Annotated in this window: 45 protein-coding genes, 1 other RNA gene and 1 pseudogene; 24 read left to right on the forward strand and 23 right to left on the reverse strand. The window is 64.4% G+C overall.

Annotated features, from left to right (window positions below):
- The first annotated feature begins 56 nt into the window (after nucleotides 1-56).
- Nucleotides 57-845 carry a rhomboid family intramembrane serine protease gene (locus LN450_RS20625; protein WP_011349211.1) on the forward strand — a complete coding sequence of 263 codons (789 nt, stop codon included), beginning with the start codon at nucleotides 57-59 and terminating at the stop codon, nucleotides 843-845.
- Nucleotides 846-957: 112 nt separating this feature from the next.
- On the opposite strand, the gene LN450_RS20630 is transcribed toward LN450_RS20625, so the two are convergent.
- A complete protein-coding gene (locus tag LN450_RS20630; RefSeq protein ID WP_039418977.1) occupies nucleotides 958-2,055 on the reverse strand; it encodes a glycerophosphodiester phosphodiesterase in 1,098 nt (365 codons plus the stop codon).
- A 75-nt stretch (nucleotides 2,056-2,130) separates the two neighbouring features.
- Here LN450_RS20630 and LN450_RS20635 point away from each other — a divergent pair.
- A non-coding RNA gene (locus tag LN450_RS20635) (sX9 sRNA) lies at nucleotides 2,131-2,205 on the forward strand.
- 90 nt (nucleotides 2,206-2,295) lie between these two features.
- Here LN450_RS20635 and LN450_RS20640 read toward each other — a convergent pair.
- Complete coding sequence (locus LN450_RS20640) at nucleotides 2,296-4,596, reverse strand: TonB-dependent receptor (RefSeq protein ID WP_031425274.1); 2,301 nt, start codon at nucleotides 4,594-4,596, stop codon at nucleotides 2,296-2,298.
- 192 nt (nucleotides 4,597-4,788) lie between these two features.
- On the opposite strand from LN450_RS20640, the gene LN450_RS20645 reads away from it, so the two are divergent.
- Nucleotides 4,789-5,646, forward strand: coding sequence for an acid phosphatase (locus tag LN450_RS20645; RefSeq protein WP_011349215.1), 858 nt, complete (start codon nucleotides 4,789-4,791; stop codon nucleotides 5,644-5,646).
- A gap of 163 nt (nucleotides 5,647-5,809) precedes the next feature.
- Here LN450_RS20645 and mnmE read toward each other — a convergent pair whose 3' ends face one another.
- The 5 genes from mnmE to rpmH form a co-directional block, all read right to left on the reverse strand.
- The gene (mnmE, locus tag LN450_RS20650; RefSeq protein WP_011349216.1) at nucleotides 5,810-7,150 is read right to left on the reverse strand and encodes a tRNA uridine-5-carboxymethylaminomethyl(34) synthesis GTPase MnmE; all 1,341 of its coding nucleotides are present in this window, start codon (nucleotides 7,148-7,150) and stop codon (nucleotides 5,810-5,812) included.
- Nucleotides 7,151-7,306: 156 nt separating this feature from the next.
- The gene (locus LN450_RS20655; RefSeq protein WP_011349217.1) at nucleotides 7,307-10,009 is read right to left on the reverse strand and encodes a polysaccharide deacetylase family protein; all 2,703 of its coding nucleotides are present in this window, start codon (nucleotides 10,007-10,009) and stop codon (nucleotides 7,307-7,309) included.
- A gap of 85 nt (nucleotides 10,010-10,094) precedes the next feature.
- Nucleotides 10,095-11,819, reverse strand: a complete 1,725-nt coding sequence (yidC, locus tag LN450_RS20665) for a membrane protein insertase YidC (protein ID WP_011349218.1) — start codon at nucleotides 11,817-11,819, stop codon at nucleotides 10,095-10,097.
- Between the two features lie 25 nt (nucleotides 11,820-11,844).
- Complete coding sequence (gene rnpA / locus LN450_RS20670; RefSeq protein ID WP_007968218.1) at nucleotides 11,845-12,282, reverse strand: ribonuclease P protein component; 438 nt, start codon at nucleotides 12,280-12,282, stop codon at nucleotides 11,845-11,847.
- Nucleotides 12,283-12,320: 38 nt separating this feature from the next.
- Nucleotides 12,321-12,461, reverse strand: coding sequence for a 50S ribosomal protein L34 (gene rpmH / locus LN450_RS20675; protein WP_002805908.1), 141 nt, complete (start codon nucleotides 12,459-12,461; stop codon nucleotides 12,321-12,323).
- 242 nt (nucleotides 12,462-12,703) lie between these two features.
- Here rpmH and dnaA point away from each other — a divergent pair, with 242 nt between their 5' ends.
- From dnaA to LN450_RS20740, 13 genes are all read left to right on the forward strand, one after another.
- Entirely contained in the window at nucleotides 12,704-14,032 is a 1,329-nt protein-coding gene (gene dnaA / locus LN450_RS20680; protein ID WP_011345769.1) for a chromosomal replication initiator protein DnaA, read from the forward strand.
- A 276-nt stretch (nucleotides 14,033-14,308) separates the two neighbouring features.
- Complete coding sequence (dnaN, locus tag LN450_RS20685; RefSeq protein WP_005912436.1) at nucleotides 14,309-15,409, forward strand: DNA polymerase III subunit beta; 1,101 nt, start codon at nucleotides 14,309-14,311, stop codon at nucleotides 15,407-15,409.
- Nucleotides 15,410-16,452: 1,043 nt separating this feature from the next.
- Complete coding sequence (gene recF / locus LN450_RS20690; RefSeq protein WP_011345770.1) at nucleotides 16,453-17,559, forward strand: DNA replication/repair protein RecF; 1,107 nt, start codon at nucleotides 16,453-16,455, stop codon at nucleotides 17,557-17,559.
- A gap of 114 nt (nucleotides 17,560-17,673) precedes the next feature.
- Nucleotides 17,674-20,118 carry a DNA topoisomerase (ATP-hydrolyzing) subunit B gene (gyrB, locus tag LN450_RS20695; RefSeq protein ID WP_008572975.1) on the forward strand — a complete coding sequence of 815 codons (2,445 nt, stop codon included), beginning with the start codon at nucleotides 17,674-17,676 and terminating at the stop codon, nucleotides 20,116-20,118.
- Between the two features lie 68 nt (nucleotides 20,119-20,186).
- Nucleotides 20,187-21,023 carry a CPBP family intramembrane glutamic endopeptidase gene (locus LN450_RS20700; RefSeq protein WP_011345772.1) on the forward strand — a complete coding sequence of 279 codons (837 nt, stop codon included), beginning with the start codon at nucleotides 20,187-20,189 and terminating at the stop codon, nucleotides 21,021-21,023.
- 183 nt (nucleotides 21,024-21,206) lie between these two features.
- Nucleotides 21,207-21,974 carry a M48 family metallopeptidase gene (locus LN450_RS20705; RefSeq protein ID WP_011345773.1) on the forward strand — a complete coding sequence of 256 codons (768 nt, stop codon included), beginning with the start codon at nucleotides 21,207-21,209 and terminating at the stop codon, nucleotides 21,972-21,974.
- A gap of 316 nt (nucleotides 21,975-22,290) precedes the next feature.
- Nucleotides 22,291-23,484, forward strand: a complete 1,194-nt coding sequence (locus LN450_RS20710) for a tetratricopeptide repeat protein (protein WP_011345774.1) — start codon at nucleotides 22,291-22,293, stop codon at nucleotides 23,482-23,484.
- Nucleotides 23,485-23,637: 153 nt separating this feature from the next.
- A complete protein-coding gene (locus tag LN450_RS20715; RefSeq protein ID WP_005912443.1) occupies nucleotides 23,638-24,309 on the forward strand; it encodes an energy transducer TonB in 672 nt (223 codons plus the stop codon).
- Nucleotides 24,310-24,394: 85 nt separating this feature from the next.
- Nucleotides 24,395-25,156, forward strand: coding sequence for a TonB-system energizer ExbB (exbB, locus tag LN450_RS20720; RefSeq protein WP_005912445.1), 762 nt, complete (start codon nucleotides 24,395-24,397; stop codon nucleotides 25,154-25,156).
- Nucleotides 25,157-25,202: 46 nt separating this feature from the next.
- On the forward strand, nucleotides 25,203-25,625 hold the full coding sequence (locus LN450_RS20725) for an ExbD/TolR family protein (RefSeq protein WP_005912447.1): 423 nt from the start codon (nucleotides 25,203-25,205) through the stop codon (nucleotides 25,623-25,625).
- Nucleotides 25,626-25,628: 3 nt separating this feature from the next.
- Nucleotides 25,629-26,042, forward strand: a complete 414-nt coding sequence (locus LN450_RS20730) for an ExbD/TolR family protein (RefSeq protein WP_005912449.1) — start codon at nucleotides 25,629-25,631, stop codon at nucleotides 26,040-26,042.
- A 246-nt stretch (nucleotides 26,043-26,288) separates the two neighbouring features.
- Complete coding sequence (locus LN450_RS20735) at nucleotides 26,289-26,696, forward strand: ExbD/TolR family protein (RefSeq protein WP_011345775.1); 408 nt, start codon at nucleotides 26,289-26,291, stop codon at nucleotides 26,694-26,696.
- Nucleotides 26,697-26,737: 41 nt separating this feature from the next.
- Nucleotides 26,738-26,941 (forward strand): hypothetical protein, encoded by a 204-nt coding sequence (locus tag LN450_RS20740; protein WP_126955141.1) that lies wholly within the window; start codon nucleotides 26,738-26,740, stop codon nucleotides 26,939-26,941.
- Nucleotides 26,942-26,950: 9 nt separating this feature from the next.
- Here LN450_RS20740 and LN450_RS20745 read toward each other — a convergent pair whose 3' ends face one another.
- From LN450_RS20745 to cls, 3 genes are all read right to left on the reverse strand, one after another.
- Nucleotides 26,951-27,718, reverse strand: a complete 768-nt coding sequence (locus LN450_RS20745) for a pyridoxine 5'-phosphate synthase (RefSeq protein ID WP_011345776.1) — start codon at nucleotides 27,716-27,718, stop codon at nucleotides 26,951-26,953.
- A 7-nt stretch (nucleotides 27,719-27,725) separates the two neighbouring features.
- On the reverse strand, nucleotides 27,726-27,995 hold the full coding sequence (locus LN450_RS20750) for a hypothetical protein (protein WP_008572960.1): 270 nt from the start codon (nucleotides 27,993-27,995) through the stop codon (nucleotides 27,726-27,728).
- A 75-nt stretch (nucleotides 27,996-28,070) separates the two neighbouring features.
- Nucleotides 28,071-29,531 carry a cardiolipin synthase gene (gene cls, locus LN450_RS20755; protein ID WP_011345777.1) on the reverse strand — a complete coding sequence of 487 codons (1,461 nt, stop codon included), beginning with the start codon at nucleotides 29,529-29,531 and terminating at the stop codon, nucleotides 28,071-28,073.
- A gap of 472 nt (nucleotides 29,532-30,003) precedes the next feature.
- Between cls and LN450_RS20760 the strand changes: the two genes are divergently transcribed.
- Together LN450_RS20760 and LN450_RS20765 are read left to right on the forward strand one after the other, a co-directional pair.
- On the forward strand, nucleotides 30,004-30,633 hold the full coding sequence (locus LN450_RS20760) for a hypothetical protein (protein WP_005927202.1): 630 nt from the start codon (nucleotides 30,004-30,006) through the stop codon (nucleotides 30,631-30,633).
- Nucleotides 30,633-31,223 (forward strand): hypothetical protein, encoded by a 591-nt coding sequence (locus LN450_RS20765; RefSeq protein WP_011345779.1) that lies wholly within the window; start codon nucleotides 30,633-30,635, stop codon nucleotides 31,221-31,223. Before LN450_RS20760 ends, LN450_RS20765 begins: the two co-directional genes overlap by 1 nt.
- A gap of 208 nt (nucleotides 31,224-31,431) precedes the next feature.
- Here LN450_RS20765 and LN450_RS20770 read toward each other — a convergent pair whose 3' ends face one another.
- From LN450_RS20770 to LN450_RS20780, 3 genes are all read right to left on the reverse strand, one after another.
- A complete protein-coding gene (locus LN450_RS20770; protein WP_011345780.1) occupies nucleotides 31,432-32,559 on the reverse strand; it encodes a PA0069 family radical SAM protein in 1,128 nt (375 codons plus the stop codon).
- 207 nt (nucleotides 32,560-32,766) lie between these two features.
- Nucleotides 32,767-33,468 (reverse strand): 2OG-Fe(II) oxygenase, encoded by a 702-nt coding sequence (locus LN450_RS20775; protein WP_039418701.1) that lies wholly within the window; start codon nucleotides 33,466-33,468, stop codon nucleotides 32,767-32,769.
- Nucleotides 33,469-33,741: 273 nt separating this feature from the next.
- A complete protein-coding gene (locus tag LN450_RS20780; protein ID WP_011345782.1) occupies nucleotides 33,742-35,082 on the reverse strand; it encodes an outer membrane protein transport protein in 1,341 nt (446 codons plus the stop codon).
- Nucleotides 35,083-35,300: 218 nt separating this feature from the next.
- Between LN450_RS20780 and LN450_RS20785 the strand changes: the two genes are divergently transcribed.
- The 3 genes from LN450_RS20785 (at nucleotide 35,301) to LN450_RS20795 (ending at nucleotide 37,414) form a co-directional block, all read left to right on the forward strand.
- Nucleotides 35,301-35,993 (forward strand): rhomboid family intramembrane serine protease, encoded by a 693-nt coding sequence (locus tag LN450_RS20785; RefSeq protein ID WP_003482177.1) that lies wholly within the window; start codon nucleotides 35,301-35,303, stop codon nucleotides 35,991-35,993.
- Between the two features lie 108 nt (nucleotides 35,994-36,101).
- Nucleotides 36,102-36,422, forward strand: a complete 321-nt coding sequence (locus LN450_RS20790; RefSeq protein ID WP_008572943.1) for a DUF1820 family protein — start codon at nucleotides 36,102-36,104, stop codon at nucleotides 36,420-36,422.
- Nucleotides 36,422-37,414 (forward strand): D-2-hydroxyacid dehydrogenase family protein, encoded by a 993-nt coding sequence (locus tag LN450_RS20795; RefSeq protein ID WP_011345784.1) that lies wholly within the window; start codon nucleotides 36,422-36,424, stop codon nucleotides 37,412-37,414. Before LN450_RS20790 ends, LN450_RS20795 begins: the two co-directional genes overlap by 1 nt.
- 166 nt (nucleotides 37,415-37,580) lie before the next feature.
- Here LN450_RS20795 and LN450_RS20800 read toward each other — a convergent pair whose 3' ends face one another.
- Together LN450_RS20800 and LN450_RS20805 are read right to left on the reverse strand one after the other, a co-directional pair.
- Nucleotides 37,581-39,110, reverse strand: coding sequence for a S41 family peptidase (locus tag LN450_RS20800; protein ID WP_011345785.1), 1,530 nt, complete (start codon nucleotides 39,108-39,110; stop codon nucleotides 37,581-37,583).
- A 104-nt stretch (nucleotides 39,111-39,214) separates the two neighbouring features.
- Nucleotides 39,215-40,513, reverse strand: a complete 1,299-nt coding sequence (locus LN450_RS20805) for a murein hydrolase activator EnvC family protein (RefSeq protein WP_170808603.1) — start codon at nucleotides 40,511-40,513, stop codon at nucleotides 39,215-39,217.
- A gap of 97 nt (nucleotides 40,514-40,610) precedes the next feature.
- Between LN450_RS20805 and LN450_RS20810 the strand changes: the two genes are divergently transcribed.
- Entirely contained in the window at nucleotides 40,611-41,267 is a 657-nt protein-coding gene (locus tag LN450_RS20810; protein ID WP_003482163.1) for a DUF4097 family beta strand repeat-containing protein, read from the forward strand.
- Between the two features lie 161 nt (nucleotides 41,268-41,428).
- A complete protein-coding gene (locus LN450_RS20815; RefSeq protein ID WP_011345786.1) occupies nucleotides 41,429-43,225 on the forward strand; it encodes a M28 family metallopeptidase in 1,797 nt (598 codons plus the stop codon).
- Between the two features lie 324 nt (nucleotides 43,226-43,549).
- On the opposite strand, the gene LN450_RS20820 is transcribed toward LN450_RS20815, so the two are convergent.
- The 5 genes and pseudogenes from LN450_RS20820 to LN450_RS20840 form a co-directional block, all read right to left on the reverse strand.
- Nucleotides 43,550-43,993 (reverse strand): PepSY domain-containing protein, encoded by a 444-nt coding sequence (locus LN450_RS20820; RefSeq protein WP_011345787.1) that lies wholly within the window; start codon nucleotides 43,991-43,993, stop codon nucleotides 43,550-43,552.
- Between the two features lie 294 nt (nucleotides 43,994-44,287).
- The gene (locus LN450_RS20825; RefSeq protein ID WP_011345788.1) at nucleotides 44,288-45,421 is read right to left on the reverse strand and encodes a glycoside hydrolase family 5 protein; all 1,134 of its coding nucleotides are present in this window, start codon (nucleotides 45,419-45,421) and stop codon (nucleotides 44,288-44,290) included.
- A 629-nt stretch (nucleotides 45,422-46,050) separates the two neighbouring features.
- Nucleotides 46,051-47,103 carry a glycoside hydrolase family 5 protein gene (locus LN450_RS20830; RefSeq protein ID WP_011345790.1) on the reverse strand — a complete coding sequence of 351 codons (1,053 nt, stop codon included), beginning with the start codon at nucleotides 47,101-47,103 and terminating at the stop codon, nucleotides 46,051-46,053.
- Between the two features lie 132 nt (nucleotides 47,104-47,235).
- A pseudogene (locus LN450_RS23375) lies at nucleotides 47,236-47,637 on the reverse strand (hypothetical protein); the annotation flags it as partial.
- Nucleotides 47,638-47,870: 233 nt separating this feature from the next.
- Complete coding sequence (locus LN450_RS20840) at nucleotides 47,871-48,944, reverse strand: glycoside hydrolase family 5 protein (protein WP_011345792.1); 1,074 nt, start codon at nucleotides 48,942-48,944, stop codon at nucleotides 47,871-47,873.
- A 310-nt stretch (nucleotides 48,945-49,254) separates the two neighbouring features.
- Here LN450_RS20840 and LN450_RS20845 point away from each other — a divergent pair, with 310 nt between their 5' ends.
- Nucleotides 49,255-50,313 carry an NAD(P)-dependent alcohol dehydrogenase gene (locus LN450_RS20845; RefSeq protein WP_011345793.1) on the forward strand — a complete coding sequence of 353 codons (1,059 nt, stop codon included), beginning with the start codon at nucleotides 49,255-49,257 and terminating at the stop codon, nucleotides 50,311-50,313.
- A 722-nt stretch (nucleotides 50,314-51,035) separates the two neighbouring features.
- Here LN450_RS20845 and LN450_RS20850 read toward each other — a convergent pair.
- The 3 genes from LN450_RS20850 to gltB form a co-directional block, all read right to left on the reverse strand.
- Nucleotides 51,036-51,464, reverse strand: coding sequence for a hypothetical protein (locus LN450_RS20850; RefSeq protein ID WP_074038674.1), 429 nt, complete (start codon nucleotides 51,462-51,464; stop codon nucleotides 51,036-51,038).
- A gap of 40 nt (nucleotides 51,465-51,504) precedes the next feature.
- Nucleotides 51,505-52,986 (reverse strand): FAD-dependent oxidoreductase, encoded by a 1,482-nt coding sequence (locus LN450_RS20855; protein WP_011345795.1) that lies wholly within the window; start codon nucleotides 52,984-52,986, stop codon nucleotides 51,505-51,507.
- 128 nt (nucleotides 52,987-53,114) lie between these two features.
- Entirely contained in the window at nucleotides 53,115-57,587 is a 4,473-nt protein-coding gene (gltB, locus tag LN450_RS20860; protein WP_011345796.1) for a glutamate synthase large subunit, read from the reverse strand.
- Nucleotides 57,588-57,671: the final 84 nt, after the last annotated feature.

Below are 57,671 nucleotides of genomic sequence, written 5' to 3' on the forward strand. Positions count from 1 at the left end.
TTATCCCGAGTTTGAGAGGCTTGTAAAAAAACCCGCGCGACGCCATCCGTGAAGGTATGACACCGCATCCTGTTGCCGCCGCCGACACCACCGCCCAAGCTCGCCTGGATCGTTCCCGGGTCTTGCGCGCCTTCAATGTGAGCCTTGCCGCCGTGCTGCTGCTGGTGGCGGTGTTCACCGCCCAGGGCATGTTCGACTGGCGCGCCTGGGCGGTGGCACCGCTGCAGGCCGACGGCCTGCGCGGCATCCTCACCGCACCGCTGCTGCATGGTTCGCTGGCCCACCTGGGCGCCAACGCCGCGGCGCTGCTGATCCTGGGCACGCTGGCCGGCAGCGTGTATCCACGTGCCACCGTGATGGCGCTGCCGCTGTTGTGGCTGGGCTCGGGCCTGGGCGCATGGCTGCTGGGCGAACCCGGCAGCCGGCATCTGGGCGCCAGCGGCGTGACCCACGGGCTGATGTTCCTGGTGTTCGTGCTGGGCCTGCTGCGCCGCGACCGCCCCGCGATCGCCACCAGCATGATCGCCTTCCTGTTCTACGGCGGCATGCTGATGACCATCCTGCCGCACGAAGCCGGCGTGTCCTGGCAATCGCATCTGGGCGGTGCGGTGGCCGGCCTGATCGCCGCCCTGCTGCTGCGCCTGCGCGACCCGCAACAGGCCAAGCCGCGCTACAGCTGGGAAGACGAGGACGAAGACGCCGCCTGGGAGGTGAGCAACCCTGAGCACGCGATGCTGGAACCTCCACCGCCGCGTCAGGTGCCGGTGCTGTGGCAGCGCCAGGACGATGGCTCAGACAACGTGGTGCTGCATTTCCCGCCGCGCGAACGGCCACCAGGTGCCTGAGACGGATCAGGCAACCACGAATCGGTCGATCCCCTGCGTAGGCGCGTGCCTGCGCGCGACGGGCTGTACCGCTAGAGCCCGTTGCGCTCTGGCGCGCTCCTACAGATGCTGATTAGCGCGCGGGGCGCCCGCTCAATGCGCGCCGCGCCAGGCCCGGGTCGTCGGCGAAGAACGCATCGATGCCCGCATCCAGATACGCCTGCAACTCGACCAACGCACCGGCGTCGTTGCGCTCGGTCACCGCGCCGCTGCTGCGGTTGTTGGCGGCCAGAAAATAATTTTCTGGACGGAACGTATACGGCTGCACCTGCAACCCGGCCGCATGTGCGTCGTGCACCAGGCTGGTGGGCGCGCCCAAACGTTGCTGCGCATCCAGCGGGATGATGCTGCGGATGTCGGGGCCGATCGCATCGGCATATGTCGCGACCTGCTTCAGGCCGTCCGGCGTGATCATCTGCCCGTAGGTCTTCGGCGCATCGTCCGTGCCGGCGGGCAGCGCCATCTGCGCGCCACCGAGCAACTGCAGCAGGCCGATGTTGCTGGTGCGCCCGATCTTGTCGCGCAGATAGCGCAGATTGCCGGTCTCGAACGACTGGATGATCACCGGCGCAGTCCGGGTATAGGCATGCGCCTGCAAGGTGGCCAGCATCTTGTCTTCCATCGGCAGGCCCAGCGCCTTGAAATAGCTGGGATGCTTGATCTCCGGAATCAGCCCGATCGTGCGGCCGGTCGCGGCAGATTCGGCCGCGACGAAATCGATGATCTCGTCCAAGGTCACGATCTGGAACTGGCCATCCCAGCGCGTGCCACGCAGCTGCGGCAGCCGCTCGCGCGCACGTAGCGTCTTCAACTCGGCCAGGGTGAAATCTTCGGTGAACCAGCCTTCCATCGCCTGACCGTCGATGGTCTTGCGGGTCTTGCGCGCAGCGAATTCCGGGTGGCTGGCCACATCGGTGGTGCCACCGATCTCGTTCTCGTGCCGCGCGATCAGTACGCCATCCTTGGTGGACACCAGATCCGGCTCGACAAAATCGGCGCCATCGACAATGGCTTTGGCATAGGAGGCCAGGGTGTGTTCCGGACGCAGCGCACTGGCGCCGCGGTGCGCAAAGATCTGCACCGTCTTGGCCAGCGGCGCTTCGGCAACTGCCGGGCCGTTCATGCCAACCATCATCGCTCCCACCAACCAGATACGACCGAACTGCATCATGCATCTCTCCAACGAAAAACAGGTACCGAATCGACGCCTGACCGCCGGGCGAGTCTGGTCGATAGGCGGCGCGGGAGGTACGACTGTACATCCCGCTTCCGCTGCATCGTCCGCACCCGCCGGAACATCACTCGCGACGTCTTGTTCGCCAGCCTAAAGCTGTCTGCGTCGATGGAAACCGGAATTCGGTAAGCAACCGCAAGACCGGCTCTTACGATTCCCCAATCCCGATTCCCGTCCTCAGAACTTCGCATCCAGCGTCAAGAACACTTGCCGCGGCGCACTGGCATGGAAGGCCAGCTGGCGGCCGTTGGGATCGCTATTGGCGAAGGCCGTCAGGTTGGAGGCGTAACGCTTGTCGGTGAGGTTGGTGACATTGAGCGAAAGCTTGAGCCCCTGCAGCACGCCAACCTGGCCGAAGTCATAACCACCGCCCGCATCGAAGGCGGTGTAGCCGCCGAAGCCCTGGTCGTTGGTGTAGGTGTAGTAGCGCTGGCCGGTGTATTTGCCGCGCAGGTTGAGATTCCACGGCCCGTAATTGAAGGCCAGTTCGCTGGCGAACATGCGCTTGGGCGTGTCGACGGTGTATTTGCCGGCGGTGGGAATCACCACGCCGTTCTGCACGTAGTTGTCGTCGTAGGTCGAACGGTTGATCGAGGCCGAGTTGTACCACTGCAGGTAGCTGGTTGGCTTCCAGATCACCGTCAGTTCGCCGCCGCGGCTGCTCACCGAGCCCACGTTGAAGAAGCGCGTGGTGCATGCGGGCGTGGTGCCCTGCTGGATGCTGGCGCAGGGGTTGAGCGAAAGCAGGCGGTTATCGAAGGTGACGTCGTAGCCGACCAGCGAGGCTTCGAAGCGGTCGCGCACGAAGCGATAGCCGGCTTCCAGCGTGCGCGATTTCTCCGGCTCCAATGCGCCGACGCTGGCATCGAACGAGGCCTGGGTCACCAACAACGGGCCACCGGCGCCGCCGCCCTGGAACGCGGCGATGTTTTCCGCGTACGAGGCGAACACTTCCTGGCCTTCGGCCAGGCGATAGCCCACGCCGATCTGCGGCAACACCGATTCGCTGGCCTTGAGCGAACCGGTGGCCACCGGCGCTTCCACTGCCACGCCCGGCGTCTCGCGCGCGGTCATTTCGGTGCTCGGGCTCTTGATGCCCAGGTCCAGGCTCAGACGCTCATCCAGGAACTTGAAATTGCCCTGCACGTAGAACTGCCGCGTGGTGATGATGTAGTTCTGCGAGAACAAACGGCGATTGGGATTCTGAAGGAACTTGTCGTCGCTGACCGGACCATCGATCCAGTAGAAATTGCGCTCCACATCGTGGTGATTGCGCTCGTACCACAGGCCCGCTTCCAGATGATGCGGGCCAAGGTCCCAACCGAGCGAAGCGATGCCGCCGGTGCGGTTGATCCAGTAATTGGTGCTGCGGATGGAAATCGGCAATGCCTGCGGCGTACCCGGATTGGACGCCTGGCCCGGCGACCACCAGTGGCCCTGGCCCTTGTTCTCGTGGTGATAGACCTGCGTGTGCAGGCTGATCGCATCGTTGGGCTGGAAATCGCCGGCCACGTAGAACAGGTCGTCGTCGCGCAAGGCGCGGCTCTGGTAGTACGCATCGTCGATGTTGTCGACACCGCCGCTGAAACCGCAACGCGCGGCATTGCGCGTGGCCGGTGCGCAATACGCCGCAGCCAATGCGCGGTTCCAGTCCGGCGCGTACAGATTCCAGTCCCAGCCCAGGCCGCGCGCCATGCCGCTCTTGGACAGGTACGCATAGTCGGCCTGCGAAGTACGCGAGGTATCGGCGAATGCGGTCAGCTTGCCGCCATCGAACTGGTACACGCCCTTGGCATTGAACTGCCGCGTGGTGGTCGGCGATTCCGGGCGCGCCCACATGTCGGCTTCGGCGTTGATGCCGGACACATACGCCGAAAACCCGTTGTAATCGCCGGTATCCACGCGCAGGAAGGTGCGCCGATTGGCATCGGAGCCCACCGTCTGCGACACCTGCCCGCCGAATACGCTGGACGGATCGGCCGAGTAATACTGGATGGTGCCGCCCAGGTTGCTGGTCGACGCCGTGCCCAACGCACCGATGCCCGAGGCCAGCTCCACGCCGCCGAAGTTTTCCGCAATCAATGCGCGGCTGATGTTGAGGCCGTTGTAGTTGCCATAGGCGTTGTCGCCCAACGGCAGGCCGTCGAGCGTATAGCCCAGGCGCGTACCGTTGAAGCCGCGCAGGCTGATCGTCTGCGATTCTTCGTTGGCACCGAACGCATCGTTGGATTGCACGTTCACGCCCGGCATGCGGTTGAGCAGCTTCTGGATGCTGGTGCCCGGTGGCAACACCGCAATGTCCTGCGGGGTGATGCGCTGCACCTGGCGGGTTTCGCCCTGGCCGATCACCGACACCGCATCGAGTTGCTGCACGGTCGCACCGGTATCGGCAGACACCTCAGGGTCGGCGGCGTAAGCGGCAGGCGCGAGCACGAGCGCGGCGAGAACGGCGGCACTTAACTGATGGGTCTTGGGCATGAGCGGCGTTGGGGACGAGTCAAAAGATGGCGGCAAGCGTGCGACAGTTGTCTTGCGTCGATGCGACCGAAACATGACAGTGCAACGACAACCGTTTCGCATCCCTGGCCGTTGCTGCGTCGCGTTGGCATGCAGCTGTCATCGAGCCGTCGTAATCTGCGGGCTCTTCCATTTGTGTTGTCTGAGGTTGCCATGTCGCAGCGCATTGCTTGCCACTCTCACCGGACGCTGGTCAGCGTTGCCATCGCCGCATTGTTGATCGGCAGCGGCATCGCAAGTGCACGGGACAAGGCAGCCGCGAAAGATTCGGTGCTAGCCACCGACGCGCATGGGTACCTGGAGAAACAACAACTGCCCGACAGCGTGCAGCTGGTGCCACCGCCACCGCAGGAGGGCAGCGCTGCGCTCGCCAACGACGAGGCAGTCGCCAAGGCCATGCTCGCCCTGCGCGGGACACCGCGCTGGGAGCTGGCCGCGGAGGACGCGGTGCTGAGCTTTCCGGCTGCGGCCACGCACTTCAGCTGCGCGCTGGGCATACAGATCGACCAGGCCAGCACCCCGCATCTGATCCGTCTGCTCGAACGCAGCATGCGCGATGCCAGCACCGCGACCAGCGCCGCCAAGGCACGCTATCAACGCCCGCGTCCTTTCATGCGCAACGCGCAACCGATGTGCACCCCGGCCGATGACGCGGCCCTGCGCAAGAACGGTTCCTACCCCTCCGGCCACACCGCCATCGGCTGGACCTGGGGCCTGATCCTGTCCGAAATCGCCCCCGCCCACCGCGACGCCCTGCTCGCGCGCGGCCGCGCCTTCGGCGACAGCCGCCTGGTCTGCAACGTGCACTGGCAGAGCGATGTCACCCAGGGCCGCGTGGTAGGCGCTGCCACGGTCGCCGCATTGCACGCCAATCCTGCGTTCGAAAAAGACCTGGCCGCCGCACGCCGCGAGATCGAACAGGCGCAGGCCAAGCAGCCGGCTGCGTCCTCGGTGGCTGCGTGCAACGCGGAAAACCAAGCGCTAGGGACCGCATTGCCTGGGGTGCTGTAGTCCACCGCAAGCGCATGGCCGATGCGCCTGCGGTGCTCGGACGATGTGCGAGAGGTTGCGCCCGCATCGCCGTCCACGCAGATGATGTGCGGCGGCAGCTGCGTCTGGGTGCGGCCCGGTTCCGACGGTTCCCGCGCGCCTCATCGCGCTGGGCATCGCCGCATCACTTGCCGATGCAAAAACTCGAGAAGATCTTGCCGAGCAGGTCATCGGCACTGAGCTTTCCGGTGATCTCGCCGAGTGCTTCATGCGCCAGGCGCAGTTCTTCGGCAGCCAGTTCCAGCTGCTCGAAACCCAGTTCCAGATCGGCAGCGTCCACGTGTTGTTCGGCGCGACGCAGCGCCTGAACATGCCGTGTGCGGGCAGAGAATTCGCCCTCGACGCTGTCCACGCCATCGCCGAGCGCAAGCGCGCGCAGGCGGATGTGCAATTGCTCCAGTCCCTGTCCGGTCACGGCAGAGACAGCGATCGCATTGGCATCGAGCGATACGGCATTGCCGAGCAGATCGCATTTGTTGTGGATCCACAGCTGACGCGGCACGGCATCGATGGCATCGCCAATGGCATCGCGGGCGGCCTGCGGGTCGCGTGCATCCAGCACCACCAGTGCCAGGTCCGCGCGCTCCAGCTCGGCGCGTGCACGGCGCATGCCTTCGCGTTCGATCGCATCGCCGCCATCGCGCAGGCCGGCGGTATCGACCAGGGTCAACTCGAAGCCGTCGAGCTGGATGGCTTCGTGCAAGGTGTCGCGGGTGGTGCCGGCGACATCGGTGACGATCGCCCGATCGCTACCGGCCAGCGCATTGAGCAAGGAACTCTTGCCGGCGTTGGGCGGACCGATCAACACCGCATGCAGGCCGTCGCGCAACTTGCGTCCGCGTTCGGCATCGCGCAGCAGCTGGGCGAGCACGTTGCGCGCCTGACCCAGACCATCGCGTAGTTGGTTGCCGCCCAAGGTGTCGAGCGGCTCGTCGGCAAAGTCGATGGCCGCTTCCACGTGGATACGCAGGCGGGTCAGTGTGTCCGCCACCGCATCGACCCGTCGCGAAAACACCCCGTCCAGTGCGCGCCGCGCGGCGCGTGCCGCCCGCAGGTCGCCGGCTGCGATCAAGTCGGCAATCGCCTCGGCCTGTGCAAGATCGAGCTTGCCGTTGAGAAATGCACGCTCACTGAATTCACCGGCGCGTGCCTGGCGGGCGCCCAGTTCGATGCAGCGGGCAACCAGTTGCCGCAACAGCACCGGGCTGCCATGGCCTTGCAGCTCGACGACGTCTTCGCCGGTAAAGCTGTGCGGCGCGTTGAACCACAGCGCAATGCCATCGTCGATGACGGCGCCCTGCCCGTCGCGAAAACGCGCGTAGTGCGCATGCCGCGGCTGCATCCGCGCAATTCCCAGTTGCGCTGCAATCTGCACCGACTGCGCCCCGGACAGGCGCACGATGCCCACGCCGCCGATTCCGGCAGCACTGGCGATGGCAACGATGGTCGAAGCGGAAGACGACATGGGCACTGCTCTACGTGGATTGAAAAAGGACACCTGTAGTTTAAACGGCGCAGTCAACAACGCCGACCCACATATTTGCGGGCACTTTTGAATCACCTCCCATGACGACATCCGCGCTGTCTGGCGTCTGCACGCCATGTCGTGTCGCGCGTCCGGTCACAACGATTGCAGCTGTGCGCGCGCCTGCTCGGCACCACTGCCTTGCGGCTGCAATTCCAGGTAGGTGGCATAGGCCTTGCGCGCCTTGTCGCGATCGCCTGCCTTGGCATATGCATCGCCGAGATTGAGATAGGCCACCGCGCGCGAGGGATCGATCTTCAAGGTATTTTCCAGCCAGCGCGCCGATTCGGCAAAGCGCCCCTGACGGTAATACACAAAGCCCAGGTTGTTGGCCGCCAGCGCGAAATCCGGACGCAGCTTCAGTGCCTCGGCAAATTGCTCGGCCGCATCGGCATAGCGCTTTTCCTTGTACAACTGCAGGCCGCGTTCGTTGGCCAGTTGTGCACGTTGGCGATCGCTGCTCTTCGCTGCGGTGGGCAACACCAGCGTGGCCTGGCCACCTTGCAGTGTCTTCACCGTCACCGGCACTGCAGCCACTGCCACACCGGCTGCGGCCGGCACAGGGCGCGCTGCGTCCACACGTGAGTTGAGCGCAATCGCATCGGCCGACAGCTGCGCGGTCTGCGCAGTGAGAAATTCTTCGCCGCTGGGAACCTGGAACACGAATTCGCCGCCTTGCGAACCGGGCAGGCTGCCGAATGCCGGCGTCTGCGCCGAGACTGCCGACACCGCGGGCGCCACGTACGCGGCCAGTTCGGTTCCGGTGATCAAGCCATCGCCATTGAGGTCGCCCTTGCCAGCCAATGCCTGCAACAGCACCCAGGTGAACACCGAATGCCCATTGGGCCCGCTATCGGCCACCTGTTGATCGGCGCCGCCGGCGGTGAGCATCTGGCGCGCGATACGCCGCGCGTTCTCGCGCAGATACGCGCTGGACGTCGGCCCGCCGCGCGTCAATCCCAGCCCGCTGTAGCACGCATCCATCACGAACAAGACGTGCTTGGCCTGCAGGCTTTCGGCGATGTTCTGCAAATCGCTCATTGCGATCGCATCGCTGGCCAGATGCTGCGGGTCCGAGTCGACCGGAATGATGTAACCCAGATCGCGACCGGAAGCGAGCCGTCGTGTGGCGCCATGCCCGGCAAAGAACACGAACACGCGGTCGTTGGTTTGTGCACGGCCTTCGCCGAGGCGGTCGTGGAATGCGGCCAGGATATTGTTGCGCGTGGCCTGCCCGTCCTTGAGCACGATCACTTGCGAGGACGGAAACCCCAACGGCCCGGTCAGGGTACTGGCAATCGCCTGCGCATCGTTGGCCGCATAGTCCAGCTTGGGCCAATGCGCGTAGTCGTCGATGCCGATCACGATCGCCCACGATTTCGCATAGCCGGTGGTCACCGTGGCATCGGCCGCCGCGCCGGGTGCGCGCGCGACCGAGAACTCGCGGCCATTCCAGCCGGCGAACTGGTAACCGTCGGCGATGAGACGATCCAGAATCTGCGGCAGCGCCTTCACTGCGCGGTCGTGGATGTCATGAAACAGCACGATGCCGCGCTGGTCCTTGTTCACTTGATCGAGCACGCGTTGCACGATGGATTCCGGCACCGGATCGGCCCAGTCCAGCGAGTCGATGTTCCACATGATCGATTTCAGGCCGGCTTCGCCCAGCAGCTGCAAGCCTTCCGCATTGCGTGCGCCATACGGAAACCGGAACAGCGGCGCGCGCTTGTCGTCCACTGCACGCAGCAAGGTGTCGGTATCCAGAACCTGGCGACGCAGTGCATCGCCGGTGGTCTTGGACAACTGTGCGTGGGTGAGGCTGTGGTTCCCCACCGCATAGCCTTCTTCCATCAGCGAATGACTGATCTTCGACAGCGGCGCAAGTTGCGGTTTGCCGTTGGCATCCAGGCTGCCGAGGTTGCGCCCCACTTCGAAGAACACGCCGGGCACATCGTAGCGCTTGAGAATCGCCACGATCTCTTCGGTGTAGGCCTTGTGCGGGCCATCGTCGAAGGTGAGCACCACTGTCTTGGGCGGCAGGTCGCGGCCGAACACTTCGCTGTCGCTGTCGCGCGCGGCGAACGGGTACGGCTCGACCACGCCATGGTCGCGCAGGATGTTCTCGCGCGTATAGAGCGTGCGCAACTGCGCCACGTAGTCGCCCCATTTCTCGCGCTTGGGCACGATGGCGCGGCTGCGATCGAAACGGCTGAAGATCTGCGTCAACTCCTTGTTGTAGCTGCGCTCGATCTCGTCCAGCGCCTCCAGATCCTCGCCGATGCGCTGATGCAGTTTCACCGCCGGCAATGCAGAGTCGCGGCCGATGCGCGCATGCAGATCGCGCAGCACCTCGGCAAATGCCAGGCGGTCGGCATCGAACAGATCCGACGCAGATTCCACCTCGTCCAGCACTGCGGAAATCGTCGCGAACCGGCGTGCATCCTTGGAAGCCAGAATCGTGTCCAACGATGCGGCAATGCGTTCGCGCTGCTCCAGGTTTTCGTGAAACAACTGCTGGCCCACGCTGCTGGAGGTGGCGCGATCGCGTGGCGTTTGTTTGTCCTCATCGGCCAGCAGCACGATGATGCGGCGGTGCCGGTCCAGCTGTTCGCGCAGTTGAGCGATCAATGCACCGGTGGCGTTCCCGGTCTTGTCCGCCTGCGTGCCAGCGCTCGTTGCAGCCGCGGGCTTCGCAGCGCCGGCAGCATCGCTGGCGTCCTGCGTGCCGCAGCCGGCCAACGCCAGCACTCCCACGCAACTTGCGCACAGCAACAGGCGATGCAACGGCGATGTGGTCACGACGGCGTCCTTGGCGAAAGAGACAACAGGCACTCAATGCGGGCTGACATGCAGAAAGCCCGCCTTGCGGCGGGCCTTCTTGAACTTACTTGGCGTTGGCCTGGATGATCTTGCTCGGCTTCTCGCCGTGCTGGCGGATCATCCACCACTGGATCAACAGGCCCAGCCCGCCGTTGACCACCCAGTACAGCACCAGGCCGGCCGGCATGAAGGCCATCATGACGCCGAACACCAGCGGCATGAACTGCATCATCTTGGCCTGCATCGGGTCCATGCCCGGGGTCGGGGTCAGCTTCTGCGTCGCCCACATGATCGAGATGTTGAGCAGCGGCAGGATGAAGTACGGGTCGCGCGCAGTCAGATCCTGGATCCAGCCCAGCCACGGCGCCTGACGCAGTTCCACCGACTCCACCAGCACCCAGTACAGCGCGAAGAAGATCGGCATCTGGATCAGCAGCGGCAGGCAGCCGCCCATCGGGTTGATCTTTTCCTTCTTGAACAGCTCCATCGTCGCCTGCTGGTACTTGACGCGATCGTCGCCGTAGCGCTCCTTGAGCTGCGCCAGGCGCGGCTGGAAGCGGCGCATCTTGGCACCGGACTTGTACTGGGCAGCCGACAGCGGATACAGCGCCAGGCGCAGCAGGACCACCAGGCCGATGATGGCCCAGCCCCAGTTGTGCAGGAAGCTGTGCAGATGGCTCAGCACCCAGAACAGGCCCTGGCCGATGATGGCCATGATCGAGAAGCGGCTGTAATCGACCACGCGGTCCAGGCCCTTGACGTCTTCCTTGGCGATCAGGTTGACCAGCTTCGGGCCTACCCACAGGCGCGCTTCGGTGCTGGCGGTCTGGCCAGGTGCCACGGTGAAGGCCGGGCCGCGCAGCTCGGCCACGTCGCGCGGGCCGTCCTGGGCCAGCACGTACAGCGAGGCTTGGTCCTTCTGCGGAATCCACGCGGTGAAGAAGTGGTGCTGCAGCAGCGCTACCCAGCCGCCGGTGATCTGGCGATTCAGGCCGCCGTCGTCCATGTAGTCCTTGAACGCGCGGCGCTCGTAGCCTTCCTGCGGGCTGTACCAGGTCGCGCCATTGAAGCTGAAGGAATCCGGATTGGTCATGCCGCGGCTGAGGATGGTCGGCACCCGGCTCAGCTTCCGGAACACGTAGCCGTTCCACGGCGCGCCACTCTTGTTGATCACCTCGTCCTTGATCGAGATGGCATAGCGGCCGCGCTCCAGGGTAAAGGTGCGACGGATCGAGACGCCGTCGGGGCCATTCCAGACGAACGGCACCACCAGCGTGTTCTGGCCCTTGGCCATTTCGAACGTCGTGCCCGGCTGCTCGGCGCGGAAGCCGCCTACACCCGGCACCGGCGAATGCTCGCTGGCCCAGCCGCTGGTGGCGTTATACGGGTGCGCCGGATCTTCGGTCAGCAGGCTGACCGGCTCGGTGCCGTCCTTGGTCTGCGGGAATTGCAGCAGCTCGGCATCGAGCACGCTGCGGCCATCCAGCTTCAGGCGCAGCACATCCGAGGTCAGGGTCACCACCGGCGCAGCGCCGGCAGCGGCCGGTGTTGCCGCAGTGCTGCTGGTCGCCGGCACCGTGCCCGGCGCGCCGGCCTGCGGAATGGGCTGGGCCGAAGGCACATTGGCCGCGCTCGGCGCTGCCGCATCCGGATCGCGCGCCGCCGGCACCGCCTGGGTGGCCGCGGCCACCGGCGCATTGGCAGCCGCCTTGTCCTTGCCCCACTCCATCCACAGCAACGCCGCGACCATCAGCCAGGCAAAAATCAGGAAAACACGGGTCTGGTTCATCGGGCAGCAACTCGCTCAGTCGGAACTACAGTTCCGGCTCTGTCGGGGAAGGGGAGGATGGGCGCACCGTCCTGGCGGGCGGCATTGTGCCGGGCGCAGCAGGCAGGGGCAATGCGCCGGCACGGCGCAGCAGACGCACGAAGGCATCGCGGATCTGTGGATTGGTCGCTTTTGCCGCCGCCGAGCGCGCCACGATGACGTAGTCACCACCGGCCAGCTCGGGCAATAGATGCCGCATGGCATCGCGCAGCACACGTTTGATGCGGTTACGTCCGACCGCGCGCGTATCGACCTTGCGCGACACGGCCATGCCCAGGCGCGGCGGCGTATCGCCGGTGCGCCAGTGCAGGCTCAGGAGTGGGTCCGAGGTGCGACGTGCAGTATCGAAAACGATCGTATATTGCGCACGCGTACGAACCCGCGCAGAGCGAGGAAATCGCCTGCACGGGTTCGATGCGTTCACGGTAGGGACTGCCTCGGCCGCAGGGAGCGGCGCGGCAATCAAGCGCTCAGGCGCTTGCGGCCCTTGGCGCGGCGGCGAGCCAGGATCTTGCGGCCGTCGGCGGTTGCCATACGTGCGCGGAAACCATGGTCGCGTGCTCGCTTGAGATTGCTGGGTTGGAAAGTACGCTTGGTGGCCATGGGGCCCTCTGCATGAATGGAGACGAATAGAACCGGCAATTCTATAGGCCTGCCGCGCCGCAGGTCAACACCCTGCTTGCCTTACCGCGGAAGAGGACGACGGCGGCCTGTGGATGGCCCTGTGAATAACTCTGGGAAAACCCTGCCCTCGGTGCTAGTCTGGTCCATCCTCTTTTCACTACCGGGCTGCGAGCACGGCGCTTTTCTGCGCCCCGCGGCCGGCAACAGATGATCACACGTTGATGGATGCTTGGCCCCGCTGTCTGGAACGTCTCGAAGCCGAATTCCCGCCCGAAGATGTCCACACCTGGTTGAAACCCCTGCAAGCCGAAGATCGCGGCGACAGCATCGTGCTGTACGCCCCGAACGCCTTCATCGTCGACCAGGTTCGCGAACGGTACCTGCCGCGCATCCGCGAATTGCTGGCGTATTTCGCCGGCAACGGCGAAGTCGCGCTGGCGGTCGGTTCGCGTCCACGTGCGCCTGAGCCGGCCCCCGCAGCGGCGGCGGTGCCAAGTGCGCCGCAGGCTGCGCCGATGGTGCCGTTCGCCGGCAACCTGGATTCGCATTACACCTTCGCCAACTTCGTCGAAGGCCGCAGCAACCAGCTGGGTCTGGCCGCCGCGATCCAGGCGGCGCAGAGGCCCGGCGACCGCGCGCACAACCCGTTGCTGCTGTACGGCAGCACCGGCCTGGGCAAGACCCACCTGATGTTCGCGGCCGGCAATGCGCTGCGTCAGGCCAATCCGGCCGCCAAGGTGATGTACCTGCGTTCGGAACAGTTCTTCAGCGCGATGATCCGGGCGCTGCAGGACAAGGCGATGGACCAGTTCAAGCGCCAGTTCCAGCAGATCGATGCGCTGCTGATCGACGACATCCAGTTCTTCGCCGGCAAGGACCGCACCCAGGAAGAGTTCTTCCACACCTTCAACGCGCTGTTCGATGGCCGCCAGCAGATCATCCTGACCTGCGACCGCTACCCGCGCGAAGTGGAGGGCCTGGAGCCGCGCCTGAAGTCGCGCCTGGCCTGGGGCCTGTCGGTGGCGATCGATCCGCCGGACTTCGAAACCCGCGCGGCCATCGTGCTGGCCAAGGCACGCGAGCGCGGCGCCGAAATTCCCGACGACGTGGCATTCCTGATCGCCAAGAAGATGCGCTCCAACGTGCGCGACCTGGAAGGCGCGCTCAACACCCTGGTGGCGCGCGCCAACTTCACCGGCCGCTCGATCACGGTGGAATTTGCCCAGGAGACGCTGCGCGATTTGCTGCGCGCCCAGCAACAGGCGATCGGCATTCCCAATATCCAGAAGACCGTGGCCGATTACTACGGCCTGCAGATGAAGGACCTGCTGTCCAAGCGGCGCACCCGCTCGCTGGCGCGCCCGCGCCAGGTGGCGATGGCGTTGGCCAAGGAGCTCACCGAGCACAGCCTGCCGGAGATCGGCGACGCGTTCGCCGGCCGCGACCACACCACCGTGCTGCATGCCTGCCGGCAGATCCGCACGTTGATGGAGGCCGACGGCAAGCTCCGCGAGGACTGGGAAAAGCTGATTCGCAAGCTCAGCGAGTAGGCCATTGGCTGCCATCGGCGCCAGGCTGGAAAAAAGCGTGGAAACGTTGGGGTCAAATGCGGGAGAATCTGTGGATAACGTTGCACCGCAGTCCGGCTGGAAAACTATCCACAGGTTTTCCGACCAGCTCAGGCGCACTAGTCCAACGCGTTTCAGATGCTGAAATGTCTTTGGAAACAAATAGTTACGGTGGTTATCCGCTGAAAACGGCCCTACCATCACCACCAAGCTTTTGATTTATTCCATATCTTTTAAAGCATAGGGGCACGGAACCACATGCGTTTTACACTGCAGCGCGAAGCCTTCCTCAAACCATTGGCACAAGTGGTCAATGTGGTCGAACGGCGTCAAACCCTGCCCGTCCTGGCTAACCTGCTAGTTCAGGTCAAGGACGGACAGGTCTCGTTGACCGGCACCGACCTGGAAGTGGAAATGATCTCGCGCACGCTGGTGGAGGACGCGCAGGACGGCGAAACCACGATTCCGGCGCGCAAGCTGTTCGACATCCTGCGCGCCCTGCCCGACGGCAGCCGCGTCACCATTTCGCAGACCGGCGACAAGGTCACCGTGCAGGCCGGGCGGAGCCGCTTCACCCTGGCGACGTTGCCGTCCAACGACTTCCCGTCCGTGGACGAGGTCGAGGCGACCGAGCGCGTCGTGGTGCCCGAAGCCGGGCTCAAGGAGCTGATCGAGCGCACCGCGTTCGCCATGGCCCAGCAGGACGTGCGCTACTACCTCAATGGCCTGTTGTTCGACCTGCGCGACGGCTTGCTGCGCTGCGTGGCTACCGACGGTCATCGTCTGGCGCTGTGCGAGATGGAGCTGGAGAAAGCCGGCGGCGCCAAGCGCCAGATCATCGTGCCGCGCAAGGGCGTGACCGAGCTGCAGCGTCTGCTGGAAGGTGCCGATCGCGAGGTCGAGCTGGAAGTGGGACGTAGCCATATCCGCGTCAAGCGCGGCGACGTGACCTTTACGTCGAAGCTGATCGACGGCCGGTTCCCGGACTACGAGGCAGTGATTCCGATTGGTGCCGATCGTGAAGTCAAGGTGGATCGTGAAGCGCTGCGCGCATCGCTACAGCGTGCGGCCATCCTGTCCAACGAGAAGTACCGCGGCGTCCGTGTGGAAGTGTCGCCGGGTCAGCTGAAGATCAGCGCGCATAACCCCGAGCAGGAAGAGGCCCAGGAAGAGATCGAGGCCGATACCAAGGTCGACGACCTGGCTATCGGCTTCAACGTCAACTATTTGCTCGACGCGCTGTCGGCATTGCGCGATGAGCACGTGGTGATCCAGCTGCGTGATGCCAATTCGTCTGCATTGGTGCGTGAGGCCAGCAGCGAGAAGTCGCGCCATGTGGTGATGCCGTTGCGTCTCTAACGCTCCGTTCCACGTGGAACACGCAAAAGCCCGGCATCTGCCGGGCTTTTTGTTTGCGCCATTCGGGGGCTTGTTGTTCTAGCTAAGCATCGTGGCCAAGTCGTCTGTGGCGACCAAATGGGACGTGGGCCGAGCTATGGCGCCTGTGCATGATCTGAAGGGATAAGCCCTGACGTAAGCGTGGGAGCTATGCCTTCGATCCGGTCGATCGACCAAACGCGCTCCACGCGCTTGCAACGGCGTTGCTGTATTGGCTGGACATCGGCGCCAGGGTTGAGACTCGGTACACATCGAGTTTCAAAATCTACATGAGCGGCTGCGGACCCAGCTCCGACTCGGTCAAACGTCAGGACAAGATTCACCGCGGCGCGTAAGTAGGACCTCTACGGACTATTTCCGTCGCCACGCATCTTCGCGTTACGTCTGCAGTGTCCTGAAATTTTGGACGGGCCTGGCACCTGGCGACTCAGCGAGGTTCGAAAGTCTCAACGTGGCCGGAGCCGAGTTCATTCGCCCGGTCTTTGATCGTCGAGCTGGCTTGGTCCGAGACACAGCGAAAGCAGGGAGAGAACAGGACACCTTGTCTCTCATGCGCCATTGGGTTTTGAAGCTCTGCGTGTTTAACCTGAATGAGTTCATTTCAAGGCAATCAATTGATTTGCTATCGCACATGTCGGCGAGATCCGGTGTCCAGCTGTTCAGCTCCCTACTGTTTTTGACTTATGCACATCGCGCTTTGCTTTTAAATCTATAAATAACTTAAGAGCTTTGTGGTGATGGTAGGCGCAGATTTCGCGTAAAAACACCTCAAGTGATTGTTCTTAAAGGGAATTAGGGGGTCGAAACCCTGTGTTTATCGACCTGTTTTCTGGCTTACAAGCTGTGGATAAGAAAAAACACCGCCCTCCGCCCCTTTTTTATCCACATGTTATCCCCTGCCTGTCCCGCCGTTGTTGCCGGCCACAACTGCGCGCGTTTCATGCCGATCCCGTATCCTTCGACCCGACCGGCATGCCGGATTACAGCCCAGAGCACACCGATCGATGCATGTAGTGCGGTTGTCCATTCATCGGCTTCGCCGGTTTCACACCGTCGAGCTTCATCCCTCCAGTACCTTGAATCTGCTGACCGGCGACAACGGTGCGGGGAAGACCAGCGTGCTCGAAGCGCTGCATCTGATGGCCTACGGCCGCAGCTTCCGCGGGCGCGTCCGTGACGGCCTGATCCAACAAGGCGCCAACGACCTTGAAGTTTTCGTGGAATGGAAAGAAGGCAACGGCGCTGCGGGCGAACGGACGCGTCGAGCCGGCCTGCGTCATAGGGGGCAGGAATGGACGGGACGTCTGGATGGTGAAGACGTGGCGCAGCTTGGCGCGCTTTGCGCTGCGCTGGCAGTGGTGACGTTCGAGCCCGGCAGCCACGTGCTGATCAGTGGCGGTGGCGAACCTCGCCGCCGCTTCCTGGATTGGGGCCTGTTCCACGTGGAACCCGATTTCCTCACCATGTGGCGCCGCTACGCCCGGGCGCTCAAGCAACGTAATGCGTTGCTGAAGCAGGGCGCGCAGCCACGCATGTTGGACGCCTGGGACCACGAACTCGCCGAATCCGGCGAGAGCCTGACGTCTCGGCGCACGCGCTACCTGGAACGCCTGCAGGAGCGGCTGGTTCCCGTGGCAGACGCGATCGCGCCCGCGCTGGGACTGTCTGCGCTGACGTTCGCTCCCGGCTGGAAGCGCCACGAGGTCTCGCTGGCAGACGCCCTGCTGCTTGCGCGCGAACGCGATCGCCAGAATGGCTACACCTCGCAAGGCCCGCACCGGGCAGATTGGGTGCCCAGCTTTCAGGCACTCCCTGGACGGGACGCGCTTTCCCGGGGACAGGCCAAGCTCACCGCCCTCGCCTGCCTGCTCGCACAGGCGGAGGACTTCGCCTACGAACGCGGCGAGTGGCCGGTCATCGCCCTGGATGATCTGGGCTCGGAGCTGGACCGGCACCATCAGGGGCGTGTGCTGCAGCGGCTCGCGTCCGCGCCGGCACAGGTGCTCATCACCGCAACCGAAACCCCGCCTGGCCTTGCAGATGCCGGCGCACTATTGCAGCAGTTCCACGTGGAACACGGCCACATTACGCGACAGGCAGCGGCCCACTGAGCCGCGACGGCCGGCTCGTGCCGGCTGGTATAATTTGCTCGCTATCCCCCTTTTCCCACGGTGCGGAGCGGCTATCGCCGACTTCGCCCGTGTTGTGGAGCCAACGGCACGCGCATGACCGACGAACAAAACATCCCGCCAACACCCAACGGCACCTACGACTCCAGCAAGATCACCGTGCTGCGTGGCCTGGAGGCCGTCCGCAAGCGCCCCGGCATGTATATCGGCGACGTCCATGACGGCACCGGCCTGCATCACATGGTGTTCGAGGTGGTCGACAACTCGGTCGACGAAGCCCTGGCCGGGCATGCGGACGACATCGTGGTGAAGATCCTGGCCGATGGCTCGGTGGCGGTCTCCGACAACGGGCGCGGCGTACCGGTCGACATCCACAAGGAAGAAGGCGTCTCGGCGGCCGAGGTGATCCTCACCGTGCTGCACGCCGGCGGCAAGTTCGACGACAACAGCTACAAGGTCTCCGGCGGCCTGCATGGCGTAGGCGTCTCGGTGGTCAACGCATTGTCCGAGCACTTGTGGCTGGATATCTGGCGCGACGGCTTCCACTACCAGCAGGAATACGCGCTGGGCGAACCGCAGTACCCGCTCAAGCAGCTGGAAGCCTCGACCAAGCGCGGCACCACGCTGCGCTTCAAGCCGTCCGTGGCCATCTTCAGCGATGTCGAGTTCCATTACGACATCCTGGCGCGGCGCCTGCGCGAGCTGTCCTTCCTCAATTCCGGCGTCAAGATCACCTTGATCGACGAGCGCGGCGAAGGCCGTCGCGACGATTTCCATTACGAAGGCGGCATCCGCAGCTTCGTGGAGCATCTGGCGCAGTTGAAGTCGCCGCTGCACCCGAATGTGATCTCGGTGACCGGCGAGCACAACGGCATCATGGTGGACGTGGCCCTGCAATGGACCGACGCCTACCAGGAAACCATGTACTGCTTCACCAACAATATTCCGCAGAAGGACGGCGGCACCCACCTGGCCGGTTTCCGTGCGGCGCTGACGCGCGTGCTCAGCACCTACATCGAACAGAACGGCATCGCCAAGCAGGCCAAGGTCGCGCTGACCGGCGATGACATGCGCGAAGGCATGATCGCGGTGCTTTCGGTCAAGGTGCCCGACCCCAGCTTCTCTTCGCAGACCAAGGAAAAGCTGGTCAGCTCGGATGTGCGCCCGGCGGTGGAAAACGCCTTCGGTGCGCGCCTGCAGGAGTTCCTGCAGGAGAACCCGAACGAAGCCAAGGCCATCACCGGCAAGATCGTCGATGCAGCGCGCGCGCGCGAAGCCGCCCGCAAGGCGCGCGACCTGACCCGCCGCAAGGGCGCGTTGGACATCGCCGGCCTGCCCGGCAAGCTCGCCGATTGCCAGGAAAAGGACCCGGCGCTGTCGGAACTGTTCATCGTCGAGGGTGACTCGGCGGGCGGTTCGGCCAAGCAGGGACGCAACCGCAAGAACCAGGCCGTGCTGCCGCTGCGCGGCAAGATCCTCAATGTCGAACGTGCCCGCTTCGACCGCATGCTGGCCTCCGACCAGGTCGGCACGCTGATCACTGCGCTGGGCACCGGCATCGGTCGCGACGAGTACAACCCGGACAAGCTGCGCTACCACCGCATCATCCTGATGACCGACGCCGACGTGGACGGCTCGCACATCCGCACCCTGCTGCTGACCTTCTTCTACCGGCAGATGCCGGAGTTGATCGAGCGCGGCTACATCTACATCGGCCTGCCGCCGCTGTACAAGCTCAAGCAGGGCAAGAGCGAGCTGTATCTGAAGGACGACGCGGCGCTCAACGCCTACCTGGCTAGCAATGCGGTCGAGGGCGCGGCGCTGATTCCGGCCACCGACGAACCGCCGATCACCGGCGAAGCGCTGGAGAAATTGTTGATGCTGTTCACCAGCGCCAACGAAGCGATCGCGCGCAACGCACACCGCTACGACCCGGCCCTGCTCACCGCGCTGATCGACCTGCCGCCACTGGATGTGGAAAAACTGCAGGCCGAAGGCGACCAGCATCCGACCCTGGATGCACTGCAGGCAGTGCTCAACCGCGGCACCCTGGGTACCGCGCGCTACCAGTTGCGCTTCGACCCCGGCAGCGAGAACGCGCCTGCCACCCTGGTGGCCATCCGCCGCCACATGGGCGAAGAGTTCACCCAGGTGCTGCCGATGGGTGCGTTCGAAAGCGGCGAGCTGCGTCCGCTGCGTGAGGTCTCGCTGGCCTTGCACGACCTGGTGCGCGAAGGTGCCCAGATCGTGCGCGGCAACAAGAGCCACCCGATCACCAGCTTCGCGCAGGCCCATGCCTGGTTGCTGGACGAGGCCAAGAAGGGCCGCCAGGTGCAGCGCTTCAAGGGCCTGGGCGAAATGAATGCCGAGCAGCTGTGGGAAACCACGGTCAACCCCGACACGCGTCGCCTGTTGCAGGTGCGCATCGAGGACGCGGTGGCCGCCGACCAGATCTTCAGCACCTTGATGGGCGATGTGGTCGAGCCACGCCGCGACTTCATCGAGGACAACGCGCTGAAGGTGTCCAACCTGGATATCTGAGGCACCCGCATCGGCCGGCACGTCGCAACCGCGGCGTGGTGGCCGGTGCGGTGTTCGCAGGATTGATGATGCGCACCGATCTTCCACCGCCCCCGGCACCACGCACGGTTGCCGGCAAGCCGCCGTTGCTGCCCGTGCTCGTGGGTTTCTGGGTCGACGTGCTCATCGCCGCCGGCCTGCTGTTGACCCTCAGCGTGGCCGGCTTTGCGTTGTGGGGCGCAGTGCGTGGCTTTGGCCACGTACAGGCGGCCAAGGCGCAGGGGCTGACCCCCTCGCCCACCGAGGTCATGGCCGCCATTGGCCAACCCGGCGTGATGGTGCAGCTGCTCACCGCGTTGGTCAGCACGGCCACGCCGGCGCTGCTGTTGTACTACTGGCGCCGCCGCGCCACCGCTGCCGAACAGACCGCCTCGCGGGCTGCCGCGCGTCGCGCCTCCACCTGGGGCTGGACCGCGCTGGTCGCCGCCGCAGTGTTCCTGCTCAGCAACCTGGTCAGCGTGGCGGCTTCGGCGTTGGGCATCAAGCCGGTGCCCACCAACCTGCCGTTGATGGAAGACGCGCTCCAGCAGTGGCCGCTGGCACTGACGCTGTTTGCGGTGGTCATCGCGCCGGCTTACGAAGAACTGCTGTTTCGTCGCGTGCTGTTCGGGCGCCTGCTCGCTGCCGGCCGCCCCTGGCTGGGCATCGTGCTGAGCGGGGCGATTTTCGCGCTGGTGCACGAAGTACCCGGCATCAGCGGCAACGGCCCGGCCGCGATCGCGCAGCTGTGGCTGGTGTACGGCAGCATGGGCGCGGCGTTCGCATGGCTGTACTGGCGCACCGGTACGCTGTGGGCGCCAATTGCCGCGCATGGCATCAACAACGCCACGGCCCTGGCAGCGCTGTACTTTTTCGGGCTTGGCTGAGTCCACAAGCGGTCAGATGCGAGAACCCAGCCGCAGCGGCGTGGCGCCTGGGCACCGGATAAATCCGCACGCTTTGGACAGCCGATCGCCCCGGCCGGGCACGCGTCATCGGCCGCACGGAACCGTTTGACGAAAAGTTAAGACGAGCCTGCCAGAATGCCCCCATGGTTCTAGGGGGATCGAATGAAAGCTAGGCTGTTGATCGTTGTTGCCGTGCTTGCACTGACGGCGTGTGCCACCACAACTTCGCCAACCGGCCGCCGACAGGTGGTGGGCGGGGTATCGCAACAGCAATTGGACCAGTTGGGCGCGCAATCCTTTGCGCAGACCAAGGCCAAGGAAAAAGTCAGCACCGACGGCAAGCAGAACGCCTACGTGCAGTGCGTGGTCAACGCGCTGGTGGCGCAACTGCAGCCGCAATGGCGTGAAACCAAGTGGGAAACCGCGCTGTTCGTGGACAACGAAGCCAATGCCTTCGCCCTGCCTGGTGGCAAGGTCGGTGTCAACACGGGCATTTTTACTGTCGCCAAGACCCAGGATCAGCTCGCCGCCGTGCTCGGGCATGAGATCGGCCATGTCATTTCGCGCCATCACGAAGAGCGCATCACCCGTCAGCTCGGCGCGCAGACGGGCCTGGGCATCATCGGCGCACTCGCCGGCGCTGCCTATGGCGACGGGGCGGCCAGCGCAGTCAATCAGGTCGGCGGTATGACTGCCCAGACAGTGTTCCTGCTGCCCGGCTCGCGTACCCAGGAAAGCGAAGCCGATGTGGTCGGCCAACGTCTGATGGCCCAGGCCGGCTTCGATCCGGCGCAGGCGGTGACGCTGTGGCAGAACATGATGGCCGCCAGCGGCAATCGCCAACCGCAGTGGCTGTCGACCCACCCCGACCCTGCCAACCGCATCCGCGAACTGCAGGCCGACGTTGCCCAGCTCGAACCGGTGTACTAGCAGGCCAGGCGGAGCGGGCGCGTGCCGCGTTGTGGCTAGTGCTGCTAACGACATCCGTGCGGCCGCCGTCAACCTGGACGAACACCGATTCGATGCGACGCTTGCTTGCCTCCCCTGGTGGCGTACGCGCCGCTACACCGGTCAAGGTCTGTTAGCGACGCTAAGACATCGGTTCCCTGCTTCTGATTGCCGCAACACAACATGGAAACCGTTTTCGGGAACTGAGACTTTCTGCTAAGTTTGCCGGCTCAGATTTTTCGTACAGCGCCCATTCCGCTTTTCGTACCGCCCGACGGCGGATCGTCCGAGGTGAAACATGAAACTGCTCAACCGCAAGCAAGCCCTGTTGTCCCTGTTCATCGCCGCGTCGCTGGGTGGGGCTGTCGTCACCGATGCGGTCGCGCAGTCGGACCGTTCCTCCGAACGCGCCAGCCGCAAATCCAAAAGCGGCAAGGCCGAGGAGCTGTACCCGCAGTCGACCCGCCAGGCACCGACGATCAAGCCGTCCTCCAAGTTGAGCAGCAAGCTGCAGAAGCTGATCGAAACCTTCAACAAGGGCGAGGACTACCAAGGCGTGCGCACCCAGGCCGATGAGATCCTGGCCAACAGCGCTGCCAACGACGCCGACAAGGCGCTGGCGGCCCAGCTGGCCGCGCAGGCTGCCTACAACCTGGGCGACACCGCCGCTGCCAAGAAGTACCTGCAGCAGGCCATCGGCCTGAACGCGCTGGACAACAACGGCCAGTTCCAGTCGATGCTGATGCTGGCGCAGTTGCAGATGCAGGACGACCAGCAGGCCGAGGGTCTGGCCACGCTGGACAAATATCTGGAAGAGAGCAAGTCGCAGCGTCCGGAAGACCTGATCCTCAAGGGCCAGGCGCTGTACCAGACCGAGCGCTACAAGGAAGCCATTCCGGTGTTGAAGCAGGCCATCGCTGCCTCGCCCGAGCCCAAGGACAGCTGGAACCAGCTGCTGATGGCGTCCTACGCCGAAGCTGGCCAGACCGGTGAGGCCGTTGCGGCCGCCGAGGCGCTGGCCGCCAAGACGCCCAACGACAAAAAGGCGCAGCTCAACCTGGCCAACATGTACATGCAGGCCGACCAGATGGACAAGGCCGCAGGCGTGATGGACAAGCTGCGTGCCTCCGGCCAGTTGACCGAAGAAAAGGAATACAAGCAGTTGTATTCCATCTACGCCAACACCGAGAACAAAGAAAAGGACGTCATTGCCGTCATCAATGAGGGTATGCAAAAAGGCATCCTCAAGCCTGATTATCAGACATACCTTGCCCTGGCCCAGTCGTATTACTACAGCGACGATGTCCCGAAGGCGATCGAAAACTGGCAGAAGGCCGCACCGCTTTCCAAGGATGGCGAGACCTATTTGAATCTGGCCAAGGTGCTGCATTCGGAAGGTCGCATCCCCGAGGCCAAGCAGGCCGCACAGCAGGCGATCGCCAAGGGTGTTAAAAAACCCGAAGACGCCAAGAAGATCATCAACCTGAAGTAAAAAAAGAAAATAAACCCCCGAAATCCCTGTGTTTTTAGTGGTTACAGGACTCGGGATTGGTATAAGCTTGGGAGTTCCTGCGGTGTCAAAGCCGTCCGAAAACCTGGGGATCATCACAGTGATCCGGGCCCCCACTGAAAGAGCCATTGGCGCATGACGGAACAACTCGTTATCCACAGGCATGACTACGATGCCGGGAACCAGGGTCTGAGCTGGGCCCGCATTATCGGCATTGCTTTTGTAATTGCTTTGCACCTCACTGCACTGATGATGTTGCTGATCCCTGCAGTGGCGCCGAAGGCTCCGGCAGAGAAGGAGCGCACCACCATGGTCACCTTGGTGGATGCACCGCCTCCTCCCCCGCCGCCGCCGCCGCCGCCGCCGCCGGAAGACAAGCCGCCGCCGCCGGTCAAGAATCTGTCGCCGCCGAAGCCGTCACCGGTTCCGCCGCCGCCGGAAGCTCCGGTGGTCGACGTTCCCGAACCGCGTCCGAGCGATATCGTCACGCCGCCGAGCCCGCCGAGCCCTCCGGCTCCGCCGAGCGACATTGGCGCCAGCGTCGATATCTCGTCCAAGAACATGAACCCGCCGAAGTACCCGCCGGCTGCATTCCGTGCCGGTGTCCAAGGTGAGGTCATCCTGATCGTGGATGTGGATGCCAGCGGCAACGTGACCAACGTGTCGGTCGAAAAGTCCAGCCGCAACCGCGACCTTGACCGTGCCGCGATGGACGCAGCACGCAAGTGGAAGTTCAACGCCTCCACCGTCAACGGGCAGAAAGCCGCCGGACGTGTCCGCGTCCCGGTCAACTTTGCTCTGAACTGATCCCACGGGCCGGCCACGGTCGGCCCAGGATCCTGTCTTCCTTTCGCTCCACCCTTCATCACCACACACAACAAAGGTAAGCGTCATGCTGCAGGAATTCTTTATCGCCGCCGCTGCAGGGGGCTCCAATCCGTCGGCCGCTCTGTCGCAGATGGGCTTCGAGCACTTGATCACCGAAATGACCTCCAGCCCCGGCGACTTCGCCGTGTCCTGGGTCGTGTTGATCACCCTGATCGCCATGTCCGCTGCCTCCTGGTACTGGACTGTCATCAACATCTTCCGTGCCACCCGCTTGAAGAGCGCGGCTGACCGCGTCACCACCGCGTTCTGGGATGCCCCGAATGCACAGGACGCCATCCGCGCCATGGAAGAACAGCCGGCTTCCGAGCCGTTCTCGAAGATCGCGCTGGACGCCGCCCAGGCTGCTGCGCACCACCAGCGTGCCGAAGGCAGCACCGGTGGCCTGGGCGAGAGCCTGAGCCGTTCGGAGTTCGTCGACCGCGCCCTGCGTCAGGCCGTGACCCGCGAAAGCACCAAGCTGCAGTCGGGCATGACCCTGCTGGCCACCGTCGGTGCGACCGCACCGTTCGTCGGTCTGCTCGGTACCGTGTGGGGCATCTACGGCGCGCTGATCAAGATCGGTGCAACCGGTTCGGCCTCCATCGACGCCGTTGCCGGTCCGGTGGGTGAAGCGCTGATCATGACCGCGATCGGCCTGTTCGTCGCAATCCCGGCCGTGTTCGCGTTCAACTTCTTCTCCAAGGTCAACAGCTCGGTGATCGCCAAGTTCGACACCTTTGCCCACGACCTGCACGACTTCTTCGCCACCGGTTCGCGCGTTCGCTAATCCGGTCGTCAAGAACGCCTTCGCAACGATTTAGACGGAGCCCGTTATGGCCTTCAGTAGTGGAAACAGCGGTGGCCCGATGGCCGACATCAACGTGACGCCCCTCGTGGACGTCATGCTGGTGCTGCTGATCATCTTCATCATTACGGCACCGCTGATGTCCCATAAGGTCAAGGTGGAGCTGCCAGAGGCCAACTTGATCCAGAAGGAAGATGCGGAGAAACGCGCCGCGCCGATCACTCTGGCCGTCAAGGAAGATGGGTCGCTGTACTGGAACGACGAGCCGATTTCCAAGGAAGCCCTGGAGTCGCGCCTGTCCACCGCCGCACAGCAGACCCCGCAGCCGCCGCTCAACCTGCGTGGCGACCGCACGACCAAGATGCGTACGATCAACGAGATCACCAAGATCGCGCAGGGTCAGGGCATGCTGGACGTCGGTTTCGTTGCAACCAAAGTGAAGGGGCAGTAAGCCATGGCATTTAGTACTGGTGGAAGCCGTGGGCCGATGGCCGACATCAACGTCACGCCCCTCGTGGACGTGATGCTGGTGCTGCTGATCATCTTCATCGTCACCGCGCCGATCATGACCTACCCGATCGCCGTGGATCTGCCGCAGCGGGTGCTCAACCCGCCACCGCAGACGACCGAACCGCCGCCGCCGATCGAGTTGCGTATCGACGCCAGCAACCAGGTGTTCTGGAACAACAGCCCGACTCCGGTCGATGTGTTGCAACAGAAGATGGAAGAAGTGGTGCAGGCCGATCCGACCAATCAGCCGGAACTGCGCATCGATGCAAATCCGGATGCGGAGTACGAGGTGATGGCCAAGGTGCTGGCCGCTGCGAAGAACTCGCAGATGAAGAAAATCGGCTTCATGCAGCAGTAAACGTATCTGCAAGACCGCAACACAACAGTCATGACGCGACTGCAACGCCACCGGAAACGGTGGCGTTTTTTTATGTGTGCTTCGACCCAAGCGCGTTAATGGCAGCGCTTGTAGACCCTTCAGCGCCCAGCACCCCATTGCCGAGCCGATGCCGTGCCGCCAGCGCACCCGCGTCGAGTTGCCGGTGCAGGTCGCAGGTGTGTGCTCGGCCGTGCAGCACCCACGATCACAGCACGGGAGGCAGTCATGGCTTTCAGTACGACAGGGAATCGGGGACCGCTGGCGGAGATCAATGTCACGCCGCTGGTGGATGTCATGTTGGTGTTGTTGATTATCTTCATCGTCACCGCACCGATGGTGACGCGGACAATCGCGGTGGATCTGCCGCAGCACAGTTCGCAAGTGACCACACGGCCGGAGCCGGCTGCACCAATCGCCTTGCGTGTGGATGCCGACGCACAGCTGTTCTGGAACGCCAACCCGGTGACCTTGCAGCAACTCCAGTCCAGGTTGATCGAGCAGATGCAGGCAACTGCAGGACATCAGCCGGAACTGCGCATCGCCGCCAGTGGGGACGCCGAGTATGCCGGGGTGGCCAGCGTGCTGGCGGCAGCGAAGAACGCGCAAGTGCAGCGCATCGCCTTTGTGCAGTAGTGTTTGTGCAAGCGCGTATTGCGCTTGGCCACGTGCAGTGCATGCAACAACGCGCGATGCGCGTCGCCCAGGCGCCGCATCGCGGCTTCGGATACGACAGGCACGGGGAGTTAACAGAGGTTGTTTCTCACCGGCAGCAGCTGGCCGTCGCTAACCAGGCGCTCGTCGTGATGTTCCTGCGTAGCATCCACCACGCGAACGTGGTTGTCGCCAACCCGGGCATCGATCATCGATGCCGACGTTAGCGCATGGACTCAAGCGCTAACGTGGCTGCCACGCAGGATGTCGACGTACGCGCGCACGCTTGCATCCAATCCCTGGTACAAGGCCTCGCTGATCAAGGCGTGGCCGATGGATACTTCCAGCACCCCCGGCACAGCGGCGAGAAAATCGCCCAGGTTGGCTTGCGACAAATCGTGCCCGGCATTGATGCCCAGGCCTGCGGCACTGGCGCGCTGCGCGGCATCGGCGAACAGCGCCAACGTGGCATCGGCCTGGCCGCTGGCGTGCGCGTGGGCATACGGGCCGGTGTACAACTCGATACGGTCCGCACCGAGCGCGGCTGCGCGGGCGATGTCCGGGTTACCCGCATCGACGAACAGGCTGACCCGGCTGCCCAGCTGCTTGAACGCGGTGATCAGCTCGGCGAGCTGCGTGGTGTCCTGCGCAAAATCGAAGCCGTGATCGGAGGTCAGCTGCCCGTCGCCGTCCGGCACCAGGGTGATCTGTTGCGGGCGCGTGGCACGGCACAATTCCAGCAACCCCGGGTAGCCTGCGCGCGGCGGCGCGAAGGGGTTGCCTTCGATATTGAATTCCACCGCCTGCGCGCGCGTGAGTGCACTGAGCGCCAGCACGTCGTCGGCGCGGATATGCCGCTGGTCCGGGCGCGGATGCACGGTGATGCCGTGTGCGCCGGCGGCAATGCAGGCGCGTGCGGCCTGCACCACGTCCGGGTCGGCGCCCCCGCGCGAGTTGCGCAGGACTGCAATCTTGTTGACGTTGACGCTGAGCTGGGTGGTCATGCGGTGATCAGGCCTGCGGCTCGCTGTCGCGTGCGGCGGCCAGGGCGGCCGACTTGCGTGCTTCTGCCAGCTCGCGCAGGCGGCGCAGCTCGGCCGGGTCGATCATGCTGCTGGTATCGCGTTGGGTGTCGCCCATGCGCGAGGCGAACCAACCGCGCGTCCACAACAGCAGCAGCACCAACGCCACCAGCAGCGAGACCACCAGCAACCACACGTGCGGCGTGCTGAAAGCCAGCACCAGCGCACCCAGTGCCATAAGCAGAAACAGCCAGTGCATGACGCGCTCCCCCGTTGAGTGGCGGCAGTGTAGCGCCGCGCCCGGCGCGGTTCCACGTGGGCGCCTCACCGTTGGTCAGAGCAGCGGCGACAACAGCCGGGCGAAGGCCTCCGGCAGGCGCGAGCGCCATAACGGCCGATGCCGCGCGAATTGCACCTCCTGCGCCTGCTGCAGATCGGTGCCGATCAGCCCGGCCATCTCTGCTGCCACGGCCTGGTCGCGGAACAGCATCGACAACTCGAAATTCAGCCGGAAGCTGCGGCTGTCGAAATTGGCACTGCCGACGATGCAGACATCGTCGTCGGCCAGCAGCGCCTTGGTATGCAGCATGCGCGGGCCGTACTCGTAGATGCGGACACCGGCTTCCAGCAACTCGTCGAAATACGAACGCGCCGCGTAGGTGACCAGGCGCGAATCGCTCACGCGCGGCACCAGCAGGCGCACGTCCAGCCCGCCGAGTGCGGCGGAGGTCAGCGCCATGCGCGCTGCTTCGCCGGGCACGAAGTACGGAGTGACCAGCCACACGCGATGCTTGGCTTCATGGATGGCGGCGACCATCAGGCGGTGGATCGCTTCCCACGACGAATCCGGGCCGGACACCAGCACTTGCGCATCCACCGTGCCTTGCGCGCGGGTGGGCACATCGTCCGGCCACAGCTGCTGGCCGTGGAAGGCCGCGCGGCCCTGGCCCGTGGCATAGAGCCAGTCCTCCAGGAACACCAGCTGCAGACTGCGCACCACATGGCCTTGCAGGCGCACGTGCAGATCGCGATACGCCTGCTTGCGCACCTGTTCGTTCTCGTCGTCGGTGACGTTGATGCCGCCGGTGAAACCCACGCGGCCATCGATGACGATCACCTTGCGGTGGGTGCGCAGGTTCAACCACGGCCGCTTGAATGGCTTGAGCAATTGCGAGGGATGGAACCAGGCGGTTTCCACCCCGGCCTCGCGCAGCGTGCGCAGGGCGCGTCGGGTCATTGCCGATGAGCCGATCGCATCCATCAGCAGCCGCACCTTGACTCCGGCACGGGCACGTTCCATCAGCGCAGCGCAGATCGCGGTACCGCTGTGGTCGGGCTGGAAGATGTAGTACTCCAGATGGATATGGTCGCGTGCGCCCCGGATCGCTTCGATGATGGCGGCATACGTGGCAGCGCCATCCACCAGCCAGTGCACTTCGGTGGCGCTGCTGGGCGCCAGCCCGGTGGTGGACTGGGCGATCTTGGCCAGCTCGGTACAGTCGGCATCCGGCGGGCAGACGCTGCTGTAGCTCTCCATGCCCGAGCGCGAGCGCCCGCGCCGCAGCCGCTGCCGTTTGACCTTTTGCGGGCCCAGCCAGTAGTAGATCAGCAGCCCCAGGTACGGCAGCGCCGCCAGCGACAACACCCAGCTCAGCGTGGCCACCGGTTCGCGCTTCTGCAGCACGATCCAGCCGGCGATCCATAGCAGGTACAGCACATAGGCGGCCAGGAGGAGCGCTTCGAGGTGGGGAATGGTGGCCAGCCACTCCCACGCGCCCTGTGCAAGTGCGAGCATGCGCGGATTCTAAGAGCCGCAGCAGCGGTCTGACCGGCGCCTGGACTGCCGCAGTGCTGCTCGAGCTCCGATGATCGCGCGTGATTGTTCGCAGGATGCTCGGACATCACAACAATCTAATGTGATCAAGCTCGACCTTCGCAAATGACGCCTGGATTGAGGTTTGACGGTAGCCATGAAGGCAGTGACACTCGTGCAGCAGGGGATCGAAACGGAGCTTTTGATGATGAAGATGATCGCAATATTCAGCAGCTTGGTGCTCTTAGGATTTGTCGGAAAAGCCACTGCAAATGACATTCACTTCTGTGATTCGTGCACGCAGACGCAGCGAGGAGTACTAGCCACTCAGCTGACCTCCGGTCTTGGCCAAGTCTACATCGGTGATCGCACTACAGGCGTTCCATACCTCTACACAGTCAATACTGTAAACGGCCCCGTCTCGGTGGCACCACCCGGGATTCAGGAGCAGCCCGTGTCTCAAGCGGATGCCGACCAATTCGCGATCTACTCGTCGGTGTATCGGAGCTATGGAAATATTGGCACGCTCAACGTAAAGATCGACTTGGCGAATGGAACTGTTGCACCGAGTTCGGTCAGCCGAATGGTTGAGGTGGCGTCCGACGAGTCGTCTGCCTTCGCCAGCGCCTTCGACGTACGCCGGGAAGGTGCGACCCGTCAACAAGTCATCCAGTGGCTTGAAAAAAACGACTGGCAAGTGCCCAATACTGGCGAAAATTTCATCTTCTTCATCCAACAGGTTCTCTCCAATGCCTATAAATGGAGGAGTTCGGAGGACTACAGCATCCGCATCGATACCACGTTCAACGACAAGAGCAGAGCGATTTTCGCCTATGATTCCGCAAAGCGCGCCATTGTTTACGTTGAAGCCTACGATTCGGCGGGCAATCTCATTGGGACGTCCAGCAGTGAGCCGATCAATGTCGATTACAGCTCCTACGAAAGCCCGGGCGCAGCATCTCGGCCCGACTACCAGCGCGGCATAGACTGGCTCACGTCAAGTGGTGCAGCCACCATCTCTGGAGGCACAGTCACGGTAGGGAGTGGCACTGTCCTTGTCGGCGATGTGGTCCAGGTCAAATAATGAGGACCATCCGCATCAGGGAGCGCAGGTTAAGCCTGCGCTTTCGTGAAACAGTTCTGCTCGCGGGCACGTTGGCTTGCTCTGTGCTCTTTGTGGCGACTCAAAGCCAGATCGGACTGCTGTGCTATGCAGTAGCTCCCATTCTGCTTTTAGCGTTTTTTGTGCTGCAAGCAGATTTGGTGTGGCGTGGACATAAGGCCGCAGGGGCGGCCTTCATCATGGCTGTTGCTGCTTGGCTTACGTTTTCAGCCCTCGCCACCTATGCATTCTCTGGCTTGGTGCACGCCCACATTTTTTTGGGCACCTGGCTTAAAGCGCTTCTGGGGGCGGGCTTCTTTGCCGCTCTCTTTTCTCTTTCAGTGCTGCTCGCTAGGAAACGATCGATGAGCCTCTATTGCTATTTGGCTGGAAGCCTAGCGGTCGTGATCGCAGTGGCAGCGGTTCATCCGGAAAACTCCGGCGACATCACAGTTCACTGCGAAAGAGGCAGCTGTGCTGCTGGCATCATCGCTTTTTGGCCCGGTGCTTTCCAAGCTGCGGATGGCAACCGCCCTATCTCCGTTGTCCTTCCTCAATCCGGCGGCGATTGACAGTAAGCAATCCCGGTCGATCGGTCCAACATTGCAAATAAACATAGCCTAATGATTGGATGTGCGCTGCTATTTCGGATCCGGGGCTTCAACGTGGCGAGGTGCAATTAACCCCGATCTCGGAATACCCGCCTATCTCCCCATAACGATAGGAGACACTGCGATTCTTAGCCAGACTCGAACTAGCATCGCAAACCGCACAGAAAAATTAAAAAAGATTAAGCTGCGGCGTGTCCGGTCTGGGTGGACGGAACTGCGTGGTATCGAGCCTGGGCAGCCGCCCGAATCCAAGGCGCCGATACGCGATGGAAAACCGCTGCGCGATCAGTTCTGCAAACGGGCCTTCGCCGACCATGCGCTTGCCGAAGCGGCTGTCGTAGTCCTTGCCGCCGCGCATCTGCTGGATCAGGCTCATGACATGCTTGGCACGATCGGGATAGTGCAGCTCGAGCCACTCGCGCCATAACTGGGTGAGCTCGTGCGGCAGGCGCAGCAACACGTAGCCGGCCGAACGTGCGCCGTGGGCTGCGGCCGCCTCCAGGATGCGCTCCAGTTCCTTGTCGTTGATCATCGGGATGACCGGAGCGACCAGCACGCCCACCGGTACGCCGGCAGCGTGCAGCGCCTGCATCGCGCGCAGTCGCGCGTGCGGCGCGGCGGCGCGCGGCTCCATCTTGGCCGCGAGGCGATTGTCGAGCGTGGTGACCGAGAAATACACCGACACCAGGTTGTGCTGCGCCATCTCGGCCAGCACATCGATGTCGCGTTCGATCAACGCTGCCTTGGTCACGAAGCTGACCGGGTGACGGGCCTGCGCAAGCACTTGCAGGCATTGCCGGGAAATGTGCAGGCGCCGCTCGGTGGGCTGGTAGGCGTCGGTATTGATCCCCAACGCGATCGGCGAGCACTGGTAGGACGGGCGTGCGATCTCTGCGCGCAGCAGCGCTGCCGCATTCGGCTTGGCGAAGATCCGCGTTTCGAAATCCAGCCCTGGCGACAGATCCAGATACGCGTGCGAGGGCCTGGCAAAGCAGTACACGCAGCCGTGCTCACATCCCCGGTACGGGTTCACCGACTGCGAGAAGCCGATGTCGGGCGAGTTGTTGCGGCTGATGATGCTGCGCGCGATTTCCTCGGCCACCACGGTCTTGGGACGCATGGCGGCCTCGCCGTCGGCATCGAGCGCGCCCCAGCCATCGTCTATCTCGACGGCGGTGGTGACCGCGAAGCGGCCGGGCACGTAGGCGGTGGTGCCGCGCCCCTTGATGACCGTACGCGAGCTGCGGACATCGCGCTCAGCTGCCGCGCTCGTGCCGGGGAAAGAGTTCTTCTGCATGCCGTTAGTATTCTTACTAACGAAGCCTGGTGCAAGCAACGTGTACCGGTCCGAGGAGCGAGCACAACCGCTACGACGCGGTGCAGGGCGCAGTCGCAGCGGGGGAATGGAGAATCGGGAAACGGGAAACGGAAACGGGAAAGCAACAGCAACAGCAACAGCAGAAAGCGCCGCCGTTGCGATTCCCCATTCCCTATTCCCGATTCCCTAATCCCCGCCGTAAAGCGCCTGCGCCGACTGAAACAGAATCCAGCTGGTGGCAATGAACTTGTCGCCGCCGACCGGGCGGTTGCCGCGGTGGGTGTGGGTGAAGGCGGTGGGAGCGATCAGTAGGCTGCCGGTGCGTGGGCGCGCCTTGCGTTGCTGGAACAGGAATTCGGTTTCGCCCTGCTCGAATTCCTCGTTGAGATACAGCGTCCACAGCAGATGGCGATGCAGCGTGTCGGCATTGGCATCGCGCGGATACAGCTCGCAATGCCAGTACGGGTAGCCGCCCTGGTCGGCGGTATACCACTGCAGATTGATCGCACCCGGGCGCAGGCAGGTGCGTGCCAGATCGCCCAGCGCCTGGTCGCTCATCTGCACGATATCCTCGGCCACCAGGCGATGCGCTGTGCCATCGGCCATGGTGACCTGCAGCATCAGCGGTGAAATCAACGCCTGCGGATACTGCCGCAGATACGTGAGCACGCCATCGAACACGGCCTGTTGCAGGCGGTTTTCCACTTCCGCCCATTCGGCCATCCCACTGATGCGCAAGTCGCGGCTGTGTTTGAGGTCGGGAAAGACGCCGCCACCGATGCGGCCGGGATGCAGCTGCTGGCTCTGGCGCATGCGCTGCACGATGGCCACGCACTCTTCGCGCGCGATGGCGTTGTCGGTGATCTGGATGAAGTCGGGTTGGCTCATGCGCCTGACCATAGCAATCCGGCGCGCCGGCTGCAGCGTTCGACAGGCCTTGCGTGCCGGCGGGATCAGCACGCGAAGTTGTCGGGATCACCCGTGTGTGGCCCGGTAGCGTCACCGCGCACGGTGGGCAAGCGCGGTGACGAGGGGATGTGTCCTGCCTGCTTTGCTTGTTGCTTGTTGCCCGTTGCCCGTGTCGTGGGTGGAGCATGCAAGGCGCCAAAGAAAAACCCCGCCGAAGCGGAGTTTTTCGTCACGCAACGCGTGCTGCGGCGATCAGAACTTGTAGTTGATCGAAGCGGCCAGCACGTCGCCCTTCACGTCGTAGCTGCCGGCCAGACGGTCGCCGGTGGCGCTGCGGGTGTCGCTGGTCGGGTCGCTGGTGAACAGGTGGGTGTAGCCGAAGTTGTACTCGGTCTGCGCCGACGGACGCCAGCTCATACCCAGCGAAACCCACTTGCGGCTCGCGTCCGGCACGCGCACGTCGCGGTGTTCGGCCGTGGTCGGGGTCTGGTCGTACGCCAGGCCGCCGCGCAGGGTCACCGTGTCGCTCATGCGGTAGTCGGCACCGATCGAGGCGAAGGTGGTGTCGCGGTAGGAGAAGTCCAGCACGCTATCGGGCTGGTTGGAGGCGAAGTCCACGGTGACCTGGTCGAACTTGCTCCAGGCGGTGCGGGTGACGTCGGCCATGATCGACCACTGCTCGTTCACGTTATGCGTGAAGCTGGCGGTGGCGCTGGCCGGCAGCTTGACGGTGGCGCGGCCCTTGGTGTCGACGAAGGTACCCGGCGCGGCTACGCCCAGCACGGCGGCAGCACTGCCCGGCACGGTGAAGTCGGCGGTGCCGTCGGTGATCTTGTGTTCCACCTGCGAGCGGTAGCTGAAGCCGATGTGGGTGTTCTCGTCGATGCTGAACAAGCCGCCCAGGGTGAAGCCCACTTCGGTGCTGTCGCCCTTGATGCGCGAGTAGCCATCGGCGCTGCCCGGCGCGAAGCCCGGCACGCGGCGCGCAGCCAGCACGCTGCCGAAATCCACGGCGTTGGCCAGGTCGATATCCAGACGCTCGGCGAACACCGAGGCACCGAAGGACACGTACGGGTTCACGTCATAGGAGAACGCGACGTTGAAGTCGATCGCCTGCAGCTCGGTCTTGGTGCCGTGGTAGCGGCCGACCCAGTCGCGGTCGTATTCGGTCTTGAAGCCGAACGGCACGGTCAGCGAGGTGCCCAGGTGCATGTTGTCGTTCTCGCCGAACGGCACGTGGAAGTACATCGCCGGGACCGGCGCGATCATGCCGGCGTCGCCGCCGTTGCCGCCGGAGACCGGAGCGCCGTTGGCGTAGGCCGCGGTGTCGGGCTGGAACTTGGCCGAGAAGCTGATGGCGCTGACGTCGGCCTGGAACAGGCGACCGTCCAGCTGGCGCATGCCTGCCGGGTTGTTGGCGATGATGGAGGCATCATCCGGGGCGCTGCCCGAACCTGCGAATGCGCGGCCAAGGCCCTTGGCGCTGTTTTCCTTCAGCTGGAACGCGGCGCCGTGCGCCTGACCAACGGCCAGCACGCCAGCGATACCGACGGCCAACAGGGTGGCGCGGCTGAGAGTGGAAGCGGTAGACATAAGTTGTAGCTCTCCGGATAAGGACTGCAATGGTCGGTTCAGCGCCCGCGTCCAGCACCAATCCAGTGCCCGGAGCGCGCCGGAGACCCCCCCCCGACATACGACGCCGTACGCAGTATACCCATGACGATTAACCGAACAATAACGAGGCGCGCGCTGAACGTGCCGTCAGGTTAGGGCTGGGTTCAGCAGCGTGGACCGGCTATTGTCGCCGTCCGATGTTCGTCTCTCTTCCTTCCCGCAAGAAACCCACCCCGCGCTGGGCAGTGCCGTTGCTGTTCGCCACGGTGTGGCTGGCGTATCTGTGGTCGATCAGCCGGCCGGGCGAGGCGCGCAATACGTTGTGGCTGGACTGGGGCGCGCTCTCCAGCGGGGTCTCCAATCTGGGCGACTGGTGGGCCACCTTGCGCGACGGCAGCGTGCTGCGCCTGTTCACGGCGCTGTTCCTGCACGCGGACTGGTCGCATCTGCTCGGCAACCTGGTGTTCCTGCTGATCTTCGGGCTGCCGGCCGAACGCATCCTGGGCCCGTGGCGGTTGTTGCTGCTGTTTCTGGTCGGCGGCGCGGCCTCCAACCTGGCGGCGATCTTTGCCATCGGCACGCCGGACCGGGTGATCATCGGCGCCTCGGGTGCGGTGTCGGCGTTGATCGGCACGTATCTGGCGCTGTTTCCGGGCGCCAAGCTGGGCGTGGTGCTGCCGCTGGGCGTGTTTCTGGAATTCATTCGTGTGCCGGCGCCGCTATTGATCGGCGCCTGGGCACTGCTGCAGGTGGTGTTCGCCTATATCGGCCCGGCGTTCGGCATGGTGGCGTGGTCGGCACACATCGCCGGCTTCGTGTTCGGCATCGTGTACGGCCTGTACGTGCGCGCGGCAATCGCGCGGCGGCTGCGCAAGCGCCACGGTTTCTGAGCCGCGCAGCATCCGGGCTGTAGCGGCAGGCCGCACCCCATGCGTGGCCGAGGTACCGGCACGATGCTGCGCACGTCGCTGTCCAGGCGCGCGCCTATAATCGTGTGCATGTCCAAGTCTCTGTACAAAGTCACCTTCCTCAATCACGGCAAGGTGTATGAGCTCTACGCGCGTGAGGTCACCGGCAGCCATCTGTGGGGCTTCAACCAGATCGGCGAGCTGGTGTTCGACGTGCACGACGGGCTGGTGGTAGACCCCACCGAAGAACGCCTGCGCGAGGAATTCGGCAATACCAAGACCTTGCACCTGCCGATGCAGAGCATCGTGCGGATCGAAGAAGTGGAGAAAAAAGGCCAGTCGGTGATTCGCGATGCCACCACCGGCGACAAGGTGGTCACCCCGTTTCCCTCGCCGATCAAGCCACGCTGATGCGCATTGTGGTGCCCGACGACTACCAGGGCGCCGTCGCTCAGCTGCCCTGCCTGCAGCAGATGCAGGGCCACCCGGTGCAGGTGCTGGGCGCGTTGGGCGCGGAGCTCGACGCGCGTGCCGCATCTCTGGCCGACGCCGACGCATTGGTATTGATCCGCGAACGCACGCGCGTGGATGCGGCGCTGCTGCAACGGCTGCCGCGGTTGAAACTGATCAGCCAGACCGGGCGCGTTGGCGCGCATGTGGATGTGGCGGCGTGCACCGCATCGGGTGTGGCGGTGGCCGAAGGCGTCGGCTCGCCGGTGGCGCCGGCCGAGCTGACCTGGGCGCTGATCCTGTCGGCCAGCCGTCGGCTGACCGACTACCAGCATGCATTGCAGCAGGGACGCTGGCAGGCGCTTGGCGATCCCGGCCTGGGCCGCGTGCTGCATGGGCGCACGCTGGGGATTTGGAGTTATGGGCGGATTGGCCAACGCGTGGCCAGCTTCGGGCGCGCGTTCGGCATGCAGGTGCTGGTGTGGGGCGGGCCGGCATCCTGTGCGCAGGCAGCGCGCGATGGGTTCGCGGTTGCGGGCAGCCGCGAGGAACTGTTCGAACGCAGCGACGTGCTGTCGCTGCATCGGCGCCTGACTGCGCAGACACGTCATGACATCACCGCACAGGATCTGGCGCGCATGCGCGCCGACGCGTTGCTGGTCAACACCAGCCGTGCCGAGTTGATCGCCCCTGGCGCCCTGCTCGCTGCGTTGGACGCGGGCCGGCCGGCGCAGGCCGCGCTGGATGTGTTCGAGCACGAGCCGGTGCTGGACCCGCGCGATCCGCTGCTGCGGCATGCGCGCGTGCTGGCGACACCGCATCTAGGGTACGTGGAGCGCGACAGCTACGCGCTGTATTTCGCCGCGGCGTTCGACAACGTGCTGGCGTTCGCGGCGGGCACACCGCGCAACCTGGTCAATCCTGAGGTGTTGGCCACAACCCAGCGGGTGTGATTCCCCGCTGGGTCAACGCGGCTTGCAAGCAGCCGACCAGCCGCGCGCGCTGCTGCCAGGTGAGCGGCGATTGATGTTGGGTGCCGCATGCACCACTCCCACACCAATCCTCTGCGAGACGACCAAACCCGCCTGACGACGGGCCACGACGTTGCATGGGCCGCTCTCAGTTGGCCGGTTCGGTGGACGCTGGCGTGTCCTTTGGCGGCGCCGGCTGCACCGGTTCGGCTGGCGCTGCGGGTGCAGTGGCCGGCTTGGCCTTGCCTGCCGGTTCGGCCGATGTGGGCTTGTCCGTGGTCGCCGGGCGCGCTGCGGCGGGCTTGGGATCGGCACCGGTCTTGGCTGGCTTGGCCTTCTGCGCGGCCTGCGCCTTGGCTTTGCGTGCAGCCTGCGCCTTGGCGACGGAGCCGGGTTGCTTGAGTTCGGCCAGGGCTTCGGCGATCGGGCCGTCGCCCGGCAGCACGTCGCCGGCGCTGTAGCCCTCTTCGCCTTCGTCGTCGCCGCGCAGGTGGCCCGGCAAGGTGGCTTCGCTGTAGTCGGTCAGGCTGGCCGGCACATCGGCATCGCCGGGCTGCGGTTCGGGGGTGAGCAGTACGTCCGGCATGATGCCGCTGGCCTGGATCGACTTGCCGCTGGGGGTGTAATAGCGCGCGGTGGTGAGCTTGACCGAGTCGCCGTTATCCAGCGGCAGCACGGTCTGCACCGAGCCCTTGCCGAAGGTGCGACTGCCGATGATGCGTGCGCGCTTGTTATCGCGCAGCGCGCCGGCCAGCACTTCCGACGCACTGGCCGAACCGGCATCCACCAGCACCACCACCGGTGCGCCGCTCAGCAGATCGCCCGGAGTGGCGTCGAACTTGGCATCGCTGATCGAGATGCGCCCGCGCGTGCTGACGATATTGCCCTTGTCCAGCAGATCGTCGGCCACCTGCACCGCCGAGGTCAGCAGACCGCCGGGGTTGCTGCGCAGGTCCAGCACCAGCCCGCGCAACTTGCCGCCGGCCTGCAGCTGCTTGAGGTTCTTCTGGAAATCGGCACCGGTGTCGGCCTGGAAGGTGCTGATGCGGATGTAGCCGTAGCCCGGCTCCAGCAGCTTGCTGCGCACGCTGGCCACGCGGATGGTTTCGCGCTGAAGGGTCACATCGAACGGCTTGGGCGTCTTGTCGCGCATGATGGTCAACACGACCTTGCTGCCGGATTCGCCGCGCAGCGGCTCCATCGCCTTGCTGGCATCGATCGGCTTGCCGTCGATGGCCACGATCACATCGCCGGCGCGGATGCCGGCGCGCGCGGCCGGGGTGTCGTCGATCGGCGCGATCACCTTGAGGGTGTTGTCCTGCTGCTGTAGCAATTCCACGCCGATGCCGTCGTAGGCGCCGGTGGCCTGTTCGTCGAAGGCTTCGGCATCTTCCTTGTCGAAATAGGTGCTGTGCGGGTCCAGGTCCGAGAGCAGGCCGCGCACGGCGGAGTGCATCAGCTTCTTGTCTTCGACCGGGTCGACGTAGGCCTGCTTGACCGCGTTGTAGACCGCCACGAAACGGCGGATCTCATCCAGCGGCACCTTGGAAACAGCGGCTTCATTGGCTTCCGGATCGTCCGCGCTGGCCTGGGCGGCGGCGGGGCCGGCCTTCTGCGCCCAACCAGGCGACGCGAACAGGGCCAGCGACAGGGCAACGGACAGGACGGCTACGCGCATGAAGCACTCCGACAAAGAGATAAGGCGCCCCGCAGCGCGGAGCTGACCGGATTATGCGCGAAGCAGCGGTAAATCCGCGTTGAATCGCGGGCGGTGCGCGGCGCTCAGCGGCGTTGCAGCCAGCTCGATGGATCCACCGGCTGCCCGTTGCGTCGCAATTCGAAGTACAGCGCCGGCACGCCCTGCCCGCCCGAACTGCCGACCTTGGCGACCGCGTCGCCACGTTTGATCGATGCGCCGGCATCGCGCAGCAAGGTGTCGTTATGCGCATACAGGCTCATGTAGCCGTTGCCGTGGTCCACGATCAGGATCATGCCGTAGCCGGTCATCCAGTCGGAAAACACCACCGTGCCATCGGCCACTGCGGTCACGGTGGTGCCCTTAGGCGCGCCGATCAGCACGCCCTTGCTGGTGTGGCCATCGGGCAAGGTGGCGTTGAAGCGCGCCAGCAGATTGCCCGCCACTGGCCAGCTGAGCCCACCGACCTTGGGGGCCGGTGCGTTGGCGACCACCTTGGGCGGGGTCTTGCCGGGGCGATCGGAACGCTCGGTTTTGCTGCGTTTGGCCTGCGCGGCGGCTTCGGCGGCAGCGCGTTTTGCGGCAGCGCGCCGTTCGGCTTCGGCCTTGGCGGCCGCTGCGCGCAGATTGGCGAGCAGTTGTTCCAGCGCCTTGGCGTCCTGGCCGATTGCCTTTTCGCGCTCGGCGCGCTGCTTGTAGCGATCGTCCAGCTGCGCGACGGTGGCCGCCTGTTGCGAGCGGTCCTTCTGCAGCGTGGCCGCCTGCGCCTTCTGCTGCGCGCGTGCGGCATCCAGCGCCTGGCGCCGGGTGGCGATGTCCTGTTCCACTTTCGCCAGGGTATCCAGTTGCGTGGTCAGGGCGTGGATGCGTTGCGCACGTGCGTTTTGCACATAGCGGTGATCGGCCAGCATGCGCGTGGCATCGCCCACCGTGTCCTGCGACAGCAGCACCTTCAACGGTGCATTGCGGCCCACCTGATCGGCAGCGCGCAACAATGCTGCCAGCTGCGTGCGCTGGCTCTGCAGGCCGCGCTGCAACTGCGCGCGTTCCTGCTGCAGGGTGGACAGATGCTGTTCCTGCGCGCGCATCGCCGCTTCGGTTTCGCTCAAGGCGCGTGCGGTCTTGGCCACTTTCTCGTCGGCCTGGCGTAGCTGTTGCGCAGCAGTGCCGCGTTTGCCTTCCAGTTCGCGCCGATCGGCGCTGATGGTCTTGAGCTCATCGCGCAGCTGCTGCAGTTTGCGCTCGGTCTCGCGCTGGCTCTGCGCGCTTGCGCCCACGCTGCCCAGCAACGTGCAGGCCAGCACACCCGCCGCCAGCCACATCCGCCCACGGCCGGTGGCGGGAGCGAGCGGCAGGCGCGGCAGCGGTGCGGACGAAGGGGGCAACGAAAGATCCAGTGACTTCAGGCAGGTGCGCGATTGTAGCCAAGCATGATGTGATCGCCGCCACGCCCCAGACTACCGCCGCCGCGCGAGGTTCAGCATGAAGCCCCAAATTCTCCTCCTGGCACTGTCCCTGGTCTGCACGAGCGCCTGGGCCGATGAGGACGTCAGCAAGGTCAACGGCAAGATCAGCGCAGATGCCGGCAAGACCTACGGCGCCCTGGAAACGGTCAACGGCTCCATCGAGATCGGTGCCGGTGCGCAAACCAAGAACGTGGAAACCGTCAATGGCGGCATCCGCATCGGCGACAACGCGCGAACCGGTGGCGTGGAAACGGTCAACGGCTCGATCACGCTGGGCCAGAAAGTCACCGTGTCCGGCGGGCTGGAGACGGTCAACGGCAGCATCCTGGCCGAGCGTGGCAGCCAGATCAGCGGCGGCGTGGAAACGGTCAATGGCAGCATCGGGCTGGTGGGAACCGAGCTCGGCAAGGGCATCGAAACGGTCAACGGCGACATCACTGTCGGGGTGGGCTCGCACGTGCGCGGTGGCATCGAAGTGAGCAAGCCGAGCTTCGGTTTTTCGTTCCAGCCCTCGCGCAAGCCGCGCGTGGTGATCGGCCCGGATGCGGTGGTCGATGGGCCGTTGCACTTCGAGCGCGAGGTCAACCTGTACGTGCACCGCAGCGCCAAGATCGGCGCGGTGAGCGGCGCCACCGCGCGCAGCTTCGATAGCGACGTCGCACCGAAGGACTGACCGACGCAGCACGCACCTGCCGGTGCGTGCGCCGGATCCAGGGCGCCCGCTCCAGGCGCCCTGCCCGGCCCGCCATGCAACCGCAGCACACGCAGCCGCGCGCTCACCCCGCCGTCCGACGCACGCTCTAAGATCGGGATTCCGCCGCACGAGGAGTTCCGATGCCCCGCAAGATCCTGTTGTGCCTGGCCGCGACGCTGGCCCTGGCCGGCTGCAAACGCGAACCCGCCGCTGCGCCCGGCGCGCCTGCCGCGCAGACGCCGACCGAGCGCGCGCCCACCGCGCCGGTCAGCCGCCACACCTTCTCCCCGGAAATGACCACGGGCGACTTCGCCGAACTGGTCAAGACACTGGCGTCGGACGACTTCGAAGGCCGCGGCCCGGGGACGCCGGGCGAAGAAAAGACCGTGACCTACATCCGCGACCAGATGCAGCGCATCGGGCTGCAGCCGGGCAATGGCGACAGCTGGTTCCAGGAAGTGCCGATGGTGGAAACCACCGCCGATGCATCCACCGCGCCGAGCCTGCGCAGCGGCGAGCAGACCCGCACACTCGCCTTCGGCACCGACATCGTGGTCGGCACGCGCACCGGCCAGGCCGAGGTCAAGCTGGACAACAGCGAGCTGGTGTTCGTCGGATACGGCGTGGACGCACCCGAGCAGCAGTGGAACGACTATGCCGGCCAGGAGTGGAAGGGCAAGACGGTGGTGATGTTCGTCAACGACCCGGGCTTCCACACCGACGATGCCAAGTTGTTCGATGGCAAGCGCATGACCTACTACGGGCGCTGGACCTACAAGTTCGAAGAAGCCGCACGCAAGGGCGCGGCTGCGGCGTTGATCGTGCACGACACGCCCGGCGCCAGCTACGGCTGGGACGTGGTGAAAAATTCCTGGTCCGGCCCGCAATACGACTTGCCGGCCAAGGACGACCCCGACCCGCGCCTGCCGGTGCAGGGCTGGATCAGCGCCGAAACCGCCAAGCAATTGTTCGCCAACGCCGGGTTGGACCTGGCGCAGGCCTACAAGGACGCCAGCAAGCGCGGCTTCAAGCCGGTGCCGTTGAAGGCCAGCTGGTCGGTCGATCTCAAGAGCACCATCGCGGCCAAGACCTCGCGCAACGTGGTCGGCGTGCTGCCGGGCACCAGCCACGCCGACGAGGCGGTGCTGTACATGGCGCACTGGGACCACCTGGGCAAGCATCCGGGCGAACGCGGCGACAACATCTACAACGGCGCGGTGGACAACGCCACCGGCGTGGCCGGCATCCTGGAAATCGCCGATGCATTCGCGCACCAGGATCCCAAGCCGGCGCGCTCGGTGGTGTTCCTGGCGGTCACGCTGGAAGAATCGGGCCTGCTCGGTTCCAAGTATTACGTGGCCAACCCGAGCTTCCCGCTGGACAAGATCGCGGCGGTGATCAATCTGGATGCGATGTCGGTGGCCGGGCGCGCACGCGATGTCACCGTGGTGGGCATGGGCAGCTCGGAGCTGGAGGACATCCTCAAGCCGATCGCTGCCATGCAGGGGCGCACCCTGCACGCAGAAGCCACCCCGCAAAGCGGCTCGTACTTCCGCTCGGATCACTTCAACTTCGCCAAGGCCGGCGTGCCGGCGTTGTATGCCGATGGCGGCGAAGACCTGCGCGAGGGCGGCACTGCCGCCGGACGTGCCGCGGCCGAGGACTACGGACGCCATCGTTATCACGCCCCGGGCGACGAATACGACGCCTCCACCTGGAAGCTCGATGGAACCATCGAAGACCTGCAGGTGGTCTATGGCGTGGGCAAGGAGGTCGCTGCCGGCGAACGTTGGCCCAACTGGTACCCCGGCAACCCGTTCAAGGCCGCGCGCGATCGCATGATGGCCGGCAAGCCTGGCGCGAGCGCGGCGACCGCGCAGCCGGCCGACGCTGACAGCGCGGCCACGCAGACGCACAAGGCCCAATCTCCACGCTGAGGCTGCCGCGCCGTCATTGCCGCACGGTGTGGCACGGTGTGGCACGACTGCATCAGCGGCCTGCCTTGCGCGACCATCGCTGGAAACCAATCTGTTACGCAAAAGGCCTCCCACCGGAGGCCTTTTGCATTGTTGCCTCATATGAGGCCTCTGGCGATCAGCCACGCCACATCGTGCAGCTGCGATCTTGCGCGATCAGGGGCCTGCTGCACTGACCTTACATCTCAGCCCATGGATGGGACGCATGGCCATGCGGCAATCGCGCATTCTCTGCGACGCTCGATCTACCCTACCCGCCTGGCAGACGAACGAGACGTGCGCCACTCAATCGTTCTCCACGCTCACCACGTGACCGTCTTCCGGATCCACGTGCAGTTCGACTTTCTGCCCGTTGCGCTTGGCATCGGCCTTCCACAGGCCATCCTTGAACTTGAGGTCGTGCACATCGGCATAGCCGCCGGTGGAGAGCGATGCGCGCACGTCGGCTTCGCTGAGCTTGGAGGTGGTCTGGTCGCCATAGACGCGGCCGGTCACCGGATCGATGTGCACGTCCACGTCCTTGCCGTCGCCGCTACGCGCGTCTGCCGTCCAGACGCCATGCTCGAACTTGACGTCGTGCACCTTGGTGTAGCCCTTTGCGGTGAGCATGCTGGTGACCTCACCGGAGGTGAGCGCCTTGGCCGGCTTGTCGGCCGCCTGTGCCAACGCACCCTGCGACAGCAAGGCAAGGGCGCCGATCAGTGCGGTCTTCATCAATCGCTGTGTCATGGGAATGCTCCTGCAGTGAAGTGCGCTCATGCTGGAGGGCGGCCTATCGCCATCAGGTGAAAAACGGGCAAGCGGCCGCAACGAAAGTTCAGTTAGCTGAAACGCCGAGGTGCTTGCTCACCTGCGATGCACGCGATGTTTACATCGACGCGGATGTCGCGGCTGAGCACGCATCGTGTGTTATCCACGATCGCAATCGCAGCAACGTGCGTGTGCTTCTCACCTTGCCGACGCCGTGTGCTCGCGCGCGCTGCGTGCGCTGGAAAAGCCGCCTTGCGGCGGCTTTGCTTCGCATCAGCGTGTCGTGCGTGCAGCGGATGTGCTTGTTGCCGAGGTCGATGCAGCGGAGCTGCGCGCCACGGCAGTCGCAACCGGTGCACGCGTGGCGAGTGCGGCCTGTGGCGACAGGATCGCCATCTGCGGCTTGTCGGTGCCGTCCTTGTTGGGGTGCACGTTGTACGCGTAACTGAGGTTCCACCACGAACCGGCCGCCCACCAGGTCCAGCCCAGCCACACGTCTGCATTGGTTTCCATGTGTGCCAACATGCCTTGCAGCGCCTGGTTGCACACCGCATTGTTGGCGGTGCCGAATTCGCCCAGAAAGCCGCGCTTGCGGTTGGTGCGCAGCCACTGCGTGAAGTTGCGCAGGCGCTCGGCGCCGATGGTGCTGCTGACACAGGTGCTGCTGGTGCCGCTGGAATCGGCATCCAGATACTGGTGCACTTCGAAGGCGTAGCGATTGAGCGGGTCGTAGATGGCGGTCAGCGCGGTGGCGTTGGAATAGCCATCGTTCGTGGGGGAATACCAACTGTGCGCGCCGGTCCACAATGCGCCGGGCACCAGGATCAGGTTATTGGCACCGGTCCTGCGGATGGCATCGATGGCGGCCTGCGCTGCGCCGGCCCATTCGCTGGCCGAAATATTGTTGGGCTCATTCATCAGCCCGAACATCACCGCGTTGTCGCTGTTGAATGCCAGTGCCAGACGACGCCAGAGATCGGTAAACGTGGCCACCGGTACTTCCGGGCCGCCGATCTTGTAGCCGTAATACTTGGCGTAGTTGTGGATATCGATGAGCAGATACATACCGGCTGCCTTGGCGCGTGCCACCGCCTGCTGCAGCAACGCGAGCTGTGCCGGGTCCAGTTCGCCGTTCGCGGTGGGCTGCAGCCGCTCCCACAGGATGGGCAGGCGGATGGTATTCATGCCGACACCGGCGAAATAGGTGTAATCGTTGGTCGCGGGGTACATATAGTCCTTGTTGAGGACTCCGGGCTTCTTGGAAGATGCGTACTCGGCACCTGACAGATTGACGCCGGCATAAGTGAGCGCGCGCGTCTGCGCGTGGGCCAGCGACAGGCTCCCGAACACGATGAAAAGCAGCGTAGAGCGCAGTAGCGCGCGCAACGAAAAGCAGACAGCAGACATGACACAACTCCTCAGACGGGGGGCGATGCAGGTAAGTGCATGCGCGTTACGCGCGATGCACTGCATCGGTCTAAGTCAATGCATCAGCCGTGCCCAATTGCTGCCGGTGGCCAGTTCAGCGCCAATATGCGAACTGCATCGCAGTCACACTCCGCAAGGCGCGTTGTCGAGATTGATAGGCCGCACAAAAGCGCGAGATATGGGCCGGTATTTGCGCAAGTGCGGCACGGGTTCGTCCGTGCTGTCGACTTTGCGTCGTATGGAAGCGCCTGCCGTCAGTGGCATGACGTCATGTCCATGACGCCATGCCGCATTGAAGTGCCACCGAGGTTGCAGGCATAGGCTGCCTCGATCTTTCCGCGAAAAGACCAGGAAAAGTGGCCAATCGCGGCAATGCTCAGCCCGGTAGAAAGCGCGCTCGCTACCGGATGGAAGAGCGACGTGTGATGACGATTGCCTGCGGCGCCCGCACGTGCCTGCACTGGCGCTGTCGTTGCGAACAGCAGCGAAAGCACCTGCGCGCGGGCGTCAGGCGGGCGCCGCAGGCGTTTGCGTGGACACATCTACGGTGTGGTTTGCGTGCCATCCGCGCCCAGCTGACGACTATTTGCTAGGCGCGTTGGTCGCGCTTAATCGGTAATCCGGCGCGCACGTGGGCCCAATATCGACATCTGCGGCTTGTCGCGCCCCTGCGCATCCGGTTGCACGTTGAACGGATACGCCCTGCTCCACCACGCGCCTGCCGCCCACCAGGACCAGCCCATCCACACATCGCTGTTGGATTCCATGTAGCCCAGCATGCCGTTGAGCGCGAGATTGCAGGTGGCCGTGTTGCCGGTACCGAATTCGGCAAGAAACCCGCGTTTTTTGTTCAGGCGCAGCCATTCGGTGAAGCTACGCAGGCGCTCGACCCCGATCGTGGCACTGACGCACCCGCCGCTGGTGCCGCTGGAATCGGCATCCAGATATTGATGCGCTTCGATGGCATACCGATTGAGCGGGTCGCGAATGGATGCCATCGCCACTGCATTGGATTGCCCGGCCACTGTGGAGTACCAGCTATGCGCGCCTGTCCATAACGCACCCGGCACCAGAATCAGATTGTTTGCACCGGTTTTACGAATGGTGTCGATCGACGCCTGCGCGGCTCTTGCCCACGCTTGCGGATCGATGTCGTAAGGCTCGTTCATCAGCCCGAAGATCACGGCGTTGTCGCTCTTGAACGCGATCGCCAGCCGTCGCCATAGATCGTTGAAGGTGCTGATCGGCACTTTCGTGCTGCCGATGGTGTGGCCGTAATACTTGGCGTAGTTGTGCACATCCACGATCACGTACATGTTGGCCGCCTTGGCGTTGGCGACCGCCTGCCGGATCAACGCCAGCTGCGCCGGATCCAGCTCGCCGCCCGCTTTTGGCTGCAGCCGTTCCCACAGGATCGGCAGGCGAACCGTGTTCATGTGCTTGCCGGCGAAGTAGGCGTATTCGTCGGCCGCCGGATAGTGATAACCGATGTTGAGCACGCCGGGTTTTTGCGAGGATTTGATCTCGGCGCCGGATAGATTGATGCCTGCATACTTCAGGCCGGAAGTGCTTTGCGCCTGCGCGAGCGGCATGAGGGCAAGCAATAGCAAAGACAGCGCGCGGCAACGCGGCCGGCGCGTACGCGTGGTGAGGGATTTCATGGGGGAACTCCTGAGACTTCTGCGTGCGAAAGACCTGTGCAAGGACGGCGCGCTGATGCGGGTATGAGCTCGTTCGATGTAAGACAGCAACGCGTCCATCACCAGACTAGGCGTATACGCCCGCACAAACCACGGTTGAGAGGGATCAATCGGCCAAGCTGTGCAGTGACCCGCAGTTCTTGTGTTAGAGCGCGCACGCATGGCGCGAACGTACCGCACCGTTTGCACACGCTTCAAACAGTGGCGCGCATCGCCTGCGCGATGGCGTGCTGTACATCGCGGGCGAATGCAGCTGCATTCGTGCAATGCCTTTGCGCTGCAGCGCCTATCTGTCCATCACGATGGGTTGCCTGATTGGCGATGCTGTCGCCGGGCAATGCCAGCCACAGCGGCAGACAGTGCGCAGGTTTAGTGCGGACGTCGACGCGATAGCGCGGATTGGATGAGATCGCTCGCGCGTCGTCCATGCATCGTGGCGCGCAGGCGTCGCATCAGGGCGTCGCCGAGACGGCAGCCTCGCACTGCAAGTTGCACCAGCGCATGGACGATATGGCCAGCGCTCGATACCGGGCTGTTGCATGTCATCGAACAGCGCACATCGGCAACACGCAGCGCGTGAGCTGGCGCGCGATTGCCTCTGCCTTCTGCTGCCCGCAGCGAGCCAGCGGCGGTCTGCCCTTCTCCGAAGCAGGCGGCCCCACGCGCTGCGGCAATGACAAAAAAGTGGCCGCAACACTGGTTGCGACCACCTCTGGCTGCGCCGCTGCTTACTTGCCGGCGCGGCGTGCGTACTTGCTCAGGATCGCCATCTGCGGCTTGTCGCTGCCGTCCTTGCCCGGTTGCACGTTGAAGGGATAGTCCGGCTTCCACCAGGCGCCCGCCGCCCACCAGGTCCAGCCCAGCCACACGTCGCTGTTCTTTTCCATGTAGGTCAGCATGCCTTCCAGCGCCTTGTCGCAGACCGGATTGTTGGCCGTGGCGAATTCGCCCAGAAAACCCTTCTGCTTGTTCTCGCGCAACCACGAAGTGAAGCCCTGCAGCTTTTCTTGGCCTACCGAGTCGCTGGTGCACACCGGCTTGGTGCCGCTGTAGTCCTTGTCCAGGTACTGATGCGCTTCGAAGGCCAGGTTGTTGCCCGAGTCCTTGAGGATTTCCAGCGCCTTTGCGTTGGAGACGCCGTAGCTGGTGCTGCGCCAGCTGTGTGCGCCGGTGTAGGCGGTGCCCGGCACCAGGATCAGGTTCTTCGCGCCGGTCTTGCGGATCGCGTTGATCGTCCCCTGCGCGGCATTGGCCCAGTCGGGTGCGGAAATGCCATTGGGCTCGTTCATCAGCCCGAAGATCACCGCCTTGTCGTCCTTGAACTCCAGCGCCAGCCGGCGCCACAGATCGGCCAACGCGCCGGCCGGCACATCGCTGGTGCCGATGCGCTTGCCGTTGTACGTGGCGTAGTTGTGCAGATCCAGGATCAGGTATTGCTTGTTGGCCTTGGCTGCTTCAAGCGACTTCTTGATCAAGCCCAATTGGGCCTGGTCCAGCTGACCATTGAGCTCGGGCTGCACGCGTTCCCACAGAAACGGCAGGCGGATCGTATTCATGCCTTTGCCGGCGAAATAGCTGAAATCCGAGGCGGCAGGGTAGGTGTAATCCTTGAACAAGGTGCCGGGCTTCTTGCGCGAGTTGAACTCGGCGCCGGACAGATTGACTCCGACATACTTCAGGCCGGCGGTGTCCTTCTTCGGGCCGGGCGGCTCCTTGGCCTGGACCAGTGGGGTGGCGGCGAGCAAGGTCAACGCGAGCGCGGCGATGCGCAAGCGGGGAAAGTGCGGGGGAGTGCGGAACATGGGAGTCTCCTTCGGCATCGACGTGGGCGGCCGCGGGGGAGGGCACGGCCAGCGCAGATGGTGCAGCGCCATCTGCTGCTGCGTGAGTCTGGGAGCTCGCACGTTAGTGCGCCATTCACGCGCATGGCGCGGATTTGACCGCGTGCGAACACGCGCAAGGCGCATCATGCCGCTGCGCTCGCGTTCGCAAGAGACCAGGTAAGACGCACTGTCGCAGGAGTGCGACATCCGCGCGTTTTAAGCTACCGACCCTTTCTTCCCGTTGTTGGCGCGCCTTGCCGACGACGCAACACCCCCCCGGAGTTTTCCCATGAGCACAGCCCACGCCTACGCTGCCCAGGCCGCCGATCAACCACTTGCCCCGTTCGTGTTCGAACGCCGCGCGCCCGGCCCCCACGACGTGCAGATCGACATCGCCTACTGCGGCGTGTGTCACTCGGACCTGCATACCGCACGCAACGAATGGCACAACACGCTTTACCCCTCGGTGCCCGGCCACGAGATCGTCGGCCGCGTGACCGCCGTCGGCAATGCGGTCACCGGTTTCAAGGTCGGCGACCTGGCCGGTGTCGGTTGCATGGTCGACAGCTGCCGCAGCTGCGCCTCCTGCCAGGAAGGCGAAGAACAGTATTGCGAGCAGGGATTCACCGGCACCTATAACGGCCCGATGTTCGGTGGCGGCGAGAACACCTACGGCGGCTATTCCGACCATATCGTGGTCGACCAGAAATACGTGCTGCGCATCACCCACAGCGACAACCTGGCCGCGGTGGCACCGTTGCTGTGCGCCGGCATCACCACCTATTCGCCGCTGGCACACTGGAAGGTGGGTCCGGGCCAGAAGGTGGGCGTGGTCGGCCTGGGCGGCCTGGGCCACATGGCGGTGAAGATCGCCAAGGCGATGGGCGCCACCGTGGTGCTGTTCACCACCTCCGAGAGCAAGCGCGCCGATGCGATGCGCCTGGGCGCCAGCGAAGTGGTGATTTCCAAGGACGAAGCGCAGATGGCTGCGCAGTACAACACCCTGGATTTCATCCTCAACACCGTGGCCGCGCCGCACAACTTGGACCCGTTCCTCAACGCGCTCAAGCGCGACGGCGCCATGGTGCTGGTAGGCGTGCCCGAGCAGTCGCACCCGTCGCCGGCGGTGTTCAACCTGGTGATGAAGCGCCGCACCCTGGCCGGCTCGCTGATCGGCGGCATCCGCCAGACCCAGGAAATGCTGGATTTCTGCGCCAAGCACAACATCGTCTCGGACATCGAAACCATCCGCGCCGACCAGATCAACGAGGCCTACGAGCGCATGCTCAAGAGCGACGTGAAGTACCGCTTTGTGATCGATATGGCCACGCTGGATAAGGCGGCCTGATCGCCTATCCAGGTGAGGGATGCCACCGCTTGCGTCGTCGAACGCAAGCGGTGTCGCGCAGCGACGTGCCACTGGCGAGAAAGGAGACGACGCAAATGACAGATCTGCAAGCGCAGGTTATGCATTACGTCGTGCTAGCGGATTTGATGCGCAAACGTCTTGTCAATGTTGATGTCGTGACCAGCGCATGATTGAAACAATGGAGAAAACAAAGCCCGCTAGGCACATGATCGCTGCCGCATACAGAACTAGGACCGTCAGCCAATACTGAAACGGATCGTGAGAAGCGGCAAAAAGCCCAGCGGCACAGTTTCTACAAGGCACCGTACCGGCTACCAATGCCTGCCAGACCATCAATGCCGGGATTACACCCAGGCAGAATGACAACACACTGCCAAGGACAAGGCGAGAGCGAATTTTCGGCTTGGCATACCGTTTCCAGAAGAACCGATAAGCGACCCACATCATTGGAGGTATGGCAACGGCCAAGACGTAAGTTGGCGACGAAATTCCCATTAGGCTGTAGCTCCAATGATGCGATCCTTCTGTGGATCAGCAAATAAGATTGAATCGTCTCGGCACAATGCACTCAGACGGACATTTACGTCTGGCGCGGATGCGATCTCATTACCTTAACCAAGATGGAAATACAGCTATCCACATCCACGCATGTGAGCATAAATCGAATTTCGTCAGGAGCGGGCGTCTGCTTAGCTTAGTTGCTAGTTGTAGCGCCTGCGATCCAATCTGCGCCAAAGAGCATGCGTGAGCACGATAATGAAAGGAACGATAATGAGAAGATAAAAGATCTGCAGCACCGGAACGATGAAAAAGTTCCAGCCATCGGTGCGGGCAGTTGTTGCAATCCACCACGCGTTTGGCACGAGTGAAAGTGCGATGAGAGTGCACAACACAAACAGCTTCTGTGCCGGGCCTGCGTTTGATATTGGCAAGAAAAAAGAATAAATGGCGTACGGAGTTACTCCAAGCAACGCCGTAACTCCAAATAGAAGGAGCGCTATCAACACCTGGCCTGTTGTTGCGAAGAAGGACCAGTCGACAGCTATCGCAGTGCATGCGGCAGTGACAAGCGCGCAGCACCAGGCGACGCGCTTTGATGCCTTGTCTAGATTTGTGGTGGAATTGGCCATGGCGCGTAGCATACGCTCACGCCCTCACGCCCTCACGCCCTCACGCCGCAGCCGGCTCCTTGACCTGCGCGTTCACCCCCAGCAGCTGCACGATGCTTCCCGCCGCATCGCGGCCTTCGGCCACTGCGGTGACCACCAGGTCCGCACCGCGCACGCAGTCGCCGCCGGCGAACAGGCGGGGGTTGCTGGTCTGGTAGGGCAGGCGGCCGTTGCAGTCGGCCGGGGCGACAATGCGGCCGTTGCTGCCGGCTTCCACGCCTTGCGAGGCCAACCAATCGGGCAGGGTGGGCGAGAAGCCGAAGGCGATGATCACCACGTCCGCTTCCAGCAGCGATTCGCTGCCTTCCACCGGCACGGCATTGCGGCGGCCGCTGGCATCGGGCTCACCTAATCTGGTTTCCACCACGGTCACGCCGATGGCTTCGTCGTCGGCGCCGGATTCGATCGACAGCGGCTGGCGGTTGAACAAAAAGCGCACGCCTTCTTCGCGCGCGTTGGCCACCTCGCGCGCCGAGCCGGGCATGCTGGCTTCGTCGCGGCGGTAGGCGCAGGTGACCTTGGCCGCGCCCAGGCGAATGGCGCTGCGCACGCAGTCCATGCCGGTATCGCCGCCGCCCAGCACCACCACGCGCTTGCCGCTGAGGTCGGGCAGGGCGAGCTGGTCTTCCCAGCCGGCGATCGGCCGGCCGTGCGGGTCGTTGCCGCTGACGATGCGGCTGTTCTGCACCAGGAACGGCAGCGCCGGCAGCACGTTCTTCAGGTCTTGCCCGGGCAGGCCGCCGTCGGTGTAGCGATAGGCGCCGGTCCCTAAGAACACCGCATCGTATTCGCCCAGCAACTGCTCGATGCTGACGTCCTTACCGATCTCCACGCCCAGGCGGAACTGCACGCCCATGCCTTCGAGGATCTCGCGGCGCTTGCCGATCACCGACTTGTCCAGCTTGAAGCTGGGGATGCCGAACTGCAGCAGCCCGCCGATCTGCTCATAGCGGTCGTAGACCACCGCCTCGATGCCGGCACGCGCCAGCCGGTCCGCACACGCCAGCCCAGCCGGGCCGGCGCCGATCACCGCCACGCGGTGGCCGGTCGGCTGCACGTTGCCCAGGTCCGGGCGCCAGCCCATCTTGAAGGCGGTGTCGACGATGTACTTCTCCACCGCGCCGATGGTGACTGCGCCGAATTCCTCCAGCGTGCAGCTGCCTTCGCACAGGCGGTCCTGCGGACACACCCGCCCGCACACTTCCGGCAGCGGGTTGGTGGAATGGCATAGCGCGGCGGCTTCCTCGATGCGGTTTTCCTGCACCAGCTGCAGCCACTGCGGGATGGCGTTGTGTACCGGGCATTTCCAGCTGCAATACGGATTGCCGCAGTCCAGGCAACGGCCGGCCTGGTATTGCGCATCGGCCTTGTCGAACTTGCCGTACAACTCGCCCCAGTCGCCGGAGGTGCGCAGTTCCACCGGAATGCGCGTGGGCATGGTCCGGGGCAGGTCGAGGAATTGGAAGGCTTGCTTGCGGCTCATAGACGCTGGGAATCGAGAATGGGGAATGGGGAATGGAGAATCGGAAAAGCGGGTCGCGACGAACGGGAAGAGGGTCGGGGAACCGGTTTTACAATTCCCGATTCCCTATTCTCGATTCCCGGCGGCGGCTACGCCGCCCGCCTGAGCGACTCCGTCAGCGACTCGATGCTGGCGGCCTTGGGTTTGACCAGCCAGAACTTGCCGATGTAGTCGCGGAACTCGTCCAGGATCTGCTGCGCCCAGATGCTGCCGGTCAGCTCGCGGTGGCGGCTGATCAGCGTATGCAGATGCTGGCGATGGTTCTCGAAGCCTTCGGCCGAGACGCGGTGGATGTCGATGAGCTCGTGGTTGTAGCGGTCCACGAAGTCGCGTTCGATATCCAGCACGTAGGCCAGGCCACCGGTGAAGCCGGCGCCGAAGTTCAGGCCCACCTTGCCCAGCACCAGCACGATGCCATCGGTCATGTATTCGCAGCAGTGGTCGCCGGCGCCTTCCACCACCGCCAGCGCGCCGGAGTTGCGCACCGCAAAGCGCTCGCCCGCCCGCCCGGCCGCGAACAGCTCGCCGCCGGTGGCGCCGTACAGGCAGGTGTTGCCGACGATCGGCGTGTTGCGTGCCTCGAAGCGCGCGCCGCGCGGCGGACGCACCACCAATCGCCCGCCGGCCATGCCCTTGCCGACGTAGTCGTTGGCTTCGCCTTCCAACTCCAGCTGCAGGCCACCGGCGTTGAACGCGCCGAAGCTCTGCCCGGCGGTGCCGCGGAAGCGCAGATTCAAGGGCGCATCGCTCATGCCGTGGTTGCCGTGCACGCGCGCGATGGCGCCGGACAGGCGTGCGCCGATCGAGCGGTCGGTGTTGTGGATCAGGAAGCGATGGTCGCCACCGCGCTTGTTGGCGATTGCATCGGCGAGCAGGCCATCCATCTGCGTGGCCAGGCTGTCCGGCGATTCGTACAGGCGCTGGGCGGCGCAGTGGCTGCCGTCGTAGCGGGCATGCGTCAGCAGGCGCGAGAGGTCGACCTTGACGCCGGGGCGCGGCGAAACCTCCAGCTGTTCCAGCAGGTCGGTGCGGCCGACGATCTCGTCCAGCGAGCGCACGCCCAGGTACGACAGCCACTGGCGCACTTCTTCGGCCAGCAGGCGGAAGAAGTGCTCCACCCGCTCCGGCAGGCCGGTGAAGTAGCCGGCGCGCAGGCGCTCGTCCTGGGTGGCCACGCCGGTGGCGCAGTTGTTGAGGTGGCAGATGCGCAGGTACTTGCAGCCCAGCACGATCATCGGCGCGGTGCCGAAGCCGAAGCTGTCGGCGCCGAGCAGCGCGGCCTTGACCACGTCCAGGCCGGTCTTCAGGCCGCCATCGGTCTGCAGAATGGTGCGCTCGCGCAGATCGTTGGCCACCAGCGCCTGGTGCGACTCGGCCACGCCCAGTTCCCACGGCACGCCGGCATAGCGGATCGAACTGACCGGGCTGGCACCGGTGCCGCCGTCATGGCCGGACACGGTGATCAGATCGGCGCCGGCCTTGACCACGCCGGCGGCAATCGTGCCGACGCCGGCATGCGCCACCAGCTTCACCGAGACCAGCGCCGTCGGGTTGACCTGCTTGAGGTCGTAGATCAGCTGCGCCAGGTCTTCGATGGAATAGATGTCGTGATGCGGCGGCGGGCTGATCAGGCCGATGCCGGGCTTGGCGTAGCGCAGCCGGGCGATCAGTTCGTTGACCTTGTGGCCGGGCAGCTGGCCGCCCTCGCCTGGCTTGGCGCCCTGGGCGACCTTGATCTGCAGCACCTCGGCATTGACCAGGTATTCCGGGGTGACGCCGAAGCGGCCGGAGGCCACCTGCTTGATCTTGGAGCGCTTCTCGGTGCCGTAGCGGGCCGGATCTTCGCCGCCTTCGCCGGAGTTGCTGCGCCCGCCCAGGCGGTTCATCGCAATGGCCAGCGCTTCGTGCGCCTCGGGCGACAACGCGCCCAGGCTGATGGCGGCGCTGTCGAAGCGCCGCAGCACATCTTCGGCCGGGGCGACCTGATCCAGTGGCGTCGGGGTGTCGGCACGCTTGAGCTGCACCAGGTCGCGCAGCGTGGAGGCCGGGCGCGCATGCACCGCGTCCACGTACTTCTGCCAATCGCCGGCATCGCCGGTGCGGGTGGCGCGCTGCAGCGTCATGACCACGTCGGGGTTGTACATGTGGTACTCGCCGCCGTGCACGTACTTCAGCAGCCCGCCCACTTCCGGCTTGAGCTGGTCGTTCCAGGCGCGCACGGTCAGCTCGCGCGCCTCGGTGTCCAGCCGTGCCAGATCCACGCCGCCGATGCGCGCCGGGGTGTCGGCAAAGCACAGGTCCACCACATCCGGGTCCAGCCCGACAATCTCGAACAGCTGCGCACCGCGATAGCTGGCGATGGTGCAGATACCCATCTTGGAGATGATCTTGGACAGGCCCTTGTAGATGCCTTTGCGGTAGCGGCGGCCGATCTGCGACTGCTCGCCACCCTTGCTCAGTTGCAGGATGCCGCGCCGGCCCAGGTCGAACAGCGTCTGGTAGGCCAGGTACGGATACACCGCGGTGGCGCCGACGCCGAGCAGGCAGGCCATGTGGTGCGGGTCGCGCGCGGTGCCGGTCTCGATGATCAGGTTGACGTCGCAGCGCAGGCCTACCTTGCACAGGTGGTGATGCACCGCGCCGGTGGCCAGCAGCGCATGCGCCATCGGCCGGTCCGGCACCGGGTAACGGTCCGACAGCAGCAGCATCACCGCGCCGTCGCGCGCGGCGGCTTCCACCTCCTGGCAGATGCGCTCCAGCCCGGCCTTGAGGCCTTCTTCCAGGCTGTAGGACAGGTCGATCAGGCGGTTGCGCTCGACGTACTGCTCCATCTTCAGCAGCTGGCGCAGCTTGCGCTGGCTGAGCACCGGCGAGTTGAGGATGACGTGGTTCACCGTCTCCGCACCGGCATGGAAGATATTGGTCTCCCTGCCGAGCTGGGTGGTGAGCGACATCGCGATGCCTTCGCGCAGCGGGTCGATCGGCGGGTTGGTGACCTGCGCGAACGCCTGGCGGAAGTAGTCGTACAGTGGCCGGGTCTGGCGGCTGAGCACCGCCATCGGGGTGTCGTCGCCCATCGAGCCGGTGGCTTCCTGCTCGGTCTCGGCCAGCGGGCGCAGCACCTGTTCCACTTCCTCGGTGCTGAGCTGGAACAGCTTGTGATAGCTGCGCAGGGTCTGCTCGCTGAAGGGTTCTTCCACCAGCGAGGGGTCGATCAACTCGGTCTGCAGGTAGGTCACGCCCTGCTGCAGCCATTGCTTGTACGGGGCGCGCGCGCGGTTGATGCGGTCGATGGCATCGGAATCGAGCAGGTCGCCGCGCTTGAGGTCGATCGCCATCATCTCGCCCGGGCCCAGCTTGCCCTTGCGGGTGATGCGCTCGGCCGGCAATTCCCACACGCCGGCTTCGGAAGCGACCAGGAAGTGGCGGTCGGAAGTCAGCATCCAGCGCGCCGGGCGCAGGCCGTTGCGGTCGAGCATGCAGGCCGCGTAGCGGCTGTCGCAGGCCACGATGCCGGCCGGGCCGTCCCAGGGTTCGGTATTGAGGCCGTAGAACTCGTAGAACGCGGCCAGGTCGGCGTCCTTGAACTCCAGCGACTGGGTCGCCGGCGGCACCAGGATGCGCAGCGCCTGCAGCAGGTCCATGCCACCGGCGATCAGCAGCTCCAGCATGTTGTCCAGGCTCTGCGAATCGGAGCCGTGCATGGAGATCACCGGATCGAATTCGGCAATGTCAAAGCGCGGGGTCTGCCACACCTTGCTGCGCGCCTGCGCCCAGCGCCGGTTGCCTTCGATGGTGTTGATTTCCCCGTTGTGCGCGAGCAGCCGGAACGGGTGCGCCAACGGCCAGCGCGGCAGCGTGTTGGTGGAAAAGCGCTGGTGAAAGACAATTGCGCTGGAGGACAGGTCGCTGCGCTGCAGATCCGGGTAGAACGTGCTCAGCTTGTCCGGCAGCACCATGCCCTTGTAGCTGATGCCGTTGGGCGAGAGGGTGGTGACGTAGAAGTCCGGCACGCCCTGCAGCTGCTGCTCGGCGCGACGGCGCGCCAGGAACAGCGCCAGGGTAAAGCCGTCTTCGGTCTGCTCCGCACCGGCATCGACGAATAGCTGCTCGATGCGCGGCAAGGTGTCGCGCGCCAGCTGGCCGCACACGCTGTCGTCGGTGGGCACCACGCGCCAGCCGCGCAGCTGCACGCCGGCGGCCTGCAGCTGCGCTTCCAGTTCGGCGCGACATCGCGCGGCCTCACTTTCGTCCAGCGGCAGGAACACCACACCGGCCGCGTAGCGCGTGCCCAGGGGGATGCCGGCATCGCGCGCGAGCCCGCGCAGGAATGCATCGGGTTTGCGAATCAGCAGGCCGCAGCCATCGCCGGTGAGCCCGTCGGCGGCGACACCGCCGCGGTGGGTCATGCGCGAGAGCGCCGCAATCGCGGTATCCACCAGCGCGCGGGAGGGTTGGTCGTCCAACTGGGCGACCATGCCAAAACCACACGCGTCGCGCTCGTCGCGCACGCTGTTGTAGAGACCGTAGTCGTTGAGCCCTTGGCGAGTGCGGGGGGCCATGTCTGCCTCTTTGCGATCTTAGGAGAGCGGCGACGACGTCGCAGCGCTCGATCCGTGGAGCGTTCGAAGAGGTCACCGGATGAT

This window comes from Xanthomonas euvesicatoria pv. euvesicatoria, assembly GCF_020880415.1.
GTDB lineage: Bacteria > Pseudomonadota > Gammaproteobacteria > Xanthomonadales > Xanthomonadaceae > Xanthomonas > Xanthomonas euvesicatoria.

Excerpts from the sequence above, each read along its gene's own strand:
- LN450_RS20645 (WP_011349215.1), top strand. The coding sequence starts at position 4,789 with ATGTCGCAGCGCATTGCTTGCCACTCTCACCGGACGCTGGTCAGCGTT.
- LN450_RS20750 (WP_008572960.1), bottom strand. The coding sequence starts at position 27,995 with ATGCACTGGCTGTTTCTGCTTATGGCACTGGGTGCGCTGGTGCTGGCT.
- LN450_RS20810 (WP_003482163.1), top strand. The coding sequence starts at position 40,611 with ATGAAGCCCCAAATTCTCCTCCTGGCACTGTCCCTGGTCTGCACGAGC.
- LN450_RS20855 (WP_011345795.1), bottom strand. The coding sequence starts at position 52,986 with ATGAGCCGCAAGCAAGCCTTCCAATTCCTCGACCTGCCCCGGACCATG.
- LN450_RS20625 (WP_011349211.1), top strand. The coding sequence starts at position 57 with ATGACACCGCATCCTGTTGCCGCCGCCGACACCACCGCCCAAGCTCGC.
- cls (WP_011345777.1), bottom strand. The coding sequence starts at position 29,531 with ATGCTCGCACTTGCACAGGGCGCGTGGGAGTGGCTGGCCACCATTCCC.
- mnmE (WP_011349216.1), bottom strand. The coding sequence starts at position 7,150 with ATGTCGTCTTCCGCTTCGACCATCGTTGCCATCGCCAGTGCTGCCGGA.
- LN450_RS20790 (WP_008572943.1), top strand. The coding sequence starts at position 36,102 with ATGTCCAAGTCTCTGTACAAAGTCACCTTCCTCAATCACGGCAAGGTG.
- exbB (WP_005912445.1), top strand. The coding sequence starts at position 24,395 with ATGCTGCAGGAATTCTTTATCGCCGCCGCTGCAGGGGGCTCCAATCCG.
- LN450_RS20745 (WP_011345776.1), bottom strand. The coding sequence starts at position 27,718 with ATGACCACCCAGCTCAGCGTCAACGTCAACAAGATTGCAGTCCTGCGC.
- gyrB (WP_008572975.1), top strand. The coding sequence starts at position 17,674 with ATGACCGACGAACAAAACATCCCGCCAACACCCAACGGCACCTACGAC.
- LN450_RS20640 (WP_031425274.1), bottom strand. The coding sequence starts at position 4,596 with ATGCCCAAGACCCATCAGTTAAGTGCCGCCGTTCTCGCCGCGCTCGTG.
- LN450_RS20730 (WP_005912449.1), top strand. The coding sequence starts at position 25,629 with ATGGCATTTAGTACTGGTGGAAGCCGTGGGCCGATGGCCGACATCAAC.
- LN450_RS20700 (WP_011345772.1), top strand. The coding sequence starts at position 20,187 with ATGCGCACCGATCTTCCACCGCCCCCGGCACCACGCACGGTTGCCGGC.
- dnaA (WP_011345769.1), top strand. The coding sequence starts at position 12,704 with ATGGATGCTTGGCCCCGCTGTCTGGAACGTCTCGAAGCCGAATTCCCG.
- LN450_RS20705 (WP_011345773.1), top strand. The coding sequence starts at position 21,207 with ATGAAAGCTAGGCTGTTGATCGTTGTTGCCGTGCTTGCACTGACGGCG.
- LN450_RS20800 (WP_011345785.1), bottom strand. The coding sequence starts at position 39,110 with ATGCGCGTAGCCGTCCTGTCCGTTGCCCTGTCGCTGGCCCTGTTCGCG.
- LN450_RS20840 (WP_011345792.1), bottom strand. The coding sequence starts at position 48,944 with ATGTTCCGCACTCCCCCGCACTTTCCCCGCTTGCGCATCGCCGCGCTC.
- gltB (WP_011345796.1), bottom strand. The coding sequence starts at position 57,587 with ATGGCCCCCCGCACTCGCCAAGGGCTCAACGACTACGGTCTCTACAAC.
- LN450_RS20845 (WP_011345793.1), top strand. The coding sequence starts at position 49,255 with ATGAGCACAGCCCACGCCTACGCTGCCCAGGCCGCCGATCAACCACTT.
- LN450_RS20815 (WP_011345786.1), top strand. The coding sequence starts at position 41,429 with ATGCCCCGCAAGATCCTGTTGTGCCTGGCCGCGACGCTGGCCCTGGCC.
- LN450_RS20780 (WP_011345782.1), bottom strand. The coding sequence starts at position 35,082 with ATGTCTACCGCTTCCACTCTCAGCCGCGCCACCCTGTTGGCCGTCGGT.
- LN450_RS20735 (WP_011345775.1), top strand. The coding sequence starts at position 26,289 with ATGGCTTTCAGTACGACAGGGAATCGGGGACCGCTGGCGGAGATCAAT.
- LN450_RS20820 (WP_011345787.1), bottom strand. The coding sequence starts at position 43,993 with ATGACACAGCGATTGATGAAGACCGCACTGATCGGCGCCCTTGCCTTG.
- dnaN (WP_005912436.1), top strand. The coding sequence starts at position 14,309 with ATGCGTTTTACACTGCAGCGCGAAGCCTTCCTCAAACCATTGGCACAA.
- LN450_RS20850 (WP_074038674.1), bottom strand. The coding sequence starts at position 51,464 with ATGGCCAATTCCACCACAAATCTAGACAAGGCATCAAAGCGCGTCGCC.
- LN450_RS20770 (WP_011345780.1), bottom strand. The coding sequence starts at position 32,559 with ATGCAGAAGAACTCTTTCCCCGGCACGAGCGCGGCAGCTGAGCGCGAT.
- LN450_RS20830 (WP_011345790.1), bottom strand. The coding sequence starts at position 47,103 with ATGAAATCCCTCACCACGCGTACGCGCCGGCCGCGTTGCCGCGCGCTG.
- LN450_RS20715 (WP_005912443.1), top strand. The coding sequence starts at position 23,638 with ATGACGGAACAACTCGTTATCCACAGGCATGACTACGATGCCGGGAAC.
- LN450_RS20795 (WP_011345784.1), top strand. The coding sequence starts at position 36,422 with ATGCGCATTGTGGTGCCCGACGACTACCAGGGCGCCGTCGCTCAGCTG.
- LN450_RS20775 (WP_039418701.1), bottom strand. The coding sequence starts at position 33,468 with ATGAGCCAACCCGACTTCATCCAGATCACCGACAACGCCATCGCGCGC.
- LN450_RS20785 (WP_003482177.1), top strand. The coding sequence starts at position 35,301 with ATGTTCGTCTCTCTTCCTTCCCGCAAGAAACCCACCCCGCGCTGGGCA.
- LN450_RS20630 (WP_039418977.1), bottom strand. The coding sequence starts at position 2,055 with ATGATGCAGTTCGGTCGTATCTGGTTGGTGGGAGCGATGATGGTTGGC.
- LN450_RS20725 (WP_005912447.1), top strand. The coding sequence starts at position 25,203 with ATGGCCTTCAGTAGTGGAAACAGCGGTGGCCCGATGGCCGACATCAAC.
- LN450_RS20765 (WP_011345779.1), top strand. The coding sequence starts at position 30,633 with ATGAGGACCATCCGCATCAGGGAGCGCAGGTTAAGCCTGCGCTTTCGT.
- LN450_RS20740 (WP_126955141.1), top strand. The coding sequence starts at position 26,738 with ATGCAACAACGCGCGATGCGCGTCGCCCAGGCGCCGCATCGCGGCTTC.
- recF (WP_011345770.1), top strand. The coding sequence starts at position 16,453 with ATGCATGTAGTGCGGTTGTCCATTCATCGGCTTCGCCGGTTTCACACC.
- rpmH (WP_002805908.1), bottom strand. The coding sequence starts at position 12,461 with ATGGCCACCAAGCGTACTTTCCAACCCAGCAATCTCAAGCGAGCACGC.
- yidC (WP_011349218.1), bottom strand. The coding sequence starts at position 11,819 with ATGAACCAGACCCGTGTTTTCCTGATTTTTGCCTGGCTGATGGTCGCG.
- LN450_RS20825 (WP_011345788.1), bottom strand. The coding sequence starts at position 45,421 with ATGTCTGCTGTCTGCTTTTCGTTGCGCGCGCTACTGCGCTCTACGCTG.
- LN450_RS20710 (WP_011345774.1), top strand. The coding sequence starts at position 22,291 with ATGAAACTGCTCAACCGCAAGCAAGCCCTGTTGTCCCTGTTCATCGCC.